This window comes from Kitasatospora sp. NPDC059160, assembly GCF_042755465.1.
Lineage (GTDB): Bacteria > Actinomycetota > Actinomycetes > Streptomycetales > Streptomycetaceae > Kitasatospora.
The window spans coordinates 1-49,501 of sequence record NZ_JBHZCN010000074.1 but is presented as its reverse complement, the minus strand read 5'-3'; the positions used below and the strand labels follow the sequence as shown (position 1 = coordinate 49,501).

46 protein-coding genes and 3 riboswitches are annotated in these 49,501 nt (G+C 73.6%); of the genes, 20 read left to right on the top strand and 26 right to left on the bottom strand.

Features of this window, described 5'->3' with window-relative positions; translation table 11 throughout:
• Window positions 1-505 precede the first annotated feature (505 nt).
• Window positions 506-1,120, top strand: a complete 615-nt coding sequence (locus tag ACFXOZ_RS28345; RefSeq protein WP_380530379.1) for a DUF4126 domain-containing protein — start codon at window positions 506-508, stop codon at window positions 1,118-1,120.
• Between the two features lie 11 nt (window positions 1,121-1,131).
• Entirely contained in the window at window positions 1,132-2,625 is a 1,494-nt protein-coding gene (locus ACFXOZ_RS28340) for a phytoene desaturase family protein (protein WP_380593196.1), read from the top strand.
• Between the two features lie 16 nt (window positions 2,626-2,641).
• Here ACFXOZ_RS28340 and ACFXOZ_RS28335 read toward each other — a convergent pair whose 3' ends face one another.
• Complete coding sequence (locus tag ACFXOZ_RS28335) at window positions 2,642-3,541, bottom strand: hypothetical protein (protein ID WP_380593195.1); 900 nt, start codon at window positions 3,539-3,541, stop codon at window positions 2,642-2,644.
• A 165-nt stretch (window positions 3,542-3,706) separates the two neighbouring features.
• Window positions 3,707-4,621, bottom strand: coding sequence for a methylenetetrahydrofolate reductase [NAD(P)H] (gene metF, locus ACFXOZ_RS28330; RefSeq protein WP_375893245.1), 915 nt, complete (start codon window positions 4,619-4,621; stop codon window positions 3,707-3,709).
• A gap of 184 nt (window positions 4,622-4,805) precedes the next feature.
• Here metF and ACFXOZ_RS28325 point away from each other — a divergent pair, with 184 nt between their 5' ends.
• Window positions 4,806-5,912, top strand: a complete 1,107-nt coding sequence (locus ACFXOZ_RS28325) for a polyprenyl synthetase family protein (protein ID WP_380593194.1) — start codon at window positions 4,806-4,808, stop codon at window positions 5,910-5,912.
• A gap of 73 nt (window positions 5,913-5,985) precedes the next feature.
• Here ACFXOZ_RS28325 and thiE read toward each other — a convergent pair whose 3' ends face one another.
• From thiE to ACFXOZ_RS28310, 3 genes are read right to left on the bottom strand one after another with little or no spacing between them, the layout of a single operon-like run.
• A complete protein-coding gene (thiE, locus tag ACFXOZ_RS28320; RefSeq protein ID WP_375893248.1) occupies window positions 5,986-6,636 on the bottom strand; it encodes a thiamine phosphate synthase in 651 nt (216 codons plus the stop codon).
• On the bottom strand, window positions 6,636-7,001 hold the full coding sequence (locus ACFXOZ_RS28315; protein ID WP_375893249.1) for an Rv2175c family DNA-binding protein: 366 nt from the start codon (window positions 6,999-7,001) through the stop codon (window positions 6,636-6,638). Before ACFXOZ_RS28315 ends, thiE begins: the two co-directional genes overlap by 1 nt.
• 42 nt (window positions 7,002-7,043) lie before the next feature.
• On the bottom strand, window positions 7,044-8,243 hold the full coding sequence (locus tag ACFXOZ_RS28310; RefSeq protein WP_380593193.1) for an NAD(P)/FAD-dependent oxidoreductase: 1,200 nt from the start codon (window positions 8,241-8,243) through the stop codon (window positions 7,044-7,046).
• Window positions 8,244-8,366: 123 nt separating this feature from the next.
• A riboswitch (TPP riboswitch) is annotated at window positions 8,367-8,479 on the top strand.
• Window positions 8,480-8,482: 3 nt separating this feature from the next.
• Here ACFXOZ_RS28310 and thiO point away from each other — a divergent pair.
• From thiO to pknB, 4 genes are all read left to right on the top strand, one after another.
• Window positions 8,483-9,658: a glycine oxidase ThiO gene (gene thiO, locus ACFXOZ_RS28305; protein WP_375893253.1), complete on the top strand. Its 1,176-nt coding sequence runs from the start codon at window positions 8,483-8,485 to the stop codon at window positions 9,656-9,658.
• Window positions 9,655-9,894, top strand: coding sequence for a sulfur carrier protein ThiS (thiS, locus tag ACFXOZ_RS28300; protein WP_375893254.1), 240 nt, complete (start codon window positions 9,655-9,657; stop codon window positions 9,892-9,894). The genes thiO and thiS overlap by 4 nt, the downstream gene beginning before the upstream one ends.
• 3 nt (window positions 9,895-9,897) lie before the next feature.
• Entirely contained in the window at window positions 9,898-10,695 is a 798-nt protein-coding gene (locus tag ACFXOZ_RS28295) for a thiazole synthase (RefSeq protein WP_375893256.1), read from the top strand.
• An 88-nt stretch (window positions 10,696-10,783) separates the two neighbouring features.
• The gene (gene pknB / locus ACFXOZ_RS28290) at window positions 10,784-12,562 is read left to right on the top strand and encodes a Stk1 family PASTA domain-containing Ser/Thr kinase (protein ID WP_380530364.1); all 1,779 of its coding nucleotides are present in this window, start codon (window positions 10,784-10,786) and stop codon (window positions 12,560-12,562) included.
• 177 nt (window positions 12,563-12,739) lie between these two features.
• Here pknB and ACFXOZ_RS28285 read toward each other — a convergent pair whose 3' ends face one another.
• On the bottom strand, window positions 12,740-13,369 hold the full coding sequence (locus tag ACFXOZ_RS28285; protein ID WP_380530361.1) for a sulfite oxidase-like oxidoreductase: 630 nt from the start codon (window positions 13,367-13,369) through the stop codon (window positions 12,740-12,742).
• A gap of 230 nt (window positions 13,370-13,599) precedes the next feature.
• On the opposite strand from ACFXOZ_RS28285, the gene bfr reads away from it, so the two are divergent.
• Window positions 13,600-14,079: a bacterioferritin gene (gene bfr / locus ACFXOZ_RS28280; RefSeq protein WP_375893260.1), complete on the top strand. Its 480-nt coding sequence runs from the start codon at window positions 13,600-13,602 to the stop codon at window positions 14,077-14,079.
• Between the two features lie 31 nt (window positions 14,080-14,110).
• Here the strand turns inward: bfr and ACFXOZ_RS28275 are convergent, their stop codons facing one another.
• Complete coding sequence (locus ACFXOZ_RS28275) at window positions 14,111-14,419, bottom strand: bacterioferritin-associated ferredoxin (protein ID WP_375893262.1); 309 nt, start codon at window positions 14,417-14,419, stop codon at window positions 14,111-14,113.
• A 184-nt stretch (window positions 14,420-14,603) separates the two neighbouring features.
• Window positions 14,604-15,953 carry a class II 3-deoxy-7-phosphoheptulonate synthase gene (locus ACFXOZ_RS28270; RefSeq protein ID WP_375893264.1) on the bottom strand — a complete coding sequence of 450 codons (1,350 nt, stop codon included), beginning with the start codon at window positions 15,951-15,953 and terminating at the stop codon, window positions 14,604-14,606.
• A 302-nt stretch (window positions 15,954-16,255) separates the two neighbouring features.
• On the opposite strand from ACFXOZ_RS28270, the gene ACFXOZ_RS28265 reads away from it, so the two are divergent.
• Window positions 16,256-18,190 carry an anthranilate synthase family protein gene (locus ACFXOZ_RS28265; RefSeq protein ID WP_380593192.1) on the top strand — a complete coding sequence of 645 codons (1,935 nt, stop codon included), beginning with the start codon at window positions 16,256-16,258 and terminating at the stop codon, window positions 18,188-18,190.
• Between the two features lie 58 nt (window positions 18,191-18,248).
• On the opposite strand, the gene ACFXOZ_RS28260 is transcribed toward ACFXOZ_RS28265, so the two are convergent.
• Genes ACFXOZ_RS28260 through ACFXOZ_RS28250 form a run of 3 tightly spaced genes read right to left on the bottom strand, consistent with a single transcriptional unit; the run spans window position 18,249 to window position 21,092 of the window.
• Window positions 18,249-18,959, bottom strand: coding sequence for a response regulator (locus tag ACFXOZ_RS28260; protein WP_375893267.1), 711 nt, complete (start codon window positions 18,957-18,959; stop codon window positions 18,249-18,251).
• Entirely contained in the window at window positions 18,956-20,197 is a 1,242-nt protein-coding gene (gene macS / locus ACFXOZ_RS28255; protein WP_375893269.1) for a MacS family sensor histidine kinase, read from the bottom strand. Before macS ends, ACFXOZ_RS28260 begins: the two co-directional genes overlap by 4 nt.
• Window positions 20,198-20,231: 34 nt before the next feature.
• A complete protein-coding gene (locus ACFXOZ_RS28250; RefSeq protein WP_380593191.1) occupies window positions 20,232-21,092 on the bottom strand; it encodes a lysophospholipid acyltransferase family protein in 861 nt (286 codons plus the stop codon).
• A gap of 176 nt (window positions 21,093-21,268) precedes the next feature.
• Here ACFXOZ_RS28250 and ACFXOZ_RS28245 point away from each other — a divergent pair, with 176 nt between their 5' ends.
• Together ACFXOZ_RS28245 and ACFXOZ_RS28240 are read left to right on the top strand one after the other, a co-directional pair.
• Entirely contained in the window at window positions 21,269-22,063 is a 795-nt protein-coding gene (locus ACFXOZ_RS28245) for an alpha/beta hydrolase (RefSeq protein WP_380593190.1), read from the top strand.
• A 10-nt stretch (window positions 22,064-22,073) separates the two neighbouring features.
• A complete protein-coding gene (locus ACFXOZ_RS28240) occupies window positions 22,074-22,889 on the top strand; it encodes a hypothetical protein (protein ID WP_380530347.1) in 816 nt (271 codons plus the stop codon).
• A 247-nt stretch (window positions 22,890-23,136) separates the two neighbouring features.
• On the opposite strand, the gene ACFXOZ_RS28235 is transcribed toward ACFXOZ_RS28240, so the two are convergent.
• The 5 genes from ACFXOZ_RS28235 to ACFXOZ_RS28215 form a co-directional block, all read right to left on the bottom strand.
• Complete coding sequence (locus ACFXOZ_RS28235) at window positions 23,137-23,883, bottom strand: endonuclease/exonuclease/phosphatase family protein (protein WP_380529857.1); 747 nt, start codon at window positions 23,881-23,883, stop codon at window positions 23,137-23,139.
• Between the two features lie 120 nt (window positions 23,884-24,003).
• The gene (locus ACFXOZ_RS28230) at window positions 24,004-24,945 is read right to left on the bottom strand and encodes an ROK family glucokinase (RefSeq protein ID WP_375893276.1); all 942 of its coding nucleotides are present in this window, start codon (window positions 24,943-24,945) and stop codon (window positions 24,004-24,006) included.
• Between the two features lie 192 nt (window positions 24,946-25,137).
• Window positions 25,138-25,542: a DUF5304 family protein gene (locus ACFXOZ_RS28225; protein WP_375893278.1), complete on the bottom strand. Its 405-nt coding sequence runs from the start codon at window positions 25,540-25,542 to the stop codon at window positions 25,138-25,140.
• Between the two features lie 95 nt (window positions 25,543-25,637).
• On the bottom strand, window positions 25,638-26,810 hold the full coding sequence (locus tag ACFXOZ_RS28220) for an ArsA family ATPase (RefSeq protein ID WP_380593189.1): 1,173 nt from the start codon (window positions 26,808-26,810) through the stop codon (window positions 25,638-25,640).
• 34 nt (window positions 26,811-26,844) lie between these two features.
• Window positions 26,845-27,279: an SRPBCC family protein gene (locus ACFXOZ_RS28215; protein WP_375893282.1), complete on the bottom strand. Its 435-nt coding sequence runs from the start codon at window positions 27,277-27,279 to the stop codon at window positions 26,845-26,847.
• A gap of 383 nt (window positions 27,280-27,662) precedes the next feature.
• Here ACFXOZ_RS28215 and ACFXOZ_RS28210 point away from each other — a divergent pair, with 383 nt between their 5' ends.
• Entirely contained in the window at window positions 27,663-29,456 is a 1,794-nt protein-coding gene (locus tag ACFXOZ_RS28210; protein ID WP_380593188.1) for an AMP-dependent synthetase/ligase, read from the top strand.
• A gap of 102 nt (window positions 29,457-29,558) precedes the next feature.
• Here the strand turns inward: ACFXOZ_RS28210 and ACFXOZ_RS28205 are convergent, their stop codons facing one another.
• Window positions 29,559-30,695: a glycosyltransferase family 4 protein gene (locus tag ACFXOZ_RS28205; protein ID WP_380529852.1), complete on the bottom strand. Its 1,137-nt coding sequence runs from the start codon at window positions 30,693-30,695 to the stop codon at window positions 29,559-29,561.
• 212 nt (window positions 30,696-30,907) lie between these two features.
• On the opposite strand from ACFXOZ_RS28205, the gene ACFXOZ_RS28200 reads away from it, so the two are divergent.
• Window positions 30,908-32,263, top strand: a complete 1,356-nt coding sequence (locus tag ACFXOZ_RS28200; protein ID WP_380529850.1) for a glycosyltransferase 87 family protein — start codon at window positions 30,908-30,910, stop codon at window positions 32,261-32,263.
• Window positions 32,264-32,280: 17 nt separating this feature from the next.
• Here the strand turns inward: ACFXOZ_RS28200 and ACFXOZ_RS28195 are convergent, their stop codons facing one another.
• From ACFXOZ_RS28195 to ACFXOZ_RS28170, 6 genes are all read right to left on the bottom strand, one after another.
• Window positions 32,281-33,435: a hypothetical protein gene (locus ACFXOZ_RS28195; protein WP_380593187.1), complete on the bottom strand. Its 1,155-nt coding sequence runs from the start codon at window positions 33,433-33,435 to the stop codon at window positions 32,281-32,283.
• A 44-nt stretch (window positions 33,436-33,479) separates the two neighbouring features.
• Complete coding sequence (locus tag ACFXOZ_RS28190) at window positions 33,480-34,526, bottom strand: NlpC/P60 family protein (RefSeq protein WP_375893290.1); 1,047 nt, start codon at window positions 34,524-34,526, stop codon at window positions 33,480-33,482.
• Between the two features lie 226 nt (window positions 34,527-34,752).
• Window positions 34,753-35,868: an NlpC/P60 family protein gene (locus ACFXOZ_RS28185; RefSeq protein ID WP_380593186.1), complete on the bottom strand. Its 1,116-nt coding sequence runs from the start codon at window positions 35,866-35,868 to the stop codon at window positions 34,753-34,755.
• A gap of 10 nt (window positions 35,869-35,878) precedes the next feature.
• Window positions 35,879-36,034: riboswitch (cyclic di-AMP (ydaO/yuaA leader) on the bottom strand.
• Window positions 36,035-36,372: 338 nt separating this feature from the next.
• Window positions 36,373-37,407, bottom strand: a complete 1,035-nt coding sequence (locus tag ACFXOZ_RS28180) for an NlpC/P60 family protein (RefSeq protein ID WP_375893294.1) — start codon at window positions 37,405-37,407, stop codon at window positions 36,373-36,375.
• A 221-nt stretch (window positions 37,408-37,628) separates the two neighbouring features.
• Window positions 37,629-38,930 carry an NYN domain-containing protein gene (locus ACFXOZ_RS28175; protein ID WP_375893323.1) on the bottom strand — a complete coding sequence of 434 codons (1,302 nt, stop codon included), beginning with the start codon at window positions 38,928-38,930 and terminating at the stop codon, window positions 37,629-37,631.
• Between the two features lie 289 nt (window positions 38,931-39,219).
• Entirely contained in the window at window positions 39,220-39,483 is a 264-nt protein-coding gene (locus ACFXOZ_RS28170) for a hypothetical protein (RefSeq protein WP_375893296.1), read from the bottom strand.
• Between the two features lie 228 nt (window positions 39,484-39,711).
• On the opposite strand from ACFXOZ_RS28170, the gene ACFXOZ_RS28165 reads away from it, so the two are divergent.
• Together ACFXOZ_RS28165 and ACFXOZ_RS28160 are read left to right on the top strand one after the other, a co-directional pair.
• Window positions 39,712-40,494 carry a rhomboid family intramembrane serine protease gene (locus ACFXOZ_RS28165; RefSeq protein ID WP_380529843.1) on the top strand — a complete coding sequence of 261 codons (783 nt, stop codon included), beginning with the start codon at window positions 39,712-39,714 and terminating at the stop codon, window positions 40,492-40,494.
• A 41-nt stretch (window positions 40,495-40,535) separates the two neighbouring features.
• A complete protein-coding gene (locus tag ACFXOZ_RS28160) occupies window positions 40,536-40,817 on the top strand; it encodes an Lrp/AsnC ligand binding domain-containing protein (RefSeq protein WP_030240061.1) in 282 nt (93 codons plus the stop codon).
• Window positions 40,818-40,820: 3 nt separating this feature from the next.
• Here ACFXOZ_RS28160 and ACFXOZ_RS28155 read toward each other — a convergent pair whose 3' ends face one another.
• The 3 genes from ACFXOZ_RS28155 to ACFXOZ_RS28145 all read right to left on the bottom strand — a co-directional run bounded on the left by ACFXOZ_RS28155 (window position 40,821) and on the right by ACFXOZ_RS28145 (window position 44,120).
• On the bottom strand, window positions 40,821-42,185 hold the full coding sequence (locus ACFXOZ_RS28155; protein ID WP_380593185.1) for an aminotransferase class V-fold PLP-dependent enzyme: 1,365 nt from the start codon (window positions 42,183-42,185) through the stop codon (window positions 40,821-40,823).
• A gap of 51 nt (window positions 42,186-42,236) precedes the next feature.
• Window positions 42,237-42,354: riboswitch (SAM riboswitch) on the bottom strand.
• 143 nt (window positions 42,355-42,497) lie between these two features.
• A complete protein-coding gene (gene trpD / locus ACFXOZ_RS28150; protein ID WP_375893302.1) occupies window positions 42,498-43,574 on the bottom strand; it encodes an anthranilate phosphoribosyltransferase in 1,077 nt (358 codons plus the stop codon).
• A gap of 120 nt (window positions 43,575-43,694) precedes the next feature.
• Entirely contained in the window at window positions 43,695-44,120 is a 426-nt protein-coding gene (locus ACFXOZ_RS28145) for a hypothetical protein (RefSeq protein WP_375893304.1), read from the bottom strand.
• A 397-nt stretch (window positions 44,121-44,517) separates the two neighbouring features.
• On the opposite strand from ACFXOZ_RS28145, the gene ACFXOZ_RS28140 reads away from it, so the two are divergent.
• The 5 genes from ACFXOZ_RS28140 to ACFXOZ_RS28120 all read left to right on the top strand — a co-directional run bounded on the left by ACFXOZ_RS28140 (window position 44,518) and on the right by ACFXOZ_RS28120 (window position 49,364).
• Window positions 44,518-45,138 carry a heme-copper oxidase subunit III gene (locus ACFXOZ_RS28140; protein WP_375893306.1) on the top strand — a complete coding sequence of 207 codons (621 nt, stop codon included), beginning with the start codon at window positions 44,518-44,520 and terminating at the stop codon, window positions 45,136-45,138.
• Window positions 45,139-45,325: 187 nt separating this feature from the next.
• On the top strand, window positions 45,326-46,135 hold the full coding sequence (locus tag ACFXOZ_RS28135; RefSeq protein ID WP_375893308.1) for a c-type cytochrome: 810 nt from the start codon (window positions 45,326-45,328) through the stop codon (window positions 46,133-46,135).
• Window positions 46,136-46,143: 8 nt separating this feature from the next.
• Window positions 46,144-47,196 carry a Rieske 2Fe-2S domain-containing protein gene (locus tag ACFXOZ_RS28130; protein ID WP_375893309.1) on the top strand — a complete coding sequence of 351 codons (1,053 nt, stop codon included), beginning with the start codon at window positions 46,144-46,146 and terminating at the stop codon, window positions 47,194-47,196.
• The gene (locus ACFXOZ_RS28125) at window positions 47,193-48,851 is read left to right on the top strand and encodes a cytochrome bc complex cytochrome b subunit (RefSeq protein ID WP_380529837.1); all 1,659 of its coding nucleotides are present in this window, start codon (window positions 47,193-47,195) and stop codon (window positions 48,849-48,851) included. The genes ACFXOZ_RS28130 and ACFXOZ_RS28125 overlap by 4 nt, the downstream gene beginning before the upstream one ends.
• 141 nt (window positions 48,852-48,992) lie before the next feature.
• Window positions 48,993-49,364, top strand: a complete 372-nt coding sequence (locus ACFXOZ_RS28120) for a GntR family transcriptional regulator (protein ID WP_375893312.1) — start codon at window positions 48,993-48,995, stop codon at window positions 49,362-49,364.
• The last annotated feature ends 137 nt before the right edge of the window (window positions 49,365-49,501 follow it).

Sequence of the window (49,501 nt, the reverse complement as noted above, 5' to 3'; positions counted from 1 at the left end):
GACCGGACGCCGCGGCGGCGGGCGCGGCCCCCCGGTCCGCGCCCGCCGCCGTCTGCTGTCGCCCCGCCCGCCCCCACCGGGCGGCGGTGCGATCTCCCCCGTTCCCCCCGCTTCCCCCCCGTTTCCCCCGTTCGGTCACCGGTCTCCCCCCGGCCCGCTCCGCCGCCCCGTGTCGGCGGTGCGGGGCCCGTGACCGGCGCCCGACGCGGACCCGGCACCACCCCCCGGGCCCTCCCGGCCAGGGGGACGGACGGATCCGCCGCCCGGGCGGCCGGCGCCCGACGCGCCGCCCTCCCGGGTGCCACCACTCTCCCGTCCCAGCAGGTCGGAGGCCATCCGCTGTCGTACTCAACCGCGGAACTGAGTACCCGTACTCAGTCGGCCGCGGCGGCCCGGAGCGGAACCGCAGCGGCGGCCCGGGGCGTCCCGGCTCCGGGTACGGTACGGCGGGGCCGGGCGGCCCGGACGGGGTCGCGAGGCCCGCGAGAACGAGGAGGGGGACGCGATGACGGTCCTGCCGCTGATCTTCACCAGCGGTCTGGCCAGCGGCATCAACGCGTACGCGGTGGTGCTGCTGCTCGGCCTGCTGGGCCGGTTCGCCGGCGCGGAGTCGGTGCCGCACGCGCTGGAGCGCACCGACGTGCTGGTCGCGGCGGCCGTGCTGTTCCTGCTGGAGGCGGTCGCCGACAAGATCCCGTACGTGGACACCGTCTGGGACGCCGTGCACACCGTGATCCGGCCGATCGCCGGTGCCGTCGTCGGCGTGCTGATCGCGAGCGCCGACCCGGGCTCGCTCAGCGAGGTCGCGGCCGGGGCGATGGGCGGCACCACCGCGCTGGTCACCCACCTGGTGAAGGCCTCGCTGCGGATGGCCGTCAACACCACGCCGGAACCGTTCAGCAACATCGTGGTCAGCCTGACCGAGGACCTCTCGGTGGCCGGCCTGGTCACCCTGGCGATCTTCCACCCCTGGGCGGCCGCCTCGATCTCCGCCGTCCTGCTGCTGGCCGGTCTGCTGCTGGTCTGGCTGGCGGTCAGCAGGATCCGCGCCTTCCGGGCCCGCCGCCGCGAGCGCAAGGCCGCCAAGGCCGCGTCCGGAGCGTACGCGGGTCGGCCCTAGGATCGGGTGCCATGGCACGGATCGTCATCATCGGCGCAGGTATGAGCGGGCTCGCGGCGGCCTCCAGGCTGGCGACCATCGGTCACCGGGTGACGGTCTTCGAGGCGGGCGGCAGTTACGGCGGCATGGTCGGCCGGTACGAGCGCGACGGCTTCGCCTTCGACACCGGTCCCGGTCTGCTGCCGCTGCCGGCCGTCTACCGCGACCTCGCGCTCAAGACCGGCAAGGAGCCGCTGGAGCAGCTGGTCGAGCTGGCGCCGGTGGAGCCGGAGAGCCGGCACGTGTTCCCCGACGGCACCGTCGTCACCCTGCCCAACGCCTCCCGCGGCGGCGTCGGCCAGGCCCTGGACACCGCCTTCGGCGCGGGCTCCGGTGCCCGCTGGAGCGCGGTGATGAACAACGGCCGGACGGTCTGGGAGGCGACCCGCCGCCCACTGCTGGAGGAGCCGCTCCCGGCCGACCACGCCTTCCTGGGCGCCGACCCGTACCCCGTCCCGCCGCCCACCGGCCTGGCCCGGCTGCGCCGCCCCCGGCCGTGGACCCTGCGGGACGTGGCCGCCCGCGAGCTCGGCGGCCACCCCGGGCTGACCGCGCTGCTCACCGAGGCCGCCGTCCGGTACGGCTTCGCCCCCGGCGACGCCCCGGCCGGGGCCACCGTGCTGCCGTACATGGAGCAGTCCTTCGGCGTCTGGTACGTCCGGGGCGGCCTGCGGGCCCTGGCCGACGCCGTGTTCCGGCGCTGCGAGCTGCGCAAGGTCGACTTCCGCTTCGACACCCCGGTCACCCGGGTGCTCGTCGAGGGCGGCCGGGCCTGCGGGGTGGAGACGGCGGACGGGCGGATCGACGCCGAGCTGGTGGTCTCCGCGATGGACGCGGGCGCGCTGCACCGCGACGGCCTCGCCGAGTGGCCCGGGCGGCCGGCCGAGCGGTGGGAGCCGCGCGGGGTGCCCGGCCGGTTCGGCGTGCTGCTGGCCCTGCGCGGGGCGCGCCCGGAGGGCACCGCGCACCGCACGGTGGTGCACGCGGCCGACCCGGCGGCGGAGGAGGCCGCGCTGACCGGCGCCGGCCCGCTGTGCGACCGCCCCACCGTGCAGGTGCTGCGCCCGGACGACCCGGCGCTGCGCCCCGACGACGCCCACGAGTCCGTGGTGCTGACCGCAACGGTCCCGGCCCTGGACGGGTTCGACTGGACCGCCCCCGGGGTCGCCGACCGCTACGCCGACCAGCTGCTCGCCCACGTCGACGCGGCCGGTCTCGGCCTGCGCGAGCGGGTCCTGTGGCGGGTGGTGCGCACGCCCGGGGACACCCGTCGGGAGACCGGCGCCCCCGCCGGCGCCGTCGCCCGGCCCGCCCTGGCCGGCGCCGCGGGCCGGTGGCTGCGCACCGCCAACGAGTCGCCCGTCCCCGGGCTGCTGCTGGTCGGTGGCAACGCCCACCCGGGCGGCGGCCTGTCCCGGGCCGGCATGTCGGCCTGCATCGCCGCCGGGCTGATCGGCCCGGCGTGACGCCGGGCCGGGCCGGTCAGCCCTGGTGCCAGGTGTTCTGCTGCTGCTGGTAGCCGTAGTTCTGGTCGTAGCCCGGCTGCTGCGGGACGCCCTGAGCGTGCTGGCCGTGCTGGTCGGGCTGGGGCTGCCACTGCTGCTGCTCGTGCGGCTGGTGCTGCTGGGCGTTCGGGTCCCAGGCCTGCTGGTGCTGCTGCTGGTAGCCCGCGTACGGGTCCTGGGCCTGCTGGTAGCCGCCGTACGGGTCCTGCTGCTGTTGCGGGTAGCCGCCGTAGGACTGCTGCTGGTCGTAGGCGTAGGCGGGCTGCTGCTGGGGCTGCTGCCACTGCTGCTGCTCGTAGCCGGGCTGGTAGGCCGGGGCGTACGGGTCCTGCGGCTGCTGCGGCTGCTGCTGGGCCTGCGGCTGCTCGTAGTAGGAGGGGGCGTAGACGCCGTCCTGGGCCAGTTCCCGCATCTCGAAGGCGGCGGTCTGCTCGACCTCCGGGACGTCCTCGGCGACCGGGGCGGAGGCCGGGGCGGTGTCCGGGGCCGGGGTCTCCTCGACCGCGCTGACCTCGCCGACCCGCTTCTCCTCGGCCGCCGCGGCCGCGACCGCCGCGCCGCCGGTCAGGGCGCCCAGCAGGGGCACCTTGGCGAGCGGGCCGGGCAGGCTGCCGTCGGCGTTGCGCAGGGACCAGCCGGCCTGGTAGCCCTTCTTGACCGAGAGGGTGACGAAGGTCTGGCCGACCGCGAACAGGGCCGCTCCGGCACCGATCACCACGACCGAGTCGAGGCCCATCCCGACGGCCACCCCGAGGAAGCCGGCCAGGGCGAGGGCCCGCCAGTGCACCGGCGCCCGGTTCTGCAGCAGCACCTCGGCGACCAGCCAGAGCGCCACCACCGCCAACGCGACGTACAGCAGCAGGTATCCGATGCCCATCCGCGCGCTACCTCCAGTCGCGTGCCCGCGCCGGCCGCGCGTGTGCGGCGACTGTACCGGTTCAACGGCCGGGGTACCGCATCGCGTTCCCGCCGTCGGCGGCACCGGCCGCACACGACCGGGCCCGCCACCGGACGGCGGTGACGGGCCCGTGAACAGCGGTGATCAGCGCTGGTGCAGCCCCAGGTTCTGGTAGATCTCCAGCGTCGCCGTCGAGTGGTTGAGCGTGATGAAGTGCAGGCCGGGCGCGCCCTCGGCGAGCAGCCGCTCGGCCATCGTGGTGGCGTGCTCGATGCCGATCGCGCGCAGCGCCACCGGGTCGTCGATGACGGCCCGCAGCCGGGCCTCCAGCTCCGCCGGGAAGGCCGAGCCGCTGAGCTGCGGGAAGCGCTCCAGCTGCTTGGCGTTGGTCACCGGCATGATCTCCGGGATGATCGGGGTCGGGCAGCCCGCGGCGGCGACCCGGTCGCGGTAGCGCAGGTAGTCGTCGACCTCGAAGAACATCTGGGTGATCGCGTAGTCCGCGCCGGAGCGGACCTTGGCGACGAAGTGCCGGATGTCCTCGTCCCAGTCGGCCGAGCGCGGGTGCATGTTCGGCGAGGCCGCGACGCCGACGCAGAAGTCGCCGATGCCCTTGATCAGCTCCACCAGCTCGTAGGCGTAAGTGACGCCGTCCGGGTGACGGACCCACTCGCCCATCGGGTCGCCGGGCGGGTCGCCCCGGACCGCGAGGACGTTCCGCACTCCCTGGTCGGCGTACTGGCCGATGATGTTGCGCAGTTCGGCGACCGAGTGGTCCACCGCGGTCAGGTGGGCGACCGGGGTGAGCGTGGTCTCGGTGGCGATCCGGCCGACCATGTTGACGGTGCGCTCGCGGGAGGAGCCGCCGGCGCCGTACGTCATGCAGACGAAGTTGGGGTCCAGCGGTTCGAGTCGACGGATGGCGTCCCAGAGCTTCTGCTCGCCGACCTCCGTGCGCGGCGGCATGAACTCGAAGGAGAAGGAGCGCTTTCCGGCCGCCAGGAGTTCGCGGACCGTCTGTGCGCGGTCCGGTCTCGTGGAAGCGATGCCGAGTGCCATGCTGGCAGGTTATCCGTCCCCCGAAGGGGCCGGACAACTCGATCCCACGATTCGGGACAAGTAGTGGACGGGCCTCCGCTTCCGCACCGGCCGCCCCGCGCGCCGTCGGCGGCCCCGCTCGCACATCCGTTCCCGGCCGCCCCGCTACGCTTGCTGCACCCCAGCGAACCAGCGGAGCATCATCGTGACCTCGTCCAGCACCCGGCCGGCCAACCCCATGGACGTGGAGGACGTCCGCACCCGCGTCAACACGGCCCTCGCCGCGTTCATGGACGGCCAGTCGGCGCTGCTCGGCACGATCTCGCCGCAGCTGGTGCCCGCCGCCGAGGCCCTGCGCGACTTCCTGCTGGACGGCGGCAAGCGGCTGCGCCCGGGCTTCTGCTACTGGGGCTGGCGCGCCGCCGGCGGCCCCGCCGACGGCGCGGGGATCGCCAACGCGGCCGCCGCGCTGGAGCTGCTCCAGGCCAGCGCCCTGGTGCACGACGACCTGATGGACCGCAGCGACACCCGCCGCGGCCTGCCTTCGGTGCACCGCCGCTTCGAGGCACTGCACCGGGACAGCGGCTGGCGCGGCGACCGCGAGCAGTACGGCGCCTCGGCCGCGGTGCTGCTCGGCGACCTGCTGCTGATCTGGTGCGACGAGCTGTTCCTGCGCTCCGGCCTGGACCCGGCCGCCGTGCTGGCCGCCAAGCCGCGGTTCGACCTGATGCGCACCGAGGTCATGCTCGGCCAGTACCTGGACGTGCTGGAGCCGGTGGCCGGCGACTCCGCCGACGAGGGCGCGCCGGAGCGGGCGCGGACCGTACTGCACTACAAGTCGGCGAAGTACACCATCGAACGGCCGCTCCAGGTCGGCGCCCTGCTGGCCGGGGCCGGGCCGGAGCTGGTCGAGGCGCTCGGCGCGTTCGGGCTGCCGCTGGGCGAGGCCTTCCAGCTGCGGGACGACCTGCTCGGCGTCTTCGGCGACCCGGCCGTCACCGGCAAGCCCGCCGGGGACGACCTGCGCGAGGGCAAGCGCACCCTGCTGGTCGCGCACGCGATGCGGGGCCTGCCGCAGGCCGACGCCCGGCACCTGGACGCCCGGCTCGGCGCACCGGACCTGGCCGCCGAGGAGGTCGCCGGGCTGCGCGAGCTGGTCGCCCGCAGCGGGGCGCCGGAGCTGGTGGAGGCCCGGATCGAGGAGCTGATGCGGGAGTCGCTGGCCGCGCTGGCGGCGGCACCGCTCGCCGACGAGCGGGCCCGCACGGTGCTGCTGGCCCTGGCCGAGGCCGCCACCGTCCGCAAGTACTAGGGGCCCGTCTTCGAACTCCCGCCTGCGGGAGTTCGAAGACGGGCCCCAGCGACGGCGGCGGCCCCGGGTGGCATTACGCCGCGCGCACCCGGCGGGCGAGCTCGGCGGCGGCGGCCCGCGGGTCCTCGGCCGCCGTGACGGCCCGGACCACGACGATCCGGCGGGCGCCGGCGGCCAGCACCTCGTCCAGGTTGCCGAGGTCGATCCCGCCGATCGCGAACCACGGCCGGTCGGTGGCCTGCTTCGCCGCGTACGAGACCAGGCCGAGGCCCGGCGCGTGCCGGCCCGGCTTGGTCGGGGTAGGCCAGACCGGGCCGGTGCAGAAGTAGTCCACGCCCGGCTCGGCGACCGCCGCGTCCACCTCGGACTCGGCGTGGCAGGAGCGGCCGATCAGCACGTCCTCGCCGAGGATCGCCCGGGCGGCCGGTACCGGCAGGTCGTCCTGGCCGAGGTGCAGCACGTCGGGCCGGGCCGCGTGGGCGACGTCGGCGCGGTCGTTGACGGCCAGCAGCTTGCCGTGCCGGCGGCAGGCGTCGGCGAAGACCTCCAGCGCCGCCAGCTCCTGCTTGGCCTCCAGGCCCTTGTCACGGAGCTGGACGATGTCCACCCCGCCGGCCAGCGCCGCGTCCAGGAACTCGGCCAGGTCGCCCTGCTCGCGCCGGGCGTCGGTGCACAGGTAGAGCCGGGCGTCGGCCAGGCGGGCCCGCAGCGTGTCCGCCGCCATCAGATCAGCATCGCCTGGGCGCGGCGCTTGACCTCGGTGCCGCGGTTCTCCCGGAGCGCCTGGATCGGGCTGCCGGGCAGCGACGGGTCCTCGGTGAAGAGCCACTCCAGGATCTCCACGTCGTTGTACCCGCAGTCCCGCAGGACGGTCAGGGTGCCGGACAGGTGCTTGACCAGCCCCTGGCCGTCGATGAACGCCGCCGGGACCTGCAGCGACTTGTTCGGCCCGCGCCGGACGGCGATCAGGCCACCGTTCTTGACCAGGTCACGCACTTCGGTGACCCGGACCCCCCACTGCTCCGAGATGTCGGGCAGGTACACCCACTCGGTGACCAGGGCTTCAATCTTGCTTTCGATCTCACTCACGCCACCAGACTGCCACCTCCGCGGCCCGCCGCGCACCAAGTGCTACCCGGCGACGGCTCCCTTGAGCGCCACCGAGGGGTCCGCGGCGAGCGCCCGGTCGAGCACCGCACCGCGTTCGATCAGCTTCCGGCCCTGGGTGAGGTCGCGCGGCCGGTCCACGGCCAGCAGCGCGCTCGGCACCCCGTCGCGCAGCCAGAGCACCGACCACGCGGACTCCTGCGGGCTGCCGCGCCACAGCAGTTCGTCGCCCTCGGCGTGCCGGCCGGCGTACTGGACCATCCGCCCGAACTGCTCGGACCAGAAGTACGGCACCGGGTCGTACGGCGTGTCCGCCCCGAGCACGGCGGCGGCCGCGGCGGAGCCGGACTGCAGCGCGTGGTCCCAGTGCTGGACGGCCAGCCGGGCGCCGGAGCGCGCCGAGGGGTAGCTGACGCAGTCCCCGGCCGCGAACACCCCGGGCAGGCCGGTGCGCAGCCGCCCGTCCACCACGACCGCGCCGGAGGCGTCCAGCTCGACGCCCGAGCCGGCCAGCCAGCCGGTCGCGGGCCGGGCGCCGATGCCGACCACCACCTCGTCGGCGGGCAGGTGGGAGCCGTCGGCCAGCAGCACCGCCCCCGGCTCGACGGCGGCCACCCCGACCCCGCAGCGCAGGTCGACCCCGGCCTCGGCGTACCAGGCGGCCATCGCCGAGCCGACCCCGGTCGGCAGCGCGCCCGGCACCGGCGCCGGACCGGCCTCGACCACGGTGACCTCGCAGCCGGCCTGCCGCGCGGCGGTGGACACCTCGGCGCCGATCCAGCCCGCGCCGACCAGCACCAGCCGCAGGCCGGGGCGCAGCAGCGCGCGCAGCGCCAGGGCGTCGTCCAGGGTGTGCAGCAGATGGGCGCGCTCGGCTCCGGGCAGGGCGCGCGGGGTGGCGCCGGTGGCGATCACCAGCGCGTCGTACGGGAGGTCCCCGCCGTCGGTGTGCAGCACGCCGGGGGCGAGCCCGGTGGCCCGGCGGCCGGTGAGCAGCTCGATACCGAGCCGCCCGTAGTCGATGTCCAGGGTGGTGGCGTCGGCCTTGCCGAGCAGCACGTCCTTGGAGAGCGGCGGCCGGTCGTACGGCGCGTGCCGCTCCTCGCCGACCAGGACGATCCGCCCCCGCCAGCCGCCCTGCCGCAGCTGCAGGGCGCACTGCGCCCCGGCCAGCCCGGCCCCGACGACGACGACCACCCGATCCGTTCCGCTCAGCTCTGCCACGCCCGTCACTGTACCCAGCGCCGCTGAACCGGCTCTGAGCCGCTCATCCGCGGAGCCGGGCGGGCGGCCCCGTCTCACGCCTCGCACGGCCCTTCGGGCGGGCCGATCCCCGGAGTTAAGGTGGACGCACCACACGGGAGCCCGGCGGACCGGGCTGAGAGGCGGGCTGGCACGGCCTGCGACCGTCCGAACCTGATCCGGGTCATACCGGCGAAGGGAGAAGAGCAGCTTTGTCACGCATGCCATCGGGCAGCCGCGCCGACGTGCTGGTGATCGGCGGGGGCGTCATCGGCCTCGCGGTCGCCTGGCGCGCCGCGCAACGCGGGCTGCGGAACGTGATCGTGGTCGACCCCGGCCACGGCCGGGGGGCGGCCGGGGTCGCCGCCGGGATGCTCGCCCCGGTCACCGAGCTGCAGTACGGCGAGGAGCCGCTGCTGCACCTGGGGACGGCCTCCAACCGGCGGTACGAGTCCTTCGCCGCCGAGCTCACCGAGGCCAGCGGCGGCCTGGACACCGGCTACCGCCGGTGCGGCACCATCGCCGTCGCGCTGGACTCCGACGACCGCGCGGAACTGCGCGAACTGCACGCCTTCCACCTGCGGCTGGGCCTGGACTCCAGCTGGCTGACCGGCCGGGAGGCCCGCCGACTGGAGCCGATGCTCGCCCCCGGCGTGCGCGGCGGCCTGCACGTCGCGGACGACCACCAGGTGGATCCGCGCCGGCTGCTCACCGCCCTGGTCGCCGCCTGCGAGCGGGCCGGCGTCCGGCTGCACCGGGCCGAGGCCGTCGAGCTGCTGGTGGACGGCGGCCGCGCGGTCGGCGCCCGGCTGGACGACGGGGAGTCCCTGGCCGCCGAGCAGGTGGTCCTCGCCGCCGGCCCGCACAGCCACCGGCTGCCCGGCCTGCCCGAGGGCGTACTGCCCGCGGTACGCCCGGTGAAGGGGCAGATCGTCCGGCTGCACGTCCCGGAGGCCTACCGGCCGTTCCTGTCCCGCAACGTCCGCGCGGTGGTGCGCGGGCAGCACCTGTACCTCGTCCCCCGGGAGAACGGCGAGCTGGTGATCGGCGCGACCACCGAGGAACAGGGCTACGACACCACCGTCACCGCCGGCGGGGTGTACGAACTCCTGCGCGACGCCCACGAGTTGGTACCGGGTATCACCGAACTCCCGCTGCGCGAGACCTCCGCCGGGCTGCGCCCCGGCTCGCCGGACAACGCCCCGCTGCTGGGCCCGACCGCACTGCCCGGACTGGTCGCCGCCACCGGCCACTACCGCAACGGCGTGCTGCTCACCCCGGTCACCGCCGACCTGCTCGCCGACTACCTGGCGACCGGCGAAGTCCCCGACCTGGCACGGCCGTTCACGCCGACCCGGTTCTCCCCCGAAACCCCCGTCGCGAAGGCCTGCGCATGACCGAGACCGCCCCGAACGAGACCGCCCCGAACGAGATCGCCCTGACCGTCAACGGCGAGCCCCGCCGGGTGCCCGCCGCCACCACCCTCGCCGCACTGGTGGCCACCGTCAGCGCCGCCAACACCGGCGTCGCCGCCGCCCTCAACGAGGCCGTGGTGCCGCGCGGTTCGTGGCCCGGGACGACGCTGGGCAGCGGCGACCGGATCGAGATCCTGACCGCCGTCCAGGGAGGCTGAACCATGGCCGACGACCTGCTGACCATCGCCGGGACGACCTTCTCCTCCCGGCTCATCATGGGCACCGGCGGCGCGCCGAGCCTGGAGGTCCTGGAGCGCGCCCTGCTCGTCTCCGGCACCGAACTGACCACCGTGGCCATGCGCCGGGTGAACGCGAGCACCCAGGGCTCCGTCCTGGACGTGCTGACCCGCAACGGCATCCGGGTGCTGCCCAACACGGCCGGCTGCTTCACCGCCGGCGAGGCGGTGCTGACCGCCCGGCTGGCCCGCGAGGCGCTCGGCACGGACTGGGTGAAGCTGGAGGTGATCGCCGACGAGCGGACCCTGCTGCCGGACCCGATCGAGACCCTGGAGGCCGCCGAGACGCTGGTCGACGACGGCTTCACGGTGCTCCCGTACACCAACGACGACCCGGTGCTGGCCCGCAAGTTGGAGGACGTCGGCTGTGCGGCGATCATGCCGCTGGGCTCGCCGATCGGCTCCGGGCTGGGCATCCGCAACCCGCACAACTTCCAGCTGATCGTGGAGAGTGCGGGCGTCCCGGTGATCCTGGACGCGGGCGCCGGCACCGCCTCCGACGTCGCGCTGGCGATGGAACTGGGCTGCGCAGCGGTGATGCTCGCCTCCGCGGTGACCCGGGCCCAGGACCCGGTGCTGATGGCCGAGGCGATGCGGCACGCCGCCGAGGCGGGCCGGCTCGCCCACCGGGCCGGCCGCATCCCGCGCCGCTTCCACGCCGAGGCCTCCTCGGCGATGGCCGGCCGCGCCGACCTGGACACCCGCGAGCGGCCCGCGTTCTGAACCCGTCGCGGATGTCACAAGCCGGTCCCGGAGGCGGTGTCCGCCGGGACCGGCCCCCGCCCGCCGCACTAGACTCCCCCGAGTGGACATGGCACTGCACGACCCCTTGATCGGCACCGTGCTCGACAACCGGTACCGGGTCGAGCAGCGCATCGCGACCGGCGGGATGTCCACCGTGTACCGGGCCACCGACACCCGGCTGGACCGGGTGGTCGCCCTCAAGGTGATGCACCCCCAGCTCGCCGGGGACGAGGGCTTCACCGCCCGCTTCATCCGCGAGGCCAAGGCGGTCGCCAAGCTCACCCACCCCAACGTGGTCAACGTCTTCGACCAGGGCGCGGACGGCGGAAACGTTTTCCTCGCCATGGAGTACGTGCCCGGCCGCACCCTGCGCGACCTGCTGCGCGACCGCGGCGCGCTGTCCGTCCGGGCCGCGCTGGACGTGCTGGAGCCGGTGCTCGCCGCCCTCGGCGCCGCCCACCGGGCCGGGCTGGTCCACCGGGACGTCAAGCCGGAGAACGTGCTGATCACCGGGAGCGGCCTGGTCAAGGTCGCCGACTTCGGCCTGGTCCGGGTGCTCGGCAGCGCCGACGGCGCGCCCACCTCGACCAGCACCGCCACCGGCGGCACCGTCATGGGCACGGTCTCCTACCTGGCCCCCGAGCAGATCCTCCCGGACGCCCCCACCGACCAGCGGGTGGACGTCTACGCGGCCGGCATCCTGCTGTACGAGATGCTCACCGGCCGCCGCCCCCACACCGGCGACAACCCCGTCCAGGTCATGTACAAGCACCTGCACGAGGACGTCCCCGCCCCCTCGCTGACCGCCCCCGCCGTCGCCCCGGCGCTGGACGCCATAGTGGCCGGCGCCTGCGCCCGGGCCGCCGACGCCCGCCCGTACGACGCGGTGGAGCTGCTCGCCGCCCTCCAGCGGGTCCGCCGCACGCTCACCCCGGAGGAGCTGGACGCCGAGCCGCCGGCCTCCACCCACCCCAGCCCGCGCTACCCGACCAGCGAGCCGACCTCGGTGATCCAGCCGCTCCCCGGGCCCGCCGACGCCCCGCCGGCCGAGCGCACCAGCGTGCTGGAGGTGCCGGCCGAGCTGATGGACCAGCTGCTGGTCGAGCCCCGCCCGTACGACGAGCCGACCCCGGTCAGGACCCGGCGGCCCGGCCGACCGCGCCGGCTCCCGCGCAAGCCGCTGCTCTGGGCGGCCGCGCTGACCGCCCTGGTGCTGGCGGTCGGCGGGGTCACCTACGGGATCTCCGAGGGGCTGTACGGCTCGGTGCCGAGCGTGCTCGGCAAGGACCGCTCGCAGGCGCAGCGGGTCCTGGACGGCGAGGGCATGCACGGCCGCTTCGTCGAGGTGTTCAGCGAGTCCGTCCCGGCCGGGCAGGTGATCTCCACCGATCCCGGGGTGGGCGCGCGCACCCGCAAGAGCGACCCGGTGACGGTCACCCTCTCCAAGGGCCCCAAGCGGATCGCCGTGCCGGACGTCACCGGCAGGAGCGCGGACGACGCGGCCGCCGCGCTGGCCGGCGCCCAGCTGACCAGGGGCGGGGTGACCCAGACCTACAACGACACCGTGCCGGAGGGCTCGGTGATCAGCAGCACGCCGGCCGCCGGGCAGCAGCTGCCGGAGAACGCCGCGGTCTCGCTGGTGGTCAGCAAGGGCATGGTGCCGGTCCCGGACGTCACCGGGATGGCCCGGGACGACGCCCAGAGGGCGCTGCAGGCGGCGGGCTTCACCATGAAGGCCTCGACCGACTGGACGCTCGGCATGGGCAAGGTGAGCGGCCAGTCCCCGACGGCCGGGGAGCGGCGCCCGCAGAAGTCCGTGGTGACGGTCAACTTCTCGCTGTTCTAGGGCCTGTCCGGCGGATCTTGGCAGATCAGCGCGCGGCGTTGGGCGCCCGGCTGGGCGTGCGCCCGAGTCGGCCTCGTACTGGACGTACTTGGGCGATTCGGGCGTGCGTCCAGGCGGGATGCCCGGCGTCGCGCGCCTGGCAAGATCCGCCGGACAGGCCCTAGCGGGGTTCACCGCTCAGCGGAGCGGTCCGTCGCCCGGCTCCTCCTGGTAGGAGTAGCGCTGCTCGCGCCACGGGTCGGCCTGGTTGTGGTAGCCGCGCTCCTCCCAGAAGCCGCGCCGATCGGCCCGCATGTACTCCACGGCGCGCACCCACTTGGGGCCCTTCCAGGCGTACAGCCGCGGCACCACCAGGCGCACCGGGAAGCCGTGTTCGGCGGTCAGCGCCTCGCCGTTGCGGTGGGTGGCGAGCAGGGTGTGCGGGTCGGCGAAGTCGGCCAGCCGCAGGTTGGCGCTGTAGCCGTACTCGGCCCAGACCATGACGTGGGTGACGCCGGGCGCGGGGGGCACCAGGTCGAGCAGGAGGGCCGCGGGCACGCCCGTCCACTCGTTGCCGAGCATCGAGAACTTGGTGACGCAGTGCAGGTCGGCGACCACGGTGGTGCGCGGCAGGGCGGCGAAGGCGGCGAAGTCCCAGCTGTGCTTCTCGGCCGAGGCGGTGGCCCCGAACACCTGGAGGTCCCAGGTCAGCGGCTTGAAGCGGGGCACCGGCCCGTAGTGCAGGGCGGGCCAGCCGCGCTGCGCGCGCTGTCCCGGGGGGAGGGTCGGGTCAGACGGCGGAAGCGGTTCTCGTTCGGACTGACCCATGTCTCCATGGTGACAGACGGCGGACGAGCCCCGGCGCGCGCCCCTTGGCCCAGGTGCACGCCCCGCCCGTACGGGCCAATGGTCGATCGTGCGCCCTCCACTTATCACCCAAATCGGATATTCCGACACATGTCCTAGTGAGTGTGAACTTACTGGAAATTCCTCCCGATACGGTGCCAGGATGCGCAGCGCAGGACTCACCGCAGGACGTAGCGCAGGGAGGCAGCACCATGCAGGGCGACCCGGAGGTCATCGAGTTCCTCAATGAGCAACTCACGGCCGAGCTCACCGCGATCAACCAGTACTTCCTGCACGCCAAGATGCAGGAGAACTTCGGCTGGACGAAGCTCGCCAAGTACACCCGGCACGAGTCGTTCGACGAGATGAAGCACGCCGAGACGCTCACCGACCGGATCCTGTTCCTGGAGGGGCTGCCCAACTACCAGCGGCTGTTCCACGTCCGGATCGGCCAGACGGTCAAGGAGATGTTCGAGGCGGACCGCCAGGTCGAGGTCGAGGCGATCGACCGGCTCAAGCGCGGGATCGTCGTGATGCGGGCCAAGAACGACGTCACCTCGGCGAACATCTTCGAGTCCATCCTGGCCGACGAGGAGCACCACATCGACTACCTGGACACCCAGCTGGAGCTCCTGGAGAAGCTCGGCGAGGCGCTCTACCTCGCCCAGCTGATCGAGCAGCCGGAGTCCTGAGCCCGACGCCCCGGGCTCGGGCGCGGGCGGCTCAGGCGACCCGCAGCGGGAGTACCGGGGCGACCGGCGCCATCGGCGCGACCGGGGACGGCTTCGCGGCGGCCGGCGCGGGCACGTCCTGGACCTCGGGGTCGGCGAGGCCGAGCTTCGCGGCCAGCCGGGCGGTCGGGCAGGGCCGGGCGCCGTGCTCGCCGAGCAGGGCCTGGATCCGGCGCACGCAGGACCCGCAGTCCGTGCCCGCCTTGCAGCCCTTGGCTATCTGGCGCGGGGTGTTGGCACCGCCGTCGATCGCCTTCTTCACCTGGTCCTCGGTGACCGCATGGCACATGCACACGTACATCGCGGTCTCTCCCGGGGTGAAGCGCCGGCTGGGGCACGGAGTGGATCTTGACTAAGGCTTGCCTTAGTTCACTAAGCCTCACCTTACCCGGCGATCCGGGTACGAAAAAGCCCCTCCGGGCTCGGGAATCCCGAATCCGGAGGGGCCTTCGTCACATCCGCGGGCACATCGGCCCTGGTCAGACCTACTGGCCGCGGTACATCTCCGCCACCAGGAACGCCAGGTCCAGCGACTGGCTGCGGTTGAGCCGCGGGTCGCAGGCCGTCTCGTACCGCTGGTGCAGGTCGTCCACCAGCACCTCGTCGCCGCCGCCGACGCACTCGGTGACGTCGTCGCCGGTCAGCTCCACGTGGATGCCGCCCGGGTGGGTGCCCAGCGCGCGGTGCACCTCGAAGAAGCCCTTGACCTCGTCCAGGACGTCGTCGAAGCGGCGGGTCTTGTGGCCGCTGGAGGCCTCGAAGGTGTTGCCGTGCATCGGGTCGCAGATCCACACCGGCTTGGCGCCGGAGGCGGTGACCTTCTCCACCAGGGTGGGCAGGTGGTCGCGGACCTTGCCCGCGCCCATCCGGGTGATGAAGGTCAGCCGGCCGGGCTCGCGCTCCGGGTCCAGCTTCTCGATCAGGGTGAGCGCCTCGTCCACCGAGGTGGTCGGGCCGAGCTTGACCCCGATCGGGTTGCGGATCTTGGAGGCGAACTCGATGTGCGCGTGGTCCAGCTGGCGGGTGCGCTCGCCGATCCACACCATGTGGCCGGAGACGTCGTACAGCTCGCCGGTGCGCGAGTCCACGCGGGTCAGCGCGGTCTCGTAGTCGAGCACCAGCGCCTCGTGCGAGGAGAAGAACTCGACGGTCTTGAACTCCTCCGGGGCCACCCCGCAGGCGTTCATGAACGCCAGGGCGTTGTCGATCTCCCGGGCGAGCTGCTCGTAGCGCTGGCCGGCCGGCGAGTTGCGCACGAAGTCCTGGTTCCAGGCGTGCACCTGGCGCAGGTCGGCGTAACCACCGGTGGTGAAGGCGCGCACCAGGTTCAGCGTCGCGGCGGACGCGTTGTACATCCGCTTGAGCCGCTCCGGGTCCGGGATCCGGGACTCGGGGGTGAACTCGAAGCCGTTCACCGAGTCGCCGCGGTAGACCGGCAGGGTCACGCCGTCGCGGGTCTCGGTCGACTTCGAGCGCGGCTTGGAGTACTGGCCGGCGATCCGGCCGACCTTCACGACCGGCACCGAGGCCGCGTACGTCAGCACGGCGGCCATCTGGAGCAGCGTCTTCAGCTTGTTGCGGATGTGCTCCGCCGACACGCCGTCGAAGGCCTCGGCGCAGTCTCCGCCCTGGAGGAGGAAGGCCTCCCCGCGTGCCACGGCGCCGAGCCGGGCGCGCAGCTGGTCGCACTCGCCGGCGAAGACGAGCGGCGGATAGGAGGCGAGCTCAGCAAGGGTCTTGCGCAGAGCCTCTTGGTCCGGCCATTCAGGCTGCTGCGCCGCGGGCAGGGACTGCCAGGAGTGGCCAGTCCTCGTTGTCTCAGTCGTAGCGGTCACACGGCAAGGCTACGGGGTGCCGCGAGCGTTCCGTGACCATTGCCCGATGGGTGAGACACGTCCCGGACATCTCACGTGAGCGGACTCACCCGCACGGCCCCGTCCGCTACGCTCGACCCATGCACGCGCCCCGCAACCACTCCTGGTGGTGGGCCTCCCCCCTGGGTGGCCCACCGATCGCGCGTTCCTAGACGAACACGACGGCCGCCCCTCGGGCGGCCGTCGTGCTTTTCGAGCAGACGGCCCTCCGGGAGCGGAACCCGCACCGCCCTCGCCCTCCACCCCGGAAGGAAGCCGTACTCGTGACCACCCCCGCCGAGCTGCTCGCCCGCCTCACCGCCCCCGGTGCCCCCGCCTTCGCCCTGCTGCACCGACGCACCCCCCGGCACGCCCCGGACACCGTCGAGGTGCTGCTGGGCACCGTCGACAGCTACCAGCGCCTGGCCGACCTGCCGGTCCGGACCGGCGTCCCCGCCGCCGGACCGGTCCACGACCTGCTCGCCCTGGTCCCGTACCGGCAGATCCGCGAGCGCGGCTTCGAGGCCCACGACGACGGCACCCCGCTGCAGGCCCTCGCGGTGACCGAGCAGTACGCCCTGCCGCTGGCCGCCTTCACCGCCGCCCTGCCGCAGGAGCCGGTCCGCCTGTCCGGCGGCGCCTTCGACGTGGACGACGAGGCGTACGCGGCGATCGTCCGCCGGGTGATCGACGACGAGATCGGCAACGGCGAGGGCGCCAACTTCGTGATCCGCCGCGACTTCCACGCCACCCTGGAGGACTTCGGGCCGGCCCTCGCCCTCGCGCTGTTCCGCCGGCTGCTGGAGCAGGAGCGCGGCGCGTACTGGACCTTCCTGGTGCACACCGGGGACCGGGTCCTGGTCGGCGCCTCCCCCGAGGTGCACGTCCGGCAGAGCGGCGGCACCGTCGTGATGAACCCGATCTCCGGCACCTACCGCTACCCGGCCGGCGGCTCCGACCTCGACTCGCTGCTGCGCTTCCTCCACGACCCCAAGGAGCTGGAGGAGCTCACCATGGTGGTCGACGAGGAGCTCAAGATGATGTGCACGGTCGGCAACCTCGGCGGCCAGGTGCTCGGCCCCCGGCTCAAGGAGATGTCCCACCTCGCCCACACCGAGTACGAGCTGCGCGGCCGCACCTCGATGGACGTCCGCGAGGTGCTGCGCGAGACGATGTTCGCCGCCACCGTCACCGGCAGCCCGGTGCAGAACGCCACCCGGGTGATCCGCCGCTACGAGCCCACCGGGCGCGGCTACTACTCCGGCGCGCTCGCCCTGATCGGGCGCTCCGCGAGCGGCGGGCAGCTGCTCGACTCGCCGATCTGCATCCGCACCGCCGACATCGACCCGGCCACCGGGCGGCTGGTCGTCCGGGTCGGCGCGACCCTGGTACGCCACTCCGTCCCCGCGTCCGAGGTCGCCGAGACCCACGCCAAGGCCGCCGGGGTGCTCACCGCGATCGGCGCCCGGCCCGCCCCCGCCCGGCGGCCGCACCCCGGCGGGCCCCGGCTCGCCGACGACCACCGGGTGCAGGCCGCACTGGACTCCCGCCGGGCCGGCCTCGCCCCGTTCTGGCTGCGGATGCAGGCGCCGTCCCGGGTCACCGAGGCCCTGCCGACCCTCGTCGTGGACGGCGAGGACACCTTCACCTCGATGCTCTCCCACCTGCTGACCTCGCTCGGCCACCAGGTCACCGTGGTCCGCTTCGACCGGCCGGGCCTGCGCGAACTGGTCGCGGCGCACCGCGGCCCGCTGGTGCTCGGCCCCGGCCCGGGCGACCCGGCGCTCGCCGACGACCCCAAGATGGCGGTGCTGCGCCCGGTCGTCGCGGACGCCCTGGCCGCCGTCCGCTCCGGCGCCCGGACGGCCCCGCTGCTCGCGGTCTGCCTCAGCCACCAGCTGCTCGCCGCCGAACTCGGGCTCGCCCTGGGCCGCAAGGCCGTCCCCTACCAGGGCGCCCAGGAGAGCATCGACCTGTTCGGCGACCAGCGGACGGTCGGCTTCTACAACACCTTCACGGCGCGCTGCTCGGAGGCCGACGCGGCCCGGCTCGCCGCCGAGGGCGTCGAGGTGGCCCGGGACGCCGCCACCGGCGACGTCCACGCGCTGCGCGGCCCCGGCTTCGCGGGCCTCCAGTTCCACCCGGAGTCGGTGCTCACCCGGGACGGCGTGGGCATCGTCGCCGCCCTGCTGCGGGAGGCCGCGGCCGTCCGGGGCTGAGCGGCCCCGGTCCGGTCCTCGAACTCCCCTCCGCGGGGCGGGAGTTCGAGGACCGGACCTACAGCTCCTCGTCCAGTCCCTGCTCGATCGCGTACCGGACCAGCTCCACCCGGTTGTGCAACTGCAGCTTGCCCAGGGTGTTCTGCACGTGGTTCTGCACCGTCCGGTGCGACAGCACCAGCCGGTCGGCGATCTGCCGGTACGACAGGCCCTTGGCCACCAGCCGCAGCACCTCGGTCTCCCGGGCGGTCAGCTGCGGGACGGCCGGCGCCGAGGACGGGGCCGGTTCGGCGGCCAGCCGGCGGAACTCGCCGAGCACCAGCCCGGCCAGGCCCGGCGTGAACACCGCGTCGCCGACGGCCGTACGGCGCACCGCGTCCAGCAGCTCCTCCCGCCCGGCCGACTTCACCAGGTACCCGGTCGCCCCGGACTTCACCGCCTCCAGCACGTCCTGGTGCTCGCCGCTCGCCGACAGCACCAGCACCCGGACCGCCGGGTCGTGCCCGACCACCTGGCGGCACACCTCGGCGCCGGACAGACCGGGCAGGTTGAGGTCCAGCACCACCACCTGCGGCGAGCAGGCCCGGGCGCGGCGCACCGCCTCCTCGCCGTCGCCCGCCGTGGCCACCACGTCCAGGCCGGACTCGGCCAGGTCGCGCGAGACGGCGTCCCGCCACATCGGGTGGTCGTCCACCACCATCACCCGGACCGGCCGGTCGGTGGACTGCGGCCCGGCGGCCGGCCGGTCGGTCATCGGTTGGTCGGTCATGGAGAGGCCTTCCTCGGAACGCGCAGTTCGACCTCGACGCCCTCCCCGGGCGCCGAGTACAGCTCGGCCGTGCCGCCGAGGTCCAGCACCCGGCCGCGGATGGACTGGGAGACGCCCAGCCGCCCGGCCCGCTCCGCCTCGCCGAGCCGGCCGGGGGCGTAGCCCGGGCCGTCGTCGCGGATGCTGACCGTGACGGCCTCCGGCTCGTCCTCCACCAGGATCCAGGCCCGGGCCGACTCCCCCGCGTGCTTGCGGACGTTGTCGACGGCCGCCCCGACCGCCGCGGCGAGCTCGCCCGCCGCCGGGCCGGGCAGCAGCACCGGGGTGCCGGGGGCGGAGAGGGTGATCCGCTCGTCGGCGTGGCCGCGTAGCAGTGCCGTCAGGTCGCGTGGCCCGGCCGGGTCGGCCGCTTCGGCCCGGTCCGCCTCCGGCAACCGCTGGGCCGGCAGCGGGCCGCCGGTCATCAGGGCCCGCAGCGCGCGCTCCTGCTCACCGGCGAGGCGGCCCAGCTCGGCGAAGTCGGTGGTGCCGCCGCCGGTACCTCCGCCGCCGCTCCCGCCCAGCTCGGCGCCCCGGCGCTGGACCAGCGCGAGCACCTGGAGCACACCGTCGTGGATGTCCCGGGAGAGCCGCTCGCGCTCCCGGGTGGCCGCCTCGACCTGCAGCGCCCGGGTGAGGGTGGCCTCGCTGGCGCGGGCCAGTTCGATCACGTACCCGATGGCGCAGCCGGCCACCAGCAGCAGCACGATGTTGTGGACGTTGTCGCCGGTCGGGCCGCCGTGGCCGAGGATGTTGGCCACCCCGATCACCGCGCCGGACGCCGCCGCCGGGCGCCAGCCGCCCTTGGCGGCGAAGCCGAGGACGGTGCCGGCCGCCCAGATGGTCGGCAGGGTGGGCGCGCCGTGGCTGATCCGGGCCGGGGCGTCGGTCATCCCGCTCATCACGATGCCGGTCACGGCCAGGGCGAGGTCGAAGCCGAGGACGTACCAGGTGCAGCGCTGCGGGTTGGCGAAGGCCCGGGTGCTGGCGAGCGTCCAGAGGATCAGCGCGCCGAAGTAGATCCAGCCCGCGACCGGGTGCAGGAAGTGCAGGTACGAGTTGAAGTACCGGAGCAGGGCGTAGCAGAGGGCCAGCACCCGGAAGTACGAGATCGCCTTCCACAGCGGCAGCTCGACGGACATGCCGCCCGCCGCCACCGCGCCGCCCACCGCGGCACCCGTTCTCGCGCCGTCCGCCATCTCCCGGCCCCTCCCCTGGACCCGACCGGGTCGGTCAGGCCGACCCGGTGCCGTTCTGCTCCTGCTGGTCCTGCTGCCCGGCCTCCGCCGCCTTCCCGGCCTCCGCCGCCTTCCCGGCCTCCGCCGCCTTCTCGGCTTCGGCGGCCTTCTCGGCCTCGGCCTTCTCCGCCTTGGCGGCGGCCCGGCGCTCGGCGTCGGCCTTCTTCTTCTCGTCGGCGATCTGCCGCTTGGCGGCGGTCGCGTAGATGTCCACGTACTCCTGGCCGGAGAGCCGCATGATCTCGTACATCACCTCGTCCGTCACCGAACGGAGGATGAAGCGGTCGTTCTCCATGCCGTGGTAGCGGGAGAAGTCCAGCGGGCGGCCGATTCGGATGCCCGGGCGGATGCCGAAGTTGGGCACCACCTGGCCGGGCGGCTGCACCTTCTCGGTGTCGATCATGGCGACCGGGATGACCGGGGCGCCGGTGGCCAGCGCGACCCGGGCCAGGCCGCCGACCTTGCCGCGGTACAGCTTGCCGTCGGGCGAGCGGGTGCCCTCGGGGTAGACGCCGAACAGCTCGCCGCGGTCCAGCACCGCGATGGCACTGCGGATCGCGGCCTCGCCGGCGCCGCGCACACCCGAGCGGTCCACCGGCAGCTGTCCGACGCCCTTGAAGAAGGCGGCGGTCAACCGGCCCTTGAGGCCCGGGGTGTTGAAGTACTCGGCCTTCGCGATGAAGGTCACCCTGCGCTTGATCAGCGCGGGGAAGAAGAACGAGTCCGAGAAGGAAAGGTGGTTGCTCGCGATGATCGCCGCACCTTCGGTGGGGATGTTCTCCTCACCCTCGATCCACGGCCGGAAGAAGATCCGAAGCAGTGGCGCGACGATCATCTTCATCAGTCGGTAGAACAACCCGGGCCTCCTGTTATGCGGACCGGTCGATCCTAATGCCCCGCGGCCACCCGCCGTGCCCGGGCCCGCCGTAGGGGGTGTACGTCCCGGCGCGGGGCGTGGGACGATGCGGATTCCTGCAGCTCCCCTCCCAGCGTCCCCTCCCCCAGCGCCACCCGCCCGCGAAGGAGTCCGCCATGCCGCTGCTGCCCGGTGCCGAACCGTACCGCCACCGCGGCGGACCGGTCGGGGTGCTGCTGTGCCACGGGTTCACCGGGTCCCCCCAGTCGCTGCGGCCGTGGGCCGAGGAACTGGCGGCGGCCGGGTTCACCGTCTCGCTCCCGTTGCTGCCGGGGCACGGGACCCGTTGGCAGGACATGCAGGTCACCCGGTGGGAGGACTGGTACGCGACGGTCGAGCGCGAGCTGCTGACCCTCGCCGAGGAGTGCGAGCAGGTGTTCGTCTGCGCGCTGTCGATGGGCGGCGCGCTGGCGCTGCGGCTGGCCGCGCTGCACGGCACGACGGTGTCCGGGCTGGTGCTGGTCAACCCGTCGGTGCGCTCGGACAACCCCGCCGGGGTACTGCTGCCGGTGCTGCGCCACCTCGTCCCGAGCGTCCCGGGGATCGCCAACGACATCCACAAGCCCGGCGCCCGGGAGCTCGGCTACGACCGGACGCCGCTGCACGCCGCCTGGTCGCTGAGCCGGCTGTGGCAGGAGGTCCAGCGGCGGCTGCCCGAGGTGACCCAGCCGGTGCTGCTCTTCCACAGCCCGCAGGACCACGTGGTCTCGCCGGCCAACTCGGAGCTGGTGCTGGCCCGGATATCCTCGACGGACGTGACGGAACGGCTGTGCCAGCGCAGTTTCCACGTCGCGACGCTGGACCACGACGCGGCGGAAATATTCGGGGCGAGCCTGGACTTCATCCGACGGCTGGCTCCCGCGCACGCGACGGGCGCCGACAGGGCCGAATCCGACGATCACCATGGCTGAAGGGCCGGAAGTGCACGAGAGCAGCACGGCGGGCGGCGGGGACGACAAGCCCCGCGAGGACGGCGCGCGGACGGACGGAGCGCGCACCGACGGTGTGCCGAAGGACGCCACCGCCCAGGGGGACGCCGCTGGCGGGGGGAACGCCACCGTCCACGGGGACGGCACGGTCCAGGGCGGCGGCGTCGCCGCGGGCGGCACGGAGGCCGACGGCGCCGCGCCGGGGCCCGCCGGGGAGGACACCACGGCAGCGGCGGAGTCCCGCCCGCGCCGCAGCGCCCCCGAACGCAGCCAGGCCGAGCAGGACGCGATCTTCGCGGCCCTGGTCGCCCAGTTCGACGACCCGGTGGACCTCACCAACCCCAACTGGCCCGAGGTCGAGAACCTCCGGGCGCAGAACGAGCTCAAGGGCGGCTACAAGGACGGCCACAAGGACGGCGCCGGCCCCAAGGCCGGCCAGAGCGACCCGGACGAGCTCTCGGACCTCGCCCCGCAGCCGCGCCCCCGCTCCGGCCGCCCCGTCCTCCCCGCCTCCACCTCGGGCCCGCGCGACTTCGAACTGGCCGAGGACACCGACGAGGGCCACTTCGTCCCGCCGGAGCCCCCGCCGCTGCCGGCCGCCGACGCCACCGCCAAGTTCGCCTGGCTGGCCGTGCTCGGCGGCCCGGCGCTGCTGCTGATCGACGCGGTGGTGTGGCGGGAGATCTCCGGCTGGCCCGCCTGGGTCGGGGTCACCGCCTTCCTCGGCGGCTTCGTCACCCTGGTCGCCCGGATGAAGGACCGCGACGAGGACGAGCCGGAGGACCCGGACCACGGCGCCGTCGTCTAGGGCCTGTCCGGCGGATCTTGGCAGATCAGCGCGCGGCGTTGGGCGCCCGGCTGGGCGTGCGCCCGAGTCGGCCTCGTACTGGACGTACTTGGGCGATTCGGGCGTGCGTCCAGGCGGGATGCCCGGCGTCGCGCGCCTGGCAAGATCCGCCGGACAGGCCCTAGCCCTGGCCCGGTCCGGCTGTCCGGGCCTGACCCGGTCGTCCGGGCCCGGTCCGTTCGTCCGGGCCCGGTCCTCGGGACGCGCCTCAGGGCGCCGGGAACTCCAGCACGGCCAGCACCGGCAGGTGGTCGGTCGCGGCCCGCAGGTCGGCCCCGGTGACCCCGGGCAGCCCGTGCGGCACCCCGCAGCCGAGGACGGTGATCCCGGGCGTGGCGAAGACGGCGTCGATCCGCTGGTAGGGGTTCTCCGGGACGGACGTGAACTCGCCGCCCCAGGGCGCGGTCGGGTACCCGTCCCACATCCGGGAGGCCAGCAGCTGCCAGCCCGGCCCGTCCGGGTGCTCGTTGAAGTCCCCTGCCACGACGCCGTGTTCGGTGATCGCCAGCTGGTCGAGGAGCAGCTCGAACTGCCCGCACCGCTCCTGCGGGTCCAGGCTGAGGTGGCAGCTGGTGACGGTGAAGGGCGCGCTGCCGGGCAGCCGCAGCAGTGCGGTGGCGAAGCCGCGCGCGTGCAGGCCGCGGGTCTTGGGCAGCAGCCGGTCGTGCACGCCCAGCACCTCGACGGCGCCGGGCCGGCCGAGCAGCAGCGGTCCGGCGGCGGTGCGGCCGCCCCCGGCCAGGACGACCGTTCCGGTGTCCCGGGCCAGCCGGGCGGCCTGGCCCTCCGGGCGCCAGTAGCGCGGTGACTCCTGGACGCAGACCAGGTCGGGCGCGCAGGCCCGGATCACCCGCGCCAGCGCCCGCCGGTCGTCGCGCAGCGAACGGATGTTGTAGCTGAGCAGGCGCAGTCGGCGCGGGCCGCCCGGCGGCGGCTCGACGGGTGCGGCGGTCATGGTCCTCCCCTGGTGCGGTGTCCTGGGAAGGACGGTAGTGCGACGGCGGCGGCGCGTCCGGGATTGGTCGGGGCCCGGTCGCACCGCCGCCGGCGGGTCACGACGACTGCTGGGGATCGGTCAGGTGCGGGCGAGGTCCGCCGCGCCGACGATGCCGGCCGCGGAGCCCATGGAGGCCAGCACGACCTCGGCGCGGGGGCGGTGCACCCCGCCGGTCAGGTAGTGCTCGAAGGCCTTGGCGACCGGGTCGAGCAGCAGCCGGCCGGAGTCGGAGACACCGCCGCCGAGGACGAACACGCCCGGGTCGAACAGCGCGGCGAGGTCGGCCATGCCGCGGCCCAGCCAGTCGGCCAGCTCGGCGTAGCACTCCAGGGCGAGCGGGTCGCCCTCCTCGGCCGCCTCGGTGATGTGGATGCCGCGGATGGTCTCGGCGACGCCGTCGTTGAGGTCCAGCATCCGCTGGCCGCGCACCGGGTCGGCCGCGGCCTTCTCCCGGCCGTAGCGGCGCAGCGCGCGCCCGGAGCCGTACTGCTCCCAGCAGCCCTTGCCGCCGCAGCCGCACTGGAGGCCGTCCGGGACCATGTTGAGGTGGCCGATCTCGCCGGCCACGCCGAAGCGGCCGCGGTGCAGCCGCCCGTCGAGCACGATGCCGCCGCCGATGCCGGTGCCGACGGTGATCAGCACCATGTCCTGGTGCTCGGCGGCCGCGCCGAAGCGGAACTCGGCCCAGGCGGCGCAGTTGGCGTCGTTCTCGACCACCGCGGACAGGCCGGTGAGTTCCTCGATCCGGCCGCGCAGCGGCTCGTTCTCCCAGTCGATGTTGGGCGCGAAGATCACCGTGGAGCGGTTGCTGTCGACGAAGCCGGGGGCTCCGACGCCGACGGCGGTGACACCGGGGTGCTGCTCCTTGAGCTCGCGCACGGCCTGCGCGATGGCGTCGACGGCCCACTGGGGGTCGGCCGGGGTGGGCACCCGGGTCCGCGCCAGGATCGCACCCGCCTCGTCGACCACGCCTGCCGCGATCTTGGTCCCGCCGACATCGACGCCGATGGTCAGAGCCATGTGTCCCTCAGCTATTCACTCGTTCCCGCTGGACGGAACGGTACCGCCCAACCCTGCCCCCGTACACAGCCTCGCATACATTATCCGAAGACAATTCTGGGACAGCCCGGCCGCGATGCTTCAAAAGTCGTATCGATTTTCCTTCTTCGTGACGTACGAGAGCAGCCTGGTCACACTGCGGAATTCACGGATTCACTGCTTGGCGGACGGCCCGTCAGCCCCGTCGGCGCCCTCGGCCCGGCCGGGTGCGTCGAGGTCGATCTTCTCCACCGGCGCCCCCTCCCCGGCCGTCCAGCGCTGCTCGTGCCCGGCCACCGCGGCGCGGTAGGCGGCCAGCAGCTCGGCGCCGGCGGCGGCCAGCCCGGAGCCGGCCGCGGCGAGGTGGGAGTAGACCTCCGGCTGCTGGGTGCGCAGGCGGTCGGCCAGCCCGGAGAGGGTGATCAGGGTGGTGGCACTCGTCTCCTGCGCCTTCTCGCCGACGGCGGTGGCGAACCGGCGCACCTCGTCCACCAGCGGGCCCAGCTCCGGTCCGAACGGGTGGGACGGCCCGCTCCCCTGCTCCGTGCCGGGCTCGGTACGGTCGTCGGTGCTGGTCATCGCGGGCGCCTCCTCAGCCGTGGCCGCACCCCGCGGCCCCGTTCGGGCCGACGCTACCCGACCGGCCGGGCCGCGAGGAAAGGCCGGAAGGCCCGTCAGCCCTGCGGCCAGAGCGACGGGTCGGGTGCGAACCGCACCGACAGCACGCCCTCGTGCAGCCCCGCCCCGGCGACCGTGCAGCGGCGCAGCGCGGCGGGCAGCGGGAGCACCCGGCGGTGGGCGCCGAGGCCGACCACCAGGTCGTCGCCCCGGCGGACCAGGTCCAGCCCGGCGCGGTCGGCGCCGGGCAGGTCGAGGTGCCAGACCAGCAGGCCGTCCTCGGCAAGCCGGTCCTCGACCGGCCAGGGCTGCGGTTCGAGCCGCTCGGGGCCGGGGCCGTCCCCGTACAGCCGGTCGGCGACGGCCTCCAGGGTGCCCTCGGCCAGGCCGGTGACCAGCACCGGGGCGTCGGTCTCGGCGGCGAGCCGGTCCAGCTCCTCCTGGCGGCGGCGGGCCAGCTCGGCCAGCCAGGGGTCGGGCGAGGCGAGGGCGGCGGGCGGCAGCGCGCCGTGCACCACGACGGCGTCCGGCCGGTGGCCGTACAGCGCGAGCCCGGCCCGGACCCGGCCCAGCTGCTCGTACGGGTGGCCGTCGGCGGAGACGACCAGGCGCACGCTGGTGCCCGGGTCGCTGATCGCGGCGCGGGACTCGGCGAGCACCGCGGCGGCCTTGGTGCGCCCCTCGTACAGCCACTCGGCGGGCATCGGGACGCCGGCCAGCCCGGCCAGCAGCGGGCGCAGCGCGCGGGCGGCCTGCCGCTGCTCGGGGACCAGCCGCTCCAGGTAGCGGGTGAGCTGCTCGGGCAGGGCGAGGGTGGCGATCAGCTCGGCGGGTGCCGGGGCGAGCACCACCAGGACGTCCTGGTCGGCGGCGGGCAGCGCGCGCAGCAGGGCGAGCCGGGCGATGCCGGGGAGGGCGGTCAGCTCCTCGGGGTCGAGCTGTTCGGCGCCGAGCAGGTCGAGGGCGGGCTTGAGCCGGCCGGTGAGCTCGCCGACGGCGTAGCGGAAGGCGGCCTGCTCGTCGATCCGGGAGACCGTCAGGCCCGGCGCGTAGCGGAGCGGTTCCGGCTCCAGCCGGGTGCCGAGCGCGGAGTCCAGGGCGCGGTGCGGGTCGTCGGCGGCCAGCAGCCAGGTGCGGTGGCCGCGCCGGGCGGCGTGCAGGGCGGTGGCGGCGGCCACCGCGGGCGCGCCCGCGTCGCCGCTGACCAGGATGGTGCGTGTCGCCGTCATGCCGTCAGCCCCCGTTCCGCCGTGCCCGGGCCCGTCAGCCCTCGACGCGCTTCTTCAGGCCGGCCAGGGCGCGGTCGATGATGACCTTCTCGGCCTTGCGCTTGATCATGCCGAGCATCGGGATCTTGACGTCCACGGCGAGCTGGTAGGTGGCCTCGGTGCGGCCGCCGGACAGCGGGGCGAGGGTGTACGAGCCGTCCAGCGAGCGGAGCATCTGGCTGCGGACGAGGGTCCAGCCGACCTCGCGGTCGCCGTCCCAGGTGTAGGCGAGGGTGTGCTCGTCGCGGATGGCGCCGGCGTCGAGCAGCAGCCGGACCTGCGCGGCGCGGCCGTCCTCTCCGCTCTCCAGGACCTCGATCTCCTTGACCTCTCCGGTCCAGGCCGGGTAGGCGGCGAAGTCCGCGATCACGGCCATGACCGCGGCCGGGGTCGCGTCGATGATGATGCTCGACCTGGTGTGCTCCGCCATGGAAAGGCCCTCCGCCTCGTCCTTCTGCCTGCCCGGTCCGGTCGGGGCACGCTCGGCCCGATCCGCCCGGAGCAGGCTATCGCGACCGGCGATCTCCTCGGCGGCACGGGCACCGGCGGAGGCGGGCGGGGCGTCGGCGGCGGCCGGGGCGGGCCCGTCGGCGGGACGGCCACCGGGGACGGCCACCGGGACGGCCGGCAGGGCATGCTACCGGCCGGTCACCTGTGGGCTGTCGTAGGGTGCCAGTCGAACGACCCGGTCACGGCCTGGTCCGACCCGGCCGGGTGTGACACTTCGAACACCGGGGCCGACCCCCCTGGTCGAAGCTGCCTACCGGGCAGTAACGTCCTGCCGTCCCGCAGCGTCGCGAACGAGGAGCAGTCTTGCTCGACTTCAGCCTTCCGGCCCTCTACCAGGTACCGAGCGGCGGTAACCTCGCCGACCCTGTGCACCGGAACGCCGAGGAGCACCCGGACGTCGCGGTGCTCAGCCGGAAGGTGGACGGCCGCTGGCAGGAGTTGACCTCGGTCCAGTTCCTCGCCGAGGTGCACGCCGCCGCGAAGGGCCTGATCGCCACGGGCATCGAGCCCGGCGACCGGGTGGGCGTCATGTCCCGCACCCGGTACGAGTGGACGCTGCTGGACTTCGCGATCTGGACGGCCGGCGCGATCACCGTGCCGGTCTACGAGACCTCCTCGGCCGAGCAGGTCGAGTGGATCCTCGGCGACTCCGGCGCCGTCGCCCTCGTCACCGAGACCGACCAGCACGTCAAGGTGGTCGCCGAGGTCCGCGACCGGCTGCCGGAGCTGAAGCACACCTGGCAGATCGAGGGCGGCGCGCTCGCCGCGCTGGCCGAGGCCGGCCGGGGCGTCCCGGACGCGACCGTCCAGGAGCGCCGGGCGATCGCCGGCCCCGACGACATCGCCACCATCGTCTACACCTCGGGCACCACCGGCCGTCCGAAGGGCTGCCAGCTGACCCACGGCAACTTCCTCGCCGAGTGCGGCAACGTGGTCGAGCGCCTGGCCCCGCTGTTCCGCACCGGCGAGAGCTCCGTGCTGCTCTTCCTGCCGCTGGCCCACGTGCTCGCCCGGATCGCCGAGATCGCCCCGGTGATGGCCCCGATCAAGCTGGGCCACGTCTCGGACATCAGGGACGTCACCGCCGAGCTGGCGTCGTTCCGGCCGACCCTGATCCTGGGCGTGCCCAGGGTGTTCGAGAAGGTCTACAACACCGCCCGTGCCAAGGCCCAGGCCGACGGCAAGGGCAAGATCTTCGACAAGGCCGCGGAGACCGCGATCGCCTACAGCCGGGCGCTGGACGCCGGCGGCGCCGGCCTGGTGCTGCGGCTCAAGCACGCCGTCTTCGACAAGCTGGTCTACAGCAAGCTGCGGGCCGCCCTCGGCGGCCGGGCCACCCATGCGATCTCCGGCGGCGCCCCGCTCGGCGAGCGGCTCGGCCACTTCTACCGGGGCATCGGCTTCACCGTCCTGGAGGGCTACGGCCTGACCGAGACCTGCGCGGCCACCGCCTTCAACCCGTGGGACAAGCCGAAGATCGGTACGGTCGGCCAGCCGGTCCCCGGCGCCTCGGTCCGGATCGCCGAGGACGGCGAGGTCTACTTCAAGGGCCCGCACGTCTTCACCGGCTACTGGAACAACCCCCAGGCCACCGCCGACACCCTCAAGGACGGCTGGATCGCCACCGGCGACCTCGGCGCGCTGGACTCCGAGGGCTACCTGACCATCACCGGCCGCAAGAAGGAGATCATCGTCACCGCGGGCGGCAAGAACGTCGCCCCGGCCGTGATCGAGGACCGCATCCGGGCCCACGCCCTGGTCGGCGAGGTCATGGTGGTCGGCGACCGCAAGCCCTTCATCGCCTGCCTGGTCACCGTCGACCCGGACTTCTTCCCGAAGTGGAAGGAGCTCAACGGCAAGCCCGCCACCGCCACGGTCGCCGAGCTCGCCGAGGACCCGGACCTGCTGGCCGCCCTGCAGTCCGCCGTGGACGACGGCAACGCGGCCGTCTCGCACGCCGAGGCGGTCAAGAAGTTCCGCCTGCTGGACACCGAGTTCTCCGAGGAGAGCGGCCACCTGACGCCCTCGCTCAAGCTCAAGCGCAACGTGGTGCTCAAGGACTACGCCGCCGAGATCGAGGCGCTGTACCGGAAGTAGGGCCGCGCCGGCGGCAGTACGGGTACGCCGAAGGGCCCCGGGGACTCCCCGGGGCCCTTCGCGGCGTCGTACCTTCGTACCCGCGGACTGCCGTACCGGGCGTCAGCCCGCCAGCAGCGAGGTCAGCCGCCCGGCCAGCAGGTCCCAGCGCCAGGAGCGCTCCACCCAGCGCCGGCCGGCCTCGCCCATCCGACGGCGCAGCTCCTCGTCCCGCAGCAGCCGGACGATCCGCTCGGCCGAGGCCTCGGCCGAGCCGCCCGGCACCACGTACCCGGTCTCGCCCTCCAGCACCGCGTCCGGCGCCCCGCCGGAGTCCCCCGCGACCACCGGCAGCCCGGTCGCCGAGGCCTCCAGGTAGACGATCCCCAGGCCCTCCACGTCCAGCCCCCCGCGCCGGGTCCGGCACGGCATCGCGAAGACGTCCCCGGCCCCGTAGTGGGCGGGCAGCTCGGCCCACGGCACCGAGCCGGTGAAGCGCACCGAGTCCCGGACCCCCTCGGCATCCACCGACTTCTCCAGGTCCGCCCGGTACGGCCCGCCGCCGACGATCAGCAGCACCGCGTCCGGCACGTCGCGCAGGATCAGCGGCATCGCCTCGATCAGGGTGTCCTGGCCCTTGCGCGGCACCAGCCGGGAGACGCAGACCACCACCGGCCGGTCCGCCAGCCCCAGCCGCCGGCGCACCTCGGCGCCCCCGGAACCGGGGTGGAAGGTCGTCTCGTCCACGCCCGGCGGCAGCTGCACCATCCGGGCCGCGGCCCGCGGCCCGACCGCGGCGGCGATCCGCGAGCGGGTGTACTCGCCCAGGTAGGTCAGCACGTCGGTGCCCGCGCCGATCCGCCGCAGCAGCTGCCGGGAGCCCGGCAGCTGGGCCCAGGCGGCCTCGTGCCCGTGGGTCATGCCGAGCAGCCGCCCGGCCCCGGCCCGGCGCAGCGCGGGCGCCATCAGGCCCAGCGGGGCGGCCGCCCCGAACCAGACCGAGTCGCACTTCTCGGCGCGCAGGATCTCGGCGGCCCGCCGGGTGACCCGGGGTGTGGGAACCATCACCTTCGTGCGGTCCCGGATCACCGGGAACGGCTGCTCGGCGTCGAAGGCGCGCACCTCGGTGCCGTCCCGCCAGGTCGAGGCGTACACCACGACGCTCCCTGCGGGCTGACGGACGGCCATGTTGTGCACGAAGGCCTGGATGCCTCCCGGGCGGGGCGGGAAGTCATTGGTGACGATCAAGGTTCTGTGCATCAGGCCACGGCTCGCTCGGTCGGGGGGTGCTCGGTGTACCGCTGGGTGATCCGTACGATAGGTCAACACCATGACCCGCCGGGAACGGAACCGCGCACGGCAACCGTTTGACCCCCGGGTCAGTCCTAGTACCTAGGCCGCGGATGCGGCGGCCCGGGCGTCCGTCCGTACGACGCCTCCGGTGAGGACGTCGAGACGAACGAGGGAGCGCAGTGGAGTTGGCCCCGGCCACCGAGTCCGGTACTTCGCGCGGCCGCCTCGGCCGCCCGCTCGGGGCGCTCGCCGCCCTCGGGGCGACCTGGGTGGCCACCCGCACCGTACTGGTGCTGCTGATGACCGGGGTGCTGAAGGCTCCCGGCGGCGACGTCACCGCCGACGTCTGGATGATCTACCACGCCTGGTACGGCGTGCTGCAGACCGGCACCTTCCCGTTCGACGACGTCACCTGGCAGTACCCGCCCGGCGCCGCCCTGGTGATCCTGCTGCCGGGCCTGCTGCCCTGGTCGTACCTGACCTCGTTCTGGGTGATCTGCGGGATCGCCGACGCCGCCGCGGCCGCGCTGCTGATCCGCACCGGGCTGCGCCGGGGCCGGGCGCTGACCGGCGCCTGGCTGTGGGTGGTCGCCGTACCGCTGCTCGGCCCGATGATCTACAACCGCTTCGACCTGCTGGTCACCGCGCTCGCCTTGGCCGGCCTGCTGGCGCTGATCCGCCGCCCGGCGATCGGCGGGCTGCTGCTGGGCCTGGGCGGCATCGTCAAGATCTGGCCGCTGCTGGGCCTGATCGGCACCCCGTCCGGCCGCCGTACCCGCCGTTCCTGGACGCTGGCCGCCGCCACGGCGGTCTCGGTCGGCTTCCTGCTGGCGGCCGGGATGAACGGCGCCTTCGGCTTCCTGGCCTTCCAGGGGGCCCGCGGCATCGAGGTCGAGTCGGTGGGCGCGCTGCCGCTGCACATCGCCCGGCTGGCCGGGGGCTGGGACGGCAAGGTCACCATGAACTACGGCTCCCCCGAGATGCTCGGGCCGTGGGTCAGCGTGATCAGCAAGGTGATGATGGCCGGCACCGTGCTGGGCTTCCTCTGGCTGCTGCTGTGGCGCTTCACCGCCCGTCGGCGCAACGCCGCCACCATGTACGACGCGGCGCTCTGCGCGCTGCTGATCTTCGTGGTGACCAGCCGGGTGATCAGCCCGCAGTACCTGGTCTGGCTGGTCGGCGTCGCGGCGGTCTGCCTGACCGTGCGCGGCACCAGCCAGCGGCCGGTGGCGCTGCTGATCCTGCTCGCCTGCCCGCTCACCCTGCTCGAGTTCCCGACCTTGTTCACCCAGGTCCTGAACAGCGAACCGCTCGCGGTCGCCGTGCTGGGCCTGCGCAACCTGCTGCTGCTGACCGCCGCCGTGCTCTCCGGCATCCGGCTCTGGCGCTCCACTCGCGCCTCGACGGCCCTGGCGCCCACCGTGGTCCTGGCCGAGCCCCCGGCCCTGCCGGCTTCCTCCGGGTACCCGGTCCGCCCGGGCATCGCCTACGAGCAGGACCTGCTGGACGGCATCGACCACCCGGCCGGGCGGTAAGCGGCAGGGGGCCTTCGCTAGCCCTTCAAGGCCTCGACCTCGGCCCGCCAGAGCCCGGTGAACTCGGCCAGTCCGAGGCCCAGTTCGGACCGTAGCAGCCGGTCCGTCCGGTGCGTCCGCTCCTCGCCCGCCCCGTCGGCCGCGCCGACCGCCCGGTAGAAGGCGACCAGCCGCTGCGTCCCGTACCGGCGGGCGATCAGCTCGCAGGCCAGCCAGGACTGCTCGTAGGCCTGGGCGATGCCGTCGGCGCCCGCGGTGAAGTCCGCGTCGGCGGGCAGCGCGGCGGGCAGCTTCCCGGCGGCGACGTCCCGGGCCAGCTCGGGGGCGATCTGCTGCGGGCGCCGGCCGGAGTCCCGGTAGGCCGTCCAGTCGGCGACGCCCTCGGAGAGCCACAGCGGGGTCCAGGCCCGGGTGTCGGCCCGGGTCGCGACGTGGGTGGTCTCGTGGGTGACGACCACCTGGCGGCCGAAGTCGCTGAGCTTCGCGAAGGCCTCGGGGTTGATCACCACCCGGTCCGCCGGGGTGTGCCGGGGGGCGCCGGGGGCGGCCACGGTGACCGCCGCCATGCCCGTCCAGCCCGCCGGGTCGGCCTCCAGCAGCCGGGCGAACTGCGGCTCGGTGGCGGGCAGTTCCAGCAGCAGCCGGCCGGGCCAGGCGTCGCCCCAGACCGCGCTGACGGCCGGCACCGCCTTGTCCCCCACCGGGACCAGCCCGGCCGGGTCGGGCCCGTCGGCCAGGCCGAGCACCAGGCAGCGGGCTCCGGCGGCGGTGCGGACCGGGCCGAGGTCCCACGGCGCCGGGGGCCCACCGGCGCCCTCCTCGCGCTCGACCCGCCAGCCGCCCCGGTCCCGGACCAGCTCGATCCGGCGCGGGTACACCACCGGGTACTCGTCGTACCCGGCGATCCGCAGCGCCAGCTCGACGGACGCGCCCTGCCGCTCCGGCCCGGCGGGCGGTGAGAGCACCAGGTTCCGGTACACCGCCTCGGCCCCGGTCAGCCCCGACCGGGCGGGCAGCGAGCGTGCCCGCGCCGCCAGCAGCGCGGCGACCTCGGCCTGCCGGTCGACGGCCCGCCCGCCCGGCGGCGGCGGGGCCACCGGGGGCAGCGACAGCTGGGCCAGTCCGCCGGCCGCCAGCAGCAACGCACCGCGCCGGGACAGCACCCGGCGCACGGGGTCTATCGGGTGGGGGCCGTCCGGCCCGGAGGGCGTCGCGCTCAGAGCCGGACCACTCCCGAGACCGGCATCGCGTTGACGCTCTCGTACCGGACCTTGGCACCGGGGTACGGGGCGTGCACCATCACACCGCCGCCGGCGTACATCCCGACGTGGTGCATGTCCCGGTAGAAGATCACCAGGTCTCCCGGCCGCGCTTCGGAGAGGCTGATCCGCTGCCCGGCGTACGCCTGGGCCTGCGAGGTCCGCGGCAGGGTCACTCCGGCCTGCCGCCAGCTGTAGTACATCAGACCGGAACAGTCGAAGGCACGCGGCCCGGTGGATCCGTAGACGTAGGGCGAGCCGACCATCCGCACCGCGGCGGCCAGCGCGGCCGCCCCGCGCTCGGAGGCGGCCGGGGCGTTGCCGAGGTCCAGCCGGTCGGTACCGCGGGTGGCGCGCTGCTCGGCCTCCCGGGCGTCCTGGGCGACCATCCGGTTCCGCTCGACGGCGCCCAGGCTGTTGAGCAGCTTCTGCGCCTTGGCGAGGCGCTGCTGGATCTGCTGCTTGTTCTCGGCGAGCGAGCGGCGAGCCTCGTCCAGTTCGGCGAGCTTGGCGGCGGTCTCGGTGCGCCGCTGGTCGAGCCGGCGCTGACGGGTGACCAGCTCGTGCAGGGTCTCCTGCTGGCGCTCGGCGGCCTGGCCGAGGGTGCGGGCGCGGGTGAGGTAGGCCTCCGGGTCGCTGGAGAGCATCAGCTGGGCGGTCTGGGTCATCCCGCCGCCCCGGTACTCGGCCCCGGCGACCGTGGCGAGGTCCCCGCGCAGCTCGTTGAGCTGCTCCTGGGCGGCGGCGACCTCGCCCTGGAGGATCGTGGTCTCGCCCAGAAGCCGCTTCTGCGCCTCCTGCGCGGCGTTGTACTTCTCCGAGGCCTGTTCGGCCTCGTCGTACAGCTGCTCGACCTGGGCCTTGACGTCCTTGCGGTCGGGCGCGTCCGGCGCCCCGGGGGCGGCCTGGGCGCTGCCGGCGGTCGCCACGCCCAGGGCCGTGGTGGCGGCCGCGGTCAGTACCAGCGCACGGGCGAGCAGTTGGGAACGACGGTGCACGGGCATGCGGCAACGGCTCCAGTCCTGCGGCGCGGCCCCGCGGCCGCGCCCCGGTGGGCGGCCGTCGAGCGGGAGTCCGGTGGCAGACGTTAGCGAGTCCGGGCAAGTGAGTCCAAACCCCTACCGACCCGAATATTTGACCCCTAATCGGACACCAGGTCGAGCCGCCGGAAAAGCCGCAGGCCCGGCCCTCCGTGACGGAGGACCGGGCCCGTGAACGCGTGGCCGGGGATCAGACCCGCACGATGGAGGCCAGCGGCATGTTGGAGACGGCCTCGTAGCGCACCGACGCACCCGGCTTGGGAGCGTGCAGCACCTGGCCGTTGCCCGCGTAGATGCCGACGTGGTGGGCGTCGCCGTAGAAGATCAGCATGTCGCCGGGCTGGGCCTGGGAGATGTCCGAGCCGATCCGGGTGCCGGCGCCGGCCTGCTCCTGCGAGGTGCGCGGCAGCGACACCCCGGCCTGGTTGAACGCCCAGACCATCAGGCCGGAGCAGTCGAAGGAGCTGGGGCCGGTGGCGCCCCAGACGTACGGGCTGCCGACCTTGGTGGCGGCGGCGGCCAGCGCGGCGGCACCGTGCGAACTGCCCGGGGCGATCTTGACCGGCGCGGCGGTGGAGCCCGAGCCGAGGTCGCTGCGGCTGCTGTCGCGCGAGGCGCGGTCCGGGGCGGCGGCCTTCGCGGCGGCGTCCGCCTTGGCCTTGGCGTCGGCGGCGGCCTTGTCCTCGGCCGCCTTGATCGCCTGGCGCTCCTGCTCGGTCAGCGTGTTGAGCAGGTCCTGGGCGGCCTTGAGCTTGTTCTGGACCTCGTCCTTGGAGGCCTTCAGCTGCTGGGTCGTGGACTCCAGCTCGCCGAGCTTGCCCTGCGCCTCGGTGCGGTCCTGGTCCAGCTTGCGCTGCTGGTCCTGGAGCTGCTTGAGCTGGTTCTTCTGGGTGCTGCCCGCCTGGTTCAGCGCGCCGGCCTGGTTGAGGAAGTTGTCCGGGCTGGAGGAGAACATCAGCTGGACCGTCGGGGATATGCCCCCGTTGCGGTACTGCTCGCCGGCGATCTCGGCCAGGCCGCCCTGGAGGTCGGTCACCTGGGCCTGCTGGCGGGCCACCTGGTCCTGGAGGCCGGAGACCTGCTTCTCCAGCTCCTGCTGCTTCTCCTGCGCGGCGTTGTACTTCTCGGTCGCCTGCTCGGCCTGCTCGTTGAGCTGGTCGACCTGCTCCTTGACCTGGTCCTTGGTCGGCTGCGGGTCGGCGTGCGCGCTGGACTGCGCGGAGAGCGCGACGGCGGCGGCGGCGAAACCGGTCAGGATCGAGACGCGGGTACGGCTGGCGGGCTTGGGACGACGATGGGACGCCACGAAGGCGGACTCCTTCTTCCTACGCCGCCTACCGGGTGAGCTGACGGGTTCGGGCCGGAAGCATGCCCTACGACGCCTCACCGGCCTCACCTACGGCCGACCTGGCGCCGATTCACCCCGGAGGAACGTGTGGTTCCCCGGCTCCGCTCCGCAGCGCCCCCGACTACTGGGCTCCCCTGTCGGGCAGTCGCTTCGACCTGCCCCGCTGTTTCGCGAACTCGGCGGTAACCACCGCCGCCACCCAGGCTGGGTGATCGACTGTGCGGTGGTTCGGAGCACGACCCTAGTAACTGAACCGTGATCCGTTCAAATCCTTGTCAGAAAAAAGACGGAAGATTACCCATGTTCTTTTGTGAAAATGACTGATGGTGATCACCGGCGCACGCAAAGCTGATCGACTCTCACCCTCCGGCCCACCCGGTCCGCAAACCCGGAGCGCCACCCCCGACCGGAGGTGGCGCGGATCACAGGGCCGGAACCGGCCCCCGGGGAGGTACCGGAGCGTCAGATCCGGCGGATCGTGTTGATCGACATCGCGTCGGCCTTCATCACCTTCACCACGTCACCGGTGTGCGGCGCGTGGACCACCATGCCGTTGCCGATGTACATCCCGACGTGGTGCATGTCGCCGCCGTAGATCACCAGGTCACCCGGCTGGGCGGTGGCCAGCGTCACGGCGGTCCCGATGTGGCCCTGCTCCTGCGAGGTGCGCGGCAGCGAGACGCCGGCCTGGCCGTACGCCCAGACCATCAGGCCCGAGCAGTCGAAGGTGGAGGGCCCGGTGGCGCCCCACACGTACGGCGAACCCTGCTTGCTCATCGCCTTGGCCACCGCCACGGCGGCGTAGCCGCTGGCCGGCGGCAGGTTGCTGAGGTCGACCCGGTCGGCGCCGCGGGAGGCGCGGTCGTCCTGCTGCTGCTGGGCCCGGAGCGCGGCCCGGTCGGCGGCGCTGAGCGAGTTCAGCAGGTCCTGGGCGGTCTTCAACTTGGTGTTGACGTCCGCCTTGGCCTGGTTGAGGTCCTTGGTGGTGGAGTCCAGGGAGGCGAGCACGGCGGCCGCCTCGGCCTTCTCCTGGTCCAGCCGGCGCTGCTGGTCGAGCAGGCCCTTGAGCGCCTCGGTCTGGGTGGTGCTGGCCTGCTGGACGCTCGACGCCTTGTCCAGGTAGCCGGACGGGTCGGAGGAGAGCATCAGCTGGACGGACGGGTCGATGCCGCCGGTGCGGTACTGCTCGCCCGCGACCTGGGCCAGGCCCACCTGGAGCTGGCTCATCTGGTCCTGGCTGCGGGCCACCTGGTCCTGGAGCTGGTCGGCCTGCTTGCGGAGCTGGTCGGAGCGCTCCTTGGCGCCGTTGTACTTCTCGGCCGCCTGCTCCTGCTCCTGCTGGAGCTGGTCGATCTGCGCCTTGACGTCACTCTTGTTCGGCTGCGGCGCGGCATGCGCGGCGACCTGGGCGGAGAGGGCGACCGCGGTCGCAGCAGCAGCGGTGAGCACGGAGACCCGCGCGCGGCTCGGCTGCTTGGGACGGCGGTGGGAGGCCAAGGGACCGGCTCCTTCTTCCATCGGACTCACCTGATCAGGTGAGATTCCGGAAAATAGGTTTGACGCCAGACCCTAGTGAAGATCTACCCGTTTTGCCACTCCCCCGAAGGCGTGAACTCCGGTTCCCCCACTGACTTCACCGGATCCGCACACCCGCACGGAAGCCCCACTGACCTGCCGTCACAGCCCCCGTCCCGACTCCGACCCGGCTCGGGGCCGGCTCAGGGCCGGGCCAGCCGGTTCAGCAGCAGCACCGAGGCCACCGGGCGCGCACCCGCCTTCCGCACGCCCTCCGCGACCTCCCGGTCGGTGGAGACCACCACCACCGGACGGCCCTGCGGCTCGGCCCGGACCAGACGGCGGATCAGCTCGTCCGCGGTCTCGCCGGTCCGGCTGAACCGTACCCGCACCCCGCGCGGCGGCGCCATGATGACCGGTACGTCCAGGTCCTGCCCGTCGAACACACAGGTGACCTCCGCCTGGGTGCGCTGGGCCAGCATCGCCAGCCCGCCCAGCAGCCGGATCCGCTGCTGCTCCAGCGGCAGCGCCGGGTACCCGGTCTTGGTCACGTTGTAGCCGTCCACCACCAGGTGCACCTGGGGGATCGCCAGCAACTGGTCCAGCAGCGCCGGGTCGTCCTCGGCCAGGCCGCGCCGGGCCACGTCGTGCGGCGAGGCCGACCCCGGCACCACCGCCTCCACCAGGTCCGCCGGGCGGAGCTGGGAGACCGGCAGCGCCAGCTCCCGCTGGAGGCCCTGCGCCGACTGCAGCACGGTGTCCAGCAGCAGCCGCAGCCGCATGTCCTCGACGCTGCGGCCCTCCCGGGCCGAGCGGCGGCCCTGCTCGACCGCGGTCTCCAGTTCGGAAACCCGGTGCCGCAGCCGCCGCGCCTCGGACTCGGCCGCGCTGCGCTCCCCGGTGGCCTGCGCCCGCGCCGCCTCCAGCTCCCCGGTCACCCGCCGGGTCTCGGCCTGCGCCCGCCGGGTGTCGCTCTCCAGCGACCGCACCTTCTTGCGCAGCGACTCGGCCTCCCGCCGGACGCCCTCGAACTCCGCGCGCTGGCGGTCCAGGTCCGCCCGCGCCGCGGCCCGCACCTCGGCCAGCTCGGCCTGGAGCTTCTCCACCTGCCGGGCGGCCTCCGCCGCCGCGTCCTCGGCGCCGGCCCGCTCGGCCTCCTCGCCCGCCTCGGCGACCAGTCGGCTCCAGCCGGGCGAGCGCACCAGGTAGGCGGCGGCCGCGACGTCCATCGGATCGGCGGCGCCGGGGACGGTGCCCGACTCCAGCGCCTTCACCAGGTCCGGCTGGCCCAGCCGCAGCCGCTCCGCTATCCGCACCCGGAAGGCCGGCTCGGACTCCAGCGCCGCCGCCAGCGCGGTGGCCGCGTACTTGGCCCGCCGCGCGGGGGTGAACTTGACGTACTGACGCAGGCTCTGCGGCAGCTCCCCGGGCGGCAGCCCGCCCAGCGCGTCCGAGGCCAGCCCGACCACCCGCCGGCGCACCCCTTCGGGCAGCGGCCGGTCCAGCTTCTCGGGCGCCCGCTCGGCACCCGCGCCGGCCGGGGCCCCGCCGGCGCCCCCCGGGAGGTCGGTCTCGGACCGGACCGGCCCGGCGGCCGGCTCCGGTGCCGGCGCAGCGGGCTGAAGCCCCTGCGCTTCGCCGGGCTCCCTCGCTGCGTCCACCACGTCCTCGGCTCCGATCCTGGTCCAGCGGGTGCGGCCGCGGCCGCCCCTGTCGTCACGCTCCGTGCGTCTTGTCTGTATTGTCCCGTGCGGTGGACGGCGGTGTCGCGCACCGCCCACCGCACCGGAGGGGTCAGCCCTGCGTGGTGGGGGCCTCCGCGGCCTCGGCACCCGGACGGGCCACCAGCTCGACCTGGTCCACCGCGTTGCACCAGCGGCAGCGCACGGACTCCACGGTCTCGCTGTGCACCTCGGTCTCCTCGACCCGGGATTCGCCGGCCAGGTCGAAGTGCAGGAACTCGGTGACCCGCGCGGAGCGGGTCACGTCGAAGCGGGTGAGGTTGCCGCACAGCGTGCAGCGCCAGCGCGTCTCGGCGGTCGGAGCGGGGACGGTCATCGGGGGTCCTCTCGGCTGGTCCCTGGGCGGGCCGGGCGCTCCCCCGGAGCCCCGGCGTCGGCGGCGGGAGGCGGGAATGCCCGCCCCAAGCCTATTGCCTGGGGCAACCACGAGGACCACCGGTCAGCTGAGATGACCGGAGTCCGTCCCGCCCCGCCGGACGGACCAGTAGTCCACCTGCCGTAAACCGCCGTGTCACCTGCCACGCCCGGAGGGATGCTTGGCCGCATGGCGCTCACGGCCCCCGACCACACCGACGCGCGGGACGGCCGCCCGGCGCTGCCCGCCCCGGCGGTCACCTACGCCCTGATCGCGGTCAACACCCTGGTCTTCCTGCTCGGCCCGGCCGCCGGCCTCAACCCCCTGTACGGCACCGGCCAGGCCCGGATCTGCGCCGAGCAGCGGTACGAGCAGCGCTGGGGCGCCGTCCCCGCCGAACTGCTGACCGGCCACCCGCTGACCGCCGGACAACTGGCCGAGGCCCCCGACCCGGTCCCCGGCTGCCCCGCCGCCCCCACCCCGGGCAAGCACCCGGCGGTGTCCGCCCTCACCGGCCTCTTCCTGCACGCCGGCTGGCTGCACCTGCTGGGCAACCTGCTCTTCCTGCACGTCTTCGGCCCGACCGTCGAACGCCGGGTCGGCCGGGCCAGGTACCTCCTCTTCTACCTGGCCGCCGGCTGCACCGCCTCGTACGGCTTCGCGCTCGCCGAGGCGCACTCGCCCGACTCCACCCGGGTCCTGATCGGCGCCTCGGGCGCGATCTCCGCCGTGCTCGGCGCCTACCTGCGCTTCCACCCGCGGGCCCGGGTGACCACCCTCGTCCCGCTGCTCCTCTTCCTCCCGCTGCGCTTCCCGGCCTGGCTGGTGCTCGGCCTCTGGTTCGCCCTGCAGTGGTGGTCGGTGCACTCGGCCGGGCCCGGAGTGGCCTACCTGGTGCACGTGATCGGCTTCTCGGCGGGCTTCCTGTACGCCTGCACGGTGGTCGGCCACCCCCCGAGACGCCCCGGCTGAGGCCCGATACGCTGGCCGCACCCCATCAAGGAGCCCGAACTGTGATCACCGCCATCGTCCTGATCAAGACCAGTGTCGACCGCATCCCTGAGATCGCCGAGGCCATCGCCGCGATCGAGGGCGTCAGCGAGGTGTACTCGGTGACCGGCGGGTACGACCTGGTGGCGATGGTCCGGGTGCGCCGCCACGACGACCTGGCCGAGGTCATCCCAGGCCGGCTCAACAAGGTCCCGGGCGTGGCCCACACCGAGACCCAGATCGCCTTCCGCACCTACTCCCAGCACGACCTGGAAGCGGCCTTCGCCCTCGGCCTGGACGAGTAGGACTCAGCTCGCGCGACGCGTGTCGGCGACGCAACGGCCGCCCTCGTTGCGGTAGTTCCACGCCGCGCCGTCCGAGACCAGCTCGCGGACCGCGGCCAGGAAGCGCTCGACGTGCTCGTCCGGCGTGCCGGCGCCGAAGCTCACCCGGATCGCGTTCAGGCTGCGCTCACCGGGCAGCGAGGGCTCGGGCGCCCCGCACTCGGAGGGCGCCACGTCCTCGTCCCCGAGCAGGGTGCGCACCAGCGGGTGGGCGCAGAACAGCCCGTCGCGCACGCCGATGCCGTACTCGGCGGACAGCGCGGCCGAGAAGTGCGAGCTGTTCCAGCCCTGGACGACGAAGGACAGCACGCCCACCCGGGCCGAGCCGGCCCCGAACAGGTTCAGCACCCGGACCTCGGGGATCTCCGCCAGCCCCGCCGTCAGCCGCTCGACCAGCTCCCGCTCCCGGGCCTCCAGCGCGTCGAAGCCGGCCTCGGTGAGCGCCCGACAGGCCGAGGCGATCGCGTAGGCGCCGATGACGTTGGGCGAGCCGGCCTCGTGCCGGGCCGGGCCGGTGTGCCACTGCACCGCCACCGAGCCGTCCAGCTCCCGGGCCACCGTCCGGGTCGCCCCGCCGCCGGCCAGGTAGGGCTCGGCCGCGTCCAGCCAGTCGGAGCGCCCGGCCAGCACCCCGGCGCCGAACGGCGCGTACAGCTTGTGGCCGGAGAAGGCGATCCAGTCGACGCCCAGTTCGCGCACCGAGACCCGGTGGTGCGGGGCCAGCTGGGCGGCGTCCAGCACCACCCGGGCGCCGTACCGGTGCGCGGTCCCGGTCAGTTCGGCGACCGGCCACAGCTCGCCGGTCACGTTGGAGGCGCCGGTGACGCACAGCAGCTTCGGGCCCTCCGGCGCCGCGGCCAGCGCCTCCTCCAGCGCGGCCACCGCCTCGGCCCGCGAGCGCGGCGCCCGCAGGTAGCAGACCTCCAGCCCGGCGTGCGCCCACGGCAGCAGCGAGGCGTGGTGCTCGGTCTCGAAGGCGAACACCCGGGTGCCGGCCGGGACGGCGGCGGCCAGCAGGTTGAGCGAGTCGGTGGTGGCGCGGGTGAAGACCACCTGGTCGCCCTCGCGCAGGTCGAGGAACTCGGCGACGGTCCGGCGGCTCTGCTCGAACAGGTCGGTGGACAGCTGGGAGAGGTAGCCGGCGCCGCGGTGCACGCTGCCGTAGTAGGGGGCGTAGGCGGCGACGTCGTCCCACACCCGCTGGAGGGCCGGCGCGCTGGCCGCGTAGTCGAGAGCCGCGTAGCCGACCTTCTCACCGCTGACGAGCGGGACCTCGACGTCGTGGCCGAGGACGGCGAGCGGGGCGGTGGTTCCGAGGGAGAGGGACATGAGGATGCACTCCTTCACGGGTAAGGGACCCCGGGAGTGCTGATCGTCCGGTGTCCGCGCTTGTCGCGCGGACGGCTTGCCCGGCGACCCGGTCCTCACCCAGGGCACCCCGCCACGGACGGAGGGTTGCCGGACAGCGAGCTGGGGCTTCGCGCTGTCACTCATGACCTGGCGAAGACTCTAGGTCGGGTACGTCGGAGGGTCAAACAGGCATCCACCATCCGGACAGCCTCCTCCGCGCGCCCCTCCGGCTCGGGGCGGGCGGCCGGAGGGCCCGTGCCGACGCGTCGACACGGGCCCTCAACTACCCGCTCAGATCCGGCTGGTGGCCTCGGACCAGCGCCGCAGCAGGTCCTGCGCCCGGCCGGAGTCGATCGCCTCGGCCGCCCGCACCATGCCCGCCGCGAGCTGCTCCGCCAGCGGGGCGTCGCCCAGCTCCAGCGCGACCAGCGCCGCCGCCGTGTTCAGCAGGACGGCGTCCCGCACCGGCCCGCGCTCCCCGGCCAGCAGTCGGCGCGCGACCTCGGCGTTGTACGCGGCGTCGGCCCCGCGCAGCGCCTCGATGCCGACCAGCTCGATGCCGACGTCCCGCGGGTCGAACGTGGTCTCGGTGACCACGCCGTCGCGCACCACCCAGACCCGCGAGGTGGTGGTGATGGTCAGCTCGTCCAACCCGTCGTCGCCGCGGAACACCAGCGCGGTCGCCCCGCGCCGGGCGAGCACCCCGGCGATCAGCCCGGCCAGCCGGGTGTCGAAGCAGCCGATGGCGTGCGAGGTGACCTTCGCCGGGTTGGTCAGCGGGCCGAGGATGTTGAAGGCGGTGGGCACCCCGAGGTCGCGCCGCGCGGTGGCGGCGTGCCGCATCGAGGGGTGGAACTTCGCCGCGAAGCAGAAGGTGAGCCCGACCTCCTCGGCCACCTGGGCCACCCGCCGGGAGGAGAGGTCGAGTGCCACCCCGAGCTTCTCCAGCACGTCCGAGGAGCCGCTGGACGAGGAGGCCGCCCGGTTGCCGTGCTTGACCACCTTGGCCCCGGCCGCCGCGGCGACGATCGCCGACATGGTCGAGATGTTGACGGTCTTCGCCCGGTCCCCGCCCGTGCCGACGATGTCGACCGCCGGGCCGGGGATGTCCAGCGGCTCGGCGTGGTCGTACATCGCGTCCACCAGGCCGGCGATCTCGTCGACCGTCTCGCCCTTGGCCCGCAGCGCCACCATGAACCCGGCCACCTGGACGGGGGACGCCTCGCCGCTCATGATCCGGTCCATCGCCCACGCGGTGGACGAGCGGTCGAGGTCCTCCCCCTTCAACAGAGCCGCCAGGATGTCCGGCCAGGTGCGGACCACCTGCGCGGGGTCGGTACCACCGTTCGCAGGGTTCACGTTCACCATGGCTGACTCCAGCTGTAGTCGGTTCCCCCGCGCCGGGGGGACGTCCGTACGGATGGAGCCAGCCTATCGAGCGGCGGGGTGCCGACGGCGCCCCCTTCTCCAGGACTGAGACGGCACCGCTCAGCGCGTGGCCGGGGCCCGCTTGGCCAGCCGGGCCCGCAGCAGGGTGGCGACCGCCTCGGCCAGCGCCACCGGCTCGACCGGGTGGGAGATCGCGGCATCGGCCCGGCTCCAGGCGGCGAGCCAGGAGTCCTGCGGCCGGCCGATCAGCACCAGCACCGGCGGGCACCCGTAGATCTCGTCCTTGAGCTGGCGCCCGAGGCCGAGGCCGCCGGCCGGCACCGCCTCGCCGTCCAGCACGCACAGGTCGACGCCGCCCTTCTCCAGCGCCTTGATCACCGCGGGGGTGGTCGCGCATTCGAGGTAGGACAGCTCCGGAAGATCCTCGGCGGGGCGACGGCCGAGCGCCGTCAGCACCTGCTCGCGGGTGTTGCGGTCGTCGCTGTAGACGAGGACGGTGAGCGTCTCGTCGGTCGTGTACGCCATGGACCCTGCTCCCTCAAGTGTGATCCGGACCACGTTCACCTGATCCGGATGCTACTCCCGTTTCCCCCGTCGCCGGTCCCCCTCGCGCACGTTCCCCCTCAAGCCGCCGCGCCCGTGACTCACCCGCTCGGAGGACGGCCCGTCACCCGGACCCGCCCGGTCCACCCGGACGGCGGATGCGGCGCCCCGCCCCCCTACGGCAGGACACTGGGCCGACCGTGCAACGACGCGCCGGGCAACGGGGTCGCGGGCTCCTCCGAGGAACCGTCAGAAAAGGGACACGCCGCTGCTCAGCCCTCGTCCGGACCCTCCGTCGGCCTTCAAGCGGGCATACCGCACGCACCGGACACTCCGAGGGACACCCCCCGACGTGAAGACGGAATAAGGGACCGACATAATGTCCGTCGTGGCGACAGCAACAGCAACAGAAACCGGGCACGCGCACGGATCGGTCAATCGACCGAACATGGTCAGCGTCGGAACGATCGTCTGGCTCAGTTCCGAGCTGATGTTCTTCGCGGCCCTCTTCGCGATGTACTTCACGCTCCGCTCCGTCAAGGGAGCCGAGTTCTGGGCCGAGAAGGCGCACGCCCTCAACGTGACGTTCTCCTCGATCAACACCACGATCCTGGTGCTCTCCTCGCTCACCTGCCAGCTCGGCGTGTTCGCCGCCGAGCGCGGTGACGTGAAGAAGCTCCGCGGGTGGTTTGCCCTCACGTTCTTCATGGGCGCGATCTTCATCGGCGGCCAGGTCTACGAGTACACCGAGCTGGTCAAGAACGACGGCCTCTCGCTGTCCTCCGACCCGTACGGCACGGTGTTCTACCTGACCACCGGCTTCCACGGTCTGCACGTGACGGGCGGTCTGATCGCCTTCCTGCTGGTCCTGGGACGGACGTACGCAGCCAAGCGCTTCACGCACGAGCAGGCCACCGCCGCGATCGTCGTGTCCTACTACTGGCACTTCGTCGACGTCGTGTGGATCGGCCTGTTCGCGACCATCTACCTGATCAAGTAACCAGCTGATCAGGTCGCTGGCCACCGGCAGCGGCCCCCGCCCTCACCGGCGACGGGCCGCTTCTGCCGGTGCCGACGCTCCCACCGACCGACCGCGCGCGCAGCCTTGGACAGGCAACCTCGTGCCGGCCAGACCGGCCGCCGGGTGCACCCACCAGTCGACCAGATCCTGACACCGGGGTTATTCCGTGAAAAAGCTCTCCGCACGACGGCGCCACCCATTGGCGGCGCTGGTCGTCCTACTTCTCGCCCTGGCGGCAACCGGGGGGCTGTACGCCGCGTTCGCGCCCGCCGACAAGGCGCAGGCCGACGTCGCGGCGCAGTCGCTCGCGATCGATGAGGGCAAGAAGCTCTTCGCCGTGGGCTGCTCCTCCTGCCACGGCCTGAACGGCCAGGGCAGCAGCGACGGTCCGAGCCTGGTCGGCGTGGGCTCCGCCGCTGTCGACTTCCAGGTCGGCACCGGTCGCATGCCGGCCCAGCAGCCCGGTGCCCAGGTGCCGCGCAAGAAGGCCATCTACAGCCAGAGCGAGATCGACCAGCTCGCCGCGTTCGTCCAGTCGCTCGGCCCCGGCCCGATCACGCCGGACGCGAAGCAGTACACCTCGACCAACCCGGACGACATCTCCAAGGGTGGCGAGCTGTTCCGCACCAACTGCGCCCAGTGCCACAACTTCGCCGGCCAGGGCGGTGCCCTGACGAAGGGCAAGTACGCCCCGTCGCTGGAGGGCGTGGACGCCAAGCACATCTACGAGGCCATGCAGACCGGCCCGCAGCAGATGCCGTCGTTCCCGGACAGCACCATGCCCGAGGAGCAGAAGAAGCAGATCGTGGCCTTCGTCCGCCACACCACCAACGATGAGCCCAACCCCGGCGGTCTCACCCTGGGCAGCCTCGGTCCGGTGACCGAGGGTCTGTTCGGCTGGATCTTCGGCCTCGGCACGCTCATCGCGGTCGCGATCTGGGTCGCCGCCCACACCACCAAGGCCAAGAAGTCATGAGCCACGACATGTCAGAAGAGAAGCTCCCGGAGCCGCACGGCTCCGCCGGCGAGGTGGCCGACCACGGCAACCCGTTCGCCGACCCGGGCCTGCCGGCCCACGAGCCCCGCCGCACCGACATCGACGAGCAGGCCGCCAAGCGGGCCGAGCGCCAGGTCTCGCTGATGTTCGTGGTCTCGATGCTCGCGACGATCGGCTTCATCGCCTCGTACGTGGCCATCGACCCGGACAAGATCGTCTACATCTTCCCGCTGGGCCACGTCAGCGCGCTGAACTTCGCGCTCGGCCTGACCCTGGGCGTCGCGCTGTTCATGATCGGCGCGGGCGCGGTCCACTGGGCCCGCACCCTGATGTCGGACGTCGAGCTGCCGGCCGAGCGTCACCCGATCGAGGCCTCCGACGAGGTCCGCAACGACGTCATCGACCAGTTCAAGACCGGTGCCGCCGAGTCCGGCTTCGGTCGCCGCAAGATGATCCGCAACACCCTCATCGGGTCGATGGCGCTGGTCCCGCTCTCCGGCGTGGTCCTGCTCCGCGACCTCGGCCCGCTGCCGGAGAAGAAGCTCCAGGAGACGGGCTGGAAGGAGGCCACCCCGGCCAAGCCGGTGCAGCTCGTCAACATGAGCACCATGCAGCCGATGAAGCCCGAGGACCTCGTGATCGGCTCGCTGACCTTCGCGATGCCGGAGGGGCTCACCACCCACGACGAGGACTTCCAGCAGCGCATCGCCAAGGACGCCCTGATGCTGGTGCGCATCGCGCCGGAGGACATCAAGGACGACAAGTCCAAGGAGCTGGGCTTCGAGGGCATCCTCGCCTACTCCAAGATCTGCACCCACGTCGGCTGCCCGATCAGCCTGTACGAGCAGCAGACCCACCACGCGCTCTGCCCCTGCCACCAGTCGACCTTCGACCTGGCGGACGGCGCGCGCGTCATCTTCGGCCCCGCCGGCCACCCGCTGCCGCAGCTGAAGATCACCACTGACGAGCAGGGCAACCTGATCGCCACCGGCGACTTCGAGAAGCCTGTCGGCCCGAGCTTCTGGGAGCGTGCTCGATGAGTAGCGCGAGCAGCACCAAGACCGGTGCCGCCAAGCCCTCCAGCACGCGTGCGAACCCCGCCAACAAGTGGGAGTCCGCGGCTGACTGGACGGACGGCCGGCTGGGGATCTACTCCCTCGCCAAGGCCAACCTGCGCAAGATCTTCCCGGACCACTGGTCCTTCATGCTGGGCGAGATCTGCCTCTACACCTTCGTCATCATCATCCTGACCGGTGTCTACCTGACGCTGTTCTTCAAGCCGTCGATGGCCGAGGTCGTCTACAACGGCTCGTACGTGCCGCTCAAGGGCATCGGGATGTCCGAGGCGTACGCCTCGACGGTGGACATCAGCTTCGAGATCCGCGGCGGTCTGCTGATCCGCCAGATCCACCACTGGGCCGCCCTGGTCTTCGTGGCCGCGATGCTCGTGCACATGATGCGCGTGTTCTTCACGGGCGCGTTCCGCAAGCCGCGCGAGATCAACTGGGTCTTCGGCTTCCTGCTGCTGGTCCTCGGCATGTTCGACGGCTTCTTCGGCTACTCGCTGCCGGACGACCTGCTGTCGGGCACCGGTATCCGCTTCATGGAAGGCGCGATCCTCGCGGTCCCGCTGGTCGGCACCTACATCCAGATGTTCCTGTTCGGGGGCGAGTTCCCCGGCCACGACATCGTGCCGCGGTTCTTCACCATCCACGTCCTGCTGATCCCGGGCATCATGCTCGGCCTGCTGGTCGCGCACCTGATCCTGGTCTTCTACCACAAGCACACCCAGTGGGCGGGCCCGGGCAAGACCGAGAAGAACGTCGTCGGCATGCCGCTGATGCCGGTCTACATGGCCAAGGCCGGTGGCTTCTTCTTCCTGGTCTTCGGCATCATCGCCGCCATCTCGGCGATCGCCACGATCAACCCGATCTGGGCGTACGGCCCGTACCGTCCGGACCAGGTGTCGACCGACGCCCAGCCCGACTGGTACATGGGCTTCTCCGAGGGCCTGATCCGCGTCATGCCGGGCTGGGAGATCAGCCTGTGGGGCCACACCCTGAACCTGGGTGTCTTCGTCCCGCTGATGATCTTCCCGCTGGTCCTGGTCGCGATCGCGGTCTACCCGTTCATCGAGGGCTGGATCACCGGCGACAAGCGCGAGCACCACATCCTGGACCGCCCGCGCAACGCCCCGGTCCGCACCGCCCTGGGTGCCGCCTGGATCAGCCTGTACCTGGTGCTGCTGGTCGGTGGTGGCAACGACCTGTTCGCCACCCACCTGCACCTGTCGATCAACTCGATCACCTACTTCGTGCGCGCCGGCTTCTTCGTGGTGCCGGTCATCACCTTCATCGTCACCAAGCGCTGGTGCCTCGGCCTCCAGCGCCGCGACAAGGAGAAGGTGCTGCACGGCCGCGAGACCGGCGTCATCAAGCGCCTGCCGCACGGTGAGTTCATCGAGGTGCACGCCCAGCTGCCGGCGAAGGACCTGCACACCCTCACCGCGCACGAGCAGAACCAGCCGGTCGAGCTGCCGGCCCAGACGGACGAGAACGGCGTGGCCCGCAAGGCCGGCGCGCTCACCCGCACCCGGGCCAAGCTCTCCCGCGGCTTCTACGGCGAGGGCAGCCAGATCCCCAAGCCCACCGCCGAGGAGCACCACGAGATCACCAGCGGCCACGGCCACCACTGATCCCGTACGCGCCCGCGTCACCCCGAGGGCCGCTGACCAGAGTTCATCTGGTCGGCGGCCCTCGGCCTTTGCCCCTCCGCCGGTACCCCTCTGCCAGTCCCCCTGCCGGCCCCGCACCCGCCGCGTCCCCAGGAGCCACCCGTGCAGCTGTCCGTCGACCCCGCCGCCGCCACTCCCCCGTACGAGCAGATCCGCGCCCAGATCGCCGAGCGGGCCCGCTCCGGCGCGCTGCCGACCGGGCTGCGGCTGCCCACCGTGCGGGCCCTCGCCGAGGAGCTGGGGCTGGCCGCCGGAACGGTCGCCCGGGCCTACAAGGAGCTGGAGGCGGACGGCGTGGTGGAGACCCACGGCCGGCGCGGCACCCTGATCGCGGCCACCGGGGACGCCGCCCACCGGCTGGCCGCCGAGGCCGCCGCCGAGTACGCCGAACGCGCGAGCCGGCTGGGCCTGTCCCACCCGGAGGCCCTGGCCGCCGTGGTCACCGCCCTGGGCCTGGCCTACCCGCAGGCCTGAGGGCCCGGCCCGGGCCCTGGGAGGCGGCCTCGGCCGGACCGGGCCTAGGGCCTGTCCGGCGGATCTTGGCAGATCAGCGCGCGGCGTTGGGCGCCCGGCTGGGCGTGCGCCCGAGTCGGCCTCGTACTGGACGTACT

Bases quoted from the DNA above. Each gene is read 5' to 3' on its own strand.
- ACFXOZ_RS28225 (WP_375893278.1), bottom strand. From the start codon at position 25,542: ATGACCAGCACCGACGACCGTACCGAGCCCGGCACGGAGCAGGGGAGC.
- ACFXOZ_RS28275 (WP_375893262.1), bottom strand. From the start codon at position 14,419: ATGTACGTGTGCATGTGCCATGCGGTCACCGAGGACCAGGTGAAGAAG.
- thiS (WP_375893254.1), top strand. From the start codon at position 9,655: ATGACCGAGACCGCCCCGAACGAGACCGCCCCGAACGAGATCGCCCTG.
- ACFXOZ_RS28130 (WP_375893309.1), top strand. From the start codon at position 46,144: ATGTCAGAAGAGAAGCTCCCGGAGCCGCACGGCTCCGCCGGCGAGGTG.
- ACFXOZ_RS28345 (WP_380530379.1), top strand. From the start codon at position 506: ATGACGGTCCTGCCGCTGATCTTCACCAGCGGTCTGGCCAGCGGCATC.
- ACFXOZ_RS28230 (WP_375893276.1), bottom strand. From the start codon at position 24,945: ATGGCTCTGACCATCGGCGTCGATGTCGGCGGGACCAAGATCGCGGCA.
- ACFXOZ_RS28190 (WP_375893290.1), bottom strand. From the start codon at position 34,526: ATGCCCGTGCACCGTCGTTCCCAACTGCTCGCCCGTGCGCTGGTACTG.
- ACFXOZ_RS28295 (WP_375893256.1), top strand. From the start codon at position 9,898: ATGGCCGACGACCTGCTGACCATCGCCGGGACGACCTTCTCCTCCCGG.
- trpD (WP_375893302.1), bottom strand. From the start codon at position 43,574: ATGGTGAACGTGAACCCTGCGAACGGTGGTACCGACCCCGCGCAGGTG.
- ACFXOZ_RS28215 (WP_375893282.1), bottom strand. From the start codon at position 27,279: ATGGCGGAGCACACCAGGTCGAGCATCATCATCGACGCGACCCCGGCC.
- ACFXOZ_RS28205 (WP_380529852.1), bottom strand. From the start codon at position 30,695: ATGCACAGAACCTTGATCGTCACCAATGACTTCCCGCCCCGCCCGGGA.
- pknB (WP_380530364.1), top strand. From the start codon at position 10,784: ATGGCACTGCACGACCCCTTGATCGGCACCGTGCTCGACAACCGGTAC.
- ACFXOZ_RS28125 (WP_380529837.1), top strand. From the start codon at position 47,193: ATGAGTAGCGCGAGCAGCACCAAGACCGGTGCCGCCAAGCCCTCCAGC.
- ACFXOZ_RS28340 (WP_380593196.1), top strand. From the start codon at position 1,132: ATGGCACGGATCGTCATCATCGGCGCAGGTATGAGCGGGCTCGCGGCG.
- ACFXOZ_RS28260 (WP_375893267.1), bottom strand. From the start codon at position 18,959: ATGACCGACCAACCGATGACCGACCGGCCGGCCGCCGGGCCGCAGTCC.
- ACFXOZ_RS28220 (WP_380593189.1), bottom strand. From the start codon at position 26,810: ATGACGGCGACACGCACCATCCTGGTCAGCGGCGACGCGGGCGCGCCC.
- ACFXOZ_RS28140 (WP_375893306.1), top strand. From the start codon at position 44,518: ATGTCCGTCGTGGCGACAGCAACAGCAACAGAAACCGGGCACGCGCAC.
- ACFXOZ_RS28245 (WP_380593190.1), top strand. From the start codon at position 21,269: ATGCCGCTGCTGCCCGGTGCCGAACCGTACCGCCACCGCGGCGGACCG.
- ACFXOZ_RS28165 (WP_380529843.1), top strand. From the start codon at position 39,712: ATGGCGCTCACGGCCCCCGACCACACCGACGCGCGGGACGGCCGCCCG.
- macS (WP_375893269.1), bottom strand. From the start codon at position 20,197: ATGGCGGACGGCGCGAGAACGGGTGCCGCGGTGGGCGGCGCGGTGGCG.
- ACFXOZ_RS28170 (WP_375893296.1), bottom strand. From the start codon at position 39,483: ATGACCGTCCCCGCTCCGACCGCCGAGACGCGCTGGCGCTGCACGCTG.
- ACFXOZ_RS28145 (WP_375893304.1), bottom strand. From the start codon at position 44,120: ATGGCGTACACGACCGACGAGACGCTCACCGTCCTCGTCTACAGCGAC.
- ACFXOZ_RS28235 (WP_380529857.1), bottom strand. From the start codon at position 23,883: ATGACCGCCGCACCCGTCGAGCCGCCGCCGGGCGGCCCGCGCCGACTG.
- ACFXOZ_RS28335 (WP_380593195.1), bottom strand. From the start codon at position 3,541: ATGGGCATCGGATACCTGCTGCTGTACGTCGCGTTGGCGGTGGTGGCG.
- thiE (WP_375893248.1), bottom strand. From the start codon at position 6,636: ATGGCGGCGGACACGCTGCGGGCCCGCCTGGCCGACGCCCGGCTCTAC.
- bfr (WP_375893260.1), top strand. From the start codon at position 13,600: ATGCAGGGCGACCCGGAGGTCATCGAGTTCCTCAATGAGCAACTCACG.
- thiO (WP_375893253.1), top strand. From the start codon at position 8,483: ATGCCATCGGGCAGCCGCGCCGACGTGCTGGTGATCGGCGGGGGCGTC.
- metF (WP_375893245.1), bottom strand. From the start codon at position 4,621: ATGGCACTCGGCATCGCTTCCACGAGACCGGACCGCGCACAGACGGTC.
- ACFXOZ_RS28285 (WP_380530361.1), bottom strand. From the start codon at position 13,369: ATGGGTCAGTCCGAACGAGAACCGCTTCCGCCGTCTGACCCGACCCTC.
- ACFXOZ_RS28155 (WP_380593185.1), bottom strand. From the start codon at position 42,185: ATGTCCCTCTCCCTCGGAACCACCGCCCCGCTCGCCGTCCTCGGCCAC.